This is a genomic window from Aquiflexum sp. TKW24L (assembly GCF_023502205.1).
In the GTDB taxonomy this organism is placed as follows: Bacteria; Bacteroidota; Bacteroidia; order Cytophagales; family Cyclobacteriaceae; genus Cognataquiflexum.
In genome coordinates, this window is record NZ_JAMFLG010000008.1 from 1 (window position 1) to 57,671 (window position 57,671).

Consider the following 57,671-nt stretch of genomic DNA (forward strand, 5'->3'; position numbering starts at 1 on the left):
TTTACTTCTGACTTCCTACCTCCTACATCTTACTTCCTTCTCAAGCCTTTTTCACAAATTCTGACTTCAAGGCCATGGAACCGAATCCCTCGATTTTGCAGTCGATATTGTGGTCACCTTGTACCAATCGGATATTTTTGACTTTTGTTCCTGCTTTAATGGGATGTGCAGCACCTTTGATGGGGAGGTTTTTGATGATGGTGACCGAATCCCCATTTGCCAATATGGCTCCGTTGGAATCTTTCACCACAAGTCCTTCTTCAACAACCGCCACTTCCGCTTCCCATTCGAAAGCACATTCCGGACAGACAAATTTGCCATCCAATTCGTAAGTATATTCAGATTTGCAGGCCGGGCAAGGGGGTAAATTTTCCATGGGGTGAAGGTAAGGAAGTTCATCTATTTTTGTAATATTTTAATACAATAGAGGTAATCAACCAAATTTAGCAATTACGTCTTCTCAATGCTCAGTGAAAATAAAATCATCCTAGAATAATTGGAGTCCCTTCCTATTTTTTTACTGGGATATGCATCTATTCCGACAATTATCTATATTTAACTCTTAAGGAATAGAACTAGGAGTTCCCTCCAACACGGTGAAAACACGGTATAAACACGGTCAAAGTGTAAGGGGACTACTACGGAGGGGTAAGGGAAGGTGTACTTTGATATAAAGGAGCTATGGCTAAACTCGTAAGTTGGACCAAGTTTGTAGGCACTCTTGGTGGCATTACATTTTACCTGATGAACGGGAAAAACATTGCCCGGCAGGCAAGACAAAAAAATAGGAAAAGGTATTGGTTGAGCAGGTTTTTTGTTGGAACCAAAAAGATGAATGATGAATTTGGAAGGGCTTCCACGCTAAGCTCATCATTCAGATACCTGGCGCATACTCTCTTGTATCAAATGGATACAGGTTATTTACATTCCCAACTCAGTGGGGCGTTTAGAAAAATTATGCTGACTGACGGCAGTCATGGGCCGGGAAAAAGGACCCTTCTTGGCGGAGATGTCAGCCAACTTCGAGGGAAGGAATTTGCCAATGACTTGCCCTAACAACCAACATGTTTGATTTTTTTACAAGTCGAACTTTTTTGCCTTTCCGGTAAGTGTATGTTTTTGCCATGATTAGTATTTTTTTTGGTTAATTAATTTATTTGGATTGGGATGCGTTCGGATTTACAAGTCAAAAAGGATTTTGATTTGATTTCCCCATATTCCATGAATTCTAAATGAATTTATCTTTTAGATTTTTCGATCATTTAATACGGTTTGATTGGCATATAACTTCCCCCCAAATTGTGTCGAAAGTAAAGGTTCTTTGGCACTCTCGATAATCTAAACCTCAAACTGTAGCGCACCCAAATTATTGAATTATCACAATAAACTGCTACTTATATTTTTTGTCATCAAACCACTTTTGAAGGTCTGGGGAAACAGCATTCAATTTTCCTGAAGTCCAAAAGGAATATGCCTCAGCATAGAACTCCTCTGGCTTATGTGGCCAATTCTCTCGAGCGTAATCCGAAATAGGGGGAATGTTCTTTGATTCTACAAATGCCACAAATTTTTGAACCCTCGCCGACCTTTCATGTGCCAATGCGTTTGCCTTTGCTGCATGAAAGAATTTTTCCTGTTCCTGCTCCACAGGGGCCAATGTCATCAAAATTGCATGCCGGGTATCGGTTTTTGACAATGATTCAAATGCCTTTGTTCTTTCCTCCATTTTCTTATCGACACCAACAATGAAGCTTTCTACCTCGGATTCGGATTTTTCTCTGGATTTGGTTTGAGAATGGAAATTTTCAATTTCGGCACTTAGGGCTTGTACTGATGTCAAATATTGTAAGGCTTCTTCCAGATTTCTCATATCGTTGGTGACACCGCCTATGGCCTTTGCCAAGACTATATCGTGATTTAACTTGGCTGACGAAGTGCTTTGCTCGATTGCATCGAGGTCTGTTTGGCTGATGGCATGTTTTTGGGCATCACTTTCTTTTTTGTCTGAAGCGGTCTTGGCAGTTTTTGTAGCTGCTTCGTCAGCTTTTAATAATTTCTCATTTTTTGTTCTTTCTGTTCTTTTTTGGTCTGCTATCTTCCTCAAGGCATCCATTTCACCTTTCAATTGTTTCTTTATTGTAGGTTCTGACTCTTTGTTAAACTCTTCCACCTTTTTGGTAAGTTCATCAACAGCAAGGTTCATTTCATCGTTGGCCATAGTAAAGGTGATACTACTTTCATTTTCCTTGTTTATCTTAGTGTTATATTCTGCCAAAGCTTTGTTAGAAGCCAAGTTAGCCTGCCTGCTTGGAAATGTAGCAATGGCATGGCCGACTTCGTGTTGCACCAATCTTTTTTGCTCAACTTCCGGAGTTCCCGGTTTAAAATTCAAATCTGCCAATGAAAGCTCATATTCGTCGGTTACCGTTGTATCATTTACCGATTGTTGAGAAGAAAATTGACCTGCTGTTTTTCCTCCCAAACTGGAGACACGTTTAAGAACTACATCTTTTAGCGCATGGATATCTTCATTTGGAATGTTTGCGATCGCCTCCTTCGTGATTCTCAATTCCTCCAAAGTCCATGTGGAGGTACCATCCTCAACTGACTTGAGGGAAAAGGCAGTCTTTATTTCAGACTTTAGCTTGGCAATTGCCTCTTGTTCCTTTTTCCTTGCATCCTCTTCAGGATCTCTCCGTATCGCTTTTGATTTTTGGATGAAATGCGTCAGTTCGTGCGCCAATAACTTCTTTCCGCTTTGGTTATTGGGCTCAAATTTTCCTAAGTTGAAGTAAATGTCTGCGCCATGAGTAAAAGCCTTAGCGCCAAGGTTTTTGCTCAAGGTAGCGGCTGAGGTATCGGTATGAATTTTGACTTTGGAAAAATCCATCCCAAATCCCTGTTCCATTTCTGACTGGGTATTTTTGGGCAATGGATTTCCGCCTCCTTTGGAAGCAAAAAGTTGAGAGGATGTTTTTGAGGAAACCACTGGCGTTTCAGCATTTGTCCTCTTCGTCATCAATGTTTGGCTCAAATTTTCATCACCTTCATTACCCTTTAAGTGGACTGAAGAGGGTTTGGGAGTGAGGAAGCGTTCAAGATTTTGGGACTTAGAATCTGATTCTGAAAGCCTTTGAACTACCTGTTCAGCGACTTGGTCTGCTTCAACTTCATATTTGTCGCCGGGTTGGTTAACTTGAAGTTTGGTCTGGATAGGTGTTGCCGAAAAAAATGATTCCTTTCCAAGGCCTTTTGGCTTAGATTGGGATTTCTTTTTTTCTTGTACAGCCTCCATTTGTATTTCTACTTAAGTTGAATGAGTTTTCTTCTATCTCTTTTTTTCTTTAGAATAATTTAGCTGGAATTTCATTAAAACTTAAACACAAGTCCCAATCCTATTCCTGCCTTTACTTTTCCATTAGATCCGATGTCTATCGGCACTCCAGCTTTAGCGGAAAGCATGTCCGTGATTTTGAGGGAAACTCCGGGTGTGATATTTCCTGAAGGTCCGTTCTTATCCAAAAGGAACTTTCCTGCGATTTCCGGTGTCAAACGGGAATAGGGGAAAAAGACCGCTTTTCCATCCACAGACAGGGAGGGGGAATTTTTGAAGTCCGTTTCGGCTGTAACCCCAGAGTCCAGTTTGAGTTTGGAATCGAATAGTGTCCAACTTCCATTTACTTTGAAATAGGCTTTTGCTTTATCGGGCTTGGAAAGGTCCAAGGGAGTTTCCTCCGCTTTGATTCCTGTTGTGGCAGAAATTCCCGAAGCTTTGTCTTTTGCTACAAGTTCTGCGGAGGTGCTCACGGTATCGCCTGAAGTTTTTTCGGAAGCCTTGGCAGTAATTGCATCGGTCACTTTTTCTTCCCCTGACCTGGTGGTGGTTGTCTTCCCTTTGATTTCCCCTTCTTTGTATTCTGTGGCAACCTCCACTTTGGTTTCAACCTTAGGTTTGTCGTCAGCCTTATCTTTTTGTTCTTCAACTTCTCTTTTGACAGAAAAACCGCTCGACGCATTTGGCTGCATGGTATGGGCAAGTTCATGTGCCAAAAGTCTTTTCCCTACTCCATCTTTTGGGTTGAAATATTTCTTTTGAAAGTAAATATCCGAGCCTACAGTAAAAGCCTTGGCGTTGATTTCCCTGCCCAACCGGGAGGATTGTTCGTCAGAATGGATTTTTATACCGGAAAAATCGCTACCGAAAGCACTTTCCATTTGACTTTTGGTTTGGGGAGAAAGTGTGCTCCCCATTCCATTGGTAGTTTTGAGTTCAGTAGCGAAATGAGAGCTTGGTTCGGTTTTTTTATTTTCGTGAACTGTTCCCATCACCTGCCCGGCCATCTTTTCCGATTCTTTTTCCTGTGGGTCATTTGGTCGGCTTATTTTCAACTTTTCCTGAAATGCATCACCTGTGAAAAAGGGATTTTTCCCATTTGAATTTGTCCTGACTTTCGAGGTTTTATTCTCCTTTATCGCTTCCATTTCCTTCGTTTTTATTTGTAAATGATAATCTCACTTGCTACTTCCCCTCTTTTTCCATTTCCCTCTTTATTCCTTTTATCACCATATCCTTGGTCAATATAAAATCGCGGCTTTCCAATGCGGTCAGGGAAAGGTATTGGATGATGTTGATGATGTGGGAACCGGTCAGTTCGTATTTTTCGGCGATTTCCCTGAGCCCGTTTTCTTTGCTTATTTTGAATTGACTCGGCAAGGATTTTTCCCACAAAACCAGTCTGTCGTCTGCTTTGGGTGCCGGGAAATAAATGATGGCGTTGAATCTCCTGATAAAAGCAGTGTCAATGTTGGTTTTGAAGTTGGAAGCCAAAATCACGAGCCCGTTATAGCTTTCGATTCTTTGAAGCAAGTAAGAAACTTCCTGATTGGCATATTTGTCATGTGCATCCCTGACTCCGGTCCGCTTTCCAAAAATCGCATCTGCTTCATCGAAGAACAGAATCCAATCTTTGTGCTCTGCCTTGTCAAATAGCGTAGCCAGGTTCTTTTCTGTTTCCCCGATATATTTGGATACAACCATGGACAAGTCAATTCTGAATACTTCCTTTCCGGTATACTTTGCCAAAAGTGTAGCAGTAACCGTCTTGCCTGTTCCCGGTGGGCCATAAAACAATGCCCTATATCCCGGCTTTATTTTTCTGCCCAGATCCCATTCTGAAAGCAAGGTGTCTTTGTGCTTGAGCCAGGTCTGCAATTCTTTGACCTGATGCCAGACTTGATCCGGAAGTACAAGGTCCTCCCAAGTCAATTCTGATTGGAGGTGTTCTGCCGGGAAATTGATGCTTAAAGTAGGAAGGGAAATCTTTCCGGTGGTCATCACTTCCACGTATTCAGGATCCATGACCAGTTTTCCGCTCAATCTAGGCTCTCCGGTTTTGACAGTTTCCAGTGATAGGATCCGGTGTTTGAACAATGGATTGGATTGGTCAAAGATCGAGAGTTGGTTCAACCTTTGCTGAATATCCATTCCCGCCAATAGGAAAAGAATGGTTTCTCCCGAGGCAACCATACCTCTATGCTGCTCTGGTTTTACCCCGCCAAACTCAGGAAAATCCCCACCTTGGGGAAGGTATTCCAGAATGATCCTGTCAAAAAACCCCGGTACAATATGGGGAACCAAGGCAGCAGAAAGTAGAAGCAAATTCTCTTTATTCAAATTGTAATGCCTGATTAATCTAGAAACTGTGCTTTGCGCATCGAAAATCAATTCCGTGGAATCCTGATCTTCCAAAATTTTTCCATGGAAAAAGTTGTCGAGCCGGTATTTCAAACCGACTTCCAAAAATTCAATGATGGTTTTTATATCCTCCATAGTCAGCGCATTTTTATTCCCATTCGACAAACATCATGTCATTCATCCAAGGCAATTTGATGATACCGAGTCCCCAAGGCAGCTTGGCCAAAAGCACATCTACCGTTTTTCGTTCTACTTGGAGTTTCCACCCTTTTTCTACCCGGCTGATTTTGCCGTTGCGCTGCAGGAAGGTCTCCCGCAATCCGTCTATGCTAGTATTTTTCAATACTGACCAATGTCCGATTACTGCCTGTAGCAGTTCTTCACATTCAATTTTGGTCTCGGGATTGAGCTCTGTTTCATCCCCCAAAACCTGAAAAACTCCCATCCCGCAAAGGATTTTGTTGAGTGGATAATAATTTTCGGCAAGTTCATTTTCTCCATATACCAAAAATTGGAGCACCCTTGCAGCCAATGATTGGTCGGATTCAGCCAAAAACTTTCCGTTTTCTGTCAGTTGTAGGTTGCTGAAGAGCCCGGCCAAAAATGGATGCAAAAGAACCAAACCTGCATTTTCCACAAATATTCCTTCTTCTATTTCCTGATCTTCCTGTTCTTTTGATCCCAATTGATGGTGTGGTGGATTTGGTCTAGTCATTGGTCTTGAATCAGGCTGTGATTTGGGTAGATGGTCTAATGGCCTGGAATCTTGGGATTTATTATTTTTATTTTGAAGTTCAGCTTGTAGAAATTCAATTTCCTCAAGTAAAAAACTTACTTCTTTCCAAAATGATGGATTCCTTTTTAGGATACTTTGCATTAAATGGGAAATCTTTCTTTGTAATTCAGGGGAATTGGTTTCAAGAACCAAAGACTTCATTTCATTCCATAATTCCTTCTCCTTTCCAGCTTCTCTGGCTAAGTATTCTCCCAATTTTGGGAGGTTCTCGAAAGAAAGGTTGCTGATCAAACTTTCAAGAAAATGGGTAGTTGAAAATGGTTTTTGCTCGGGATCAATACGAACCAATACTTGAAATAATTCTTCTTGGAGACTGGCTTTATCTAGAAAAGAAACCAAATGGAATACTTCGGGATGTAATTTTAAACTCCATGCTGCTATCACTTTTGCAAAGAAATCGGAGCTAAAAGAACAAATAAAACGCTTTTGAAGTACCGGTGATTGATGCAAAATGAACCTGAGGTTTTCCAAAAACAGAGGTTCCAAAACCACAGAATTTTCCAAATCCCTAGGATTTGCAAAAGGACTGTTCCAATGGAAATATCCTTTTTTAAGAAAATGGATAAAAACTTCTTCAGCCTTTTTTCCAACAGGAATGATTTCATTTTTCTCTTTTGATACTGATTTTAAATTTTCATCGAGTTGTATTAAAACCTGTTTTACCAGGTTCTCTTCCCAATTTTCATACAAAATCTTCCCACAATCCAGTTCAAGTTTATCAAAGACAATGGTAGCTTTTGGATCTCCATAATTGTCAAAAGCTTTTTCCAAAGCAGGTTTTATTTTTTCGTAGAATAACAAACCAAGACTGTCCTGCACTCCCAATCCTTCCTCCAACCCTTCAAAATCTACCTGAAGGGAAGCTGTATGGATTTTATGTTTTTGGATTTCGGACATCGTGTATTAAATCAGATAATAATTCCAATATTTTGAAGTCGGTTGAGATATTTTGGCTTGGAACTCACTTCCGCATTTTCCTCTGTCTGGGCTATTGCCGCTCCTATATCATTGGCAATCCTGAGGATAAGCTGGGTCTCTATTCGTCCAAAAGCACCGGTACCCTTCATGGATGCCCATACTATCGCATGCTCTTCAATGAATGAGAAGATATTTTCCATCGGAATTTTTGCCTGATCGAAATCCTCTTTTTGGATACAGACTATATATGTCGCTAAGAGATTCAAGATCCTGTATAGCTCAAAAGCCAAACTTCTAAGTTCTCTAGATTCCAAAATTATATTGTGCAATAACTGAAGCCACTCCATGAATTGGGAAAGCAATCCGGAATTGACAAATTCACTGACAAAGAATTCAATCTGTCTTTCGGAAGTTTCTCCGGCTATATTCCTCATTCCAGTAAAGAACTCCCTTATCTGTCCATAAGGGGAATAAATCTCGATAAACCGCTTGAAAAGATCATTTGAGTTAGGGTTGTCAAATGCCTCAAAAACTCTGAGAATATCGCTGAGTGGTCCGCAGGTTTTGGTCCTGACATCATCTCCTCCATCCCTGACAGCAACGCTTACCTCGACCGAATCACTGGAACTGTTACCGCCTGTATCCGTCACTTTCAGTCCGAATTTGTATATCCCTACCAAAAGTCCGGTCACATTTGTCTGCACCAGATTCGGATTTGTGATTGTCGGGTTCATTGGCCCTCCTTCAAATGTCCAAATGAAATCAAGCGCATCTCCCTCAGGATCGGTGGAATTACTTCCATCCAAAATAACTGTTGCAGTTGTGTTTGGATTTGGAACCAAAACGGACTGGTTCTCGCCTGCCTCTGCTACAGGAGGATTGTTTTGGGGAGCCACTACGGTGATTGCAACATTGTCTTCGGCATCGGCACCTCTGTCATCGGTTACCTTGAGCACAAATACATATTGACCGGGAGACCGGAAAAGCACTCTGGTCTGAACCTGATCAGGTGTTTGGATGACGGCCGATGGACCGCTCTGCTGAGACCAAGAAAATACTACGATCGAGCCATCTCCATCCGTCGATCCCGATCCATTCAAAAGGGTAGTCACCGGTGTTGTAGAAACAAAATCGATGTCCTGATCCGGTCCGGCGTTGGCAATCGGAGGGTTGTTTTTAGGAAGATTTAATGTGATGGTTACTGTATCCTGGGCAGAAGCCCCTTTGTCATCTGTCACTTTCAGCGCAAAAACATATTGCCCCGGATTTTGGAACTGAATAATGGTCTGTACCTGATTGGGTGTAATGATGACTGCTGATGGGCCGCTTTGTTGGGTCCATAAAAATTCAATTATGGTCCCATCTGTATCTGTGGATGCAGACCCATTCAAAGTAACCGTGGCTGATTCAACAATAGTTATGGTCTGATCGGGACCGGCATTGGCTACAGGCCCTTTATTTTCAGGTTCTTTTTCTTCAGGGATCACATAGGCGATCGGTGGACAGTCACTGCAGCAGAGATAAGGAAGGTAAAAATCAGCGATCACAGTTCCTTTGGCAATAGGTGTTGCCTGTTCGCGGATGGCTTTGTCCCGAATATTAAGCGCGTCAAGTACACTTTTGGCTGCGTCTCCGAGATTCAGTTTTTTGATCAGGTCCGATGCAAATTCGAATTCTGTGCGTTTTGCGGAGATGGAAAGTTCTTGGAAACCCTTACCTATGTTTGTTGAAATGGTTGCTTTCTGAGGTTCTGCTTTTTCTGCCAAAGTCTCTTTTGCCAATAAGTTTGTCAGGTTATTTCTAGTAAATAAATCAAGATTTAAGTTTGGATTTGCCAATTCAGGCAAAGTCAAAACCCTTTCTACTTCACCATTGTACACCAGGATGAAAGTGCCTCCTTTAGTCACTCCGGCTTTATGTTCCAACCCAGGATGCTTTTTAAAATACTCATTGAAGTTGATCGCAGCATGGTACTGCTCCAACCTTTTGATGTATTCTTCCTTCAGTGCAAAAAGTTTTTCATTGGCGCATTTGAAAAGCAGTTCATTGTTGCTCGCAGAGAAATACTTCTTGATCTCTTCATTTTCAGAGTTTGTAGCTTCTTTGATCAGGCTGGCAACGGTTTTGGAATAGGGAGTCCACAATTTGTTATAGGCCTCTTCGTCGAATTTGTCGAGATCGAAAGAAAGCAGGTACTTCACTATTTCTGCCAATTGCTGGAGAAAAATCAACAACAAATCAGGTTGCCTGATGATGTGTTCAAAAAGTGCTTTTTGGTCAACGATAAAATTTGACACATCTTTTGCCACAAAATCTGCGAGCTTTTCACCTGGTTCGACATCCCGTAATGCAAGATTTTTGATGATGTCTCCATTGGAAATACTGATAGCTTGGTTTTTGGAAAGGTCAGCCTTGATGGTTTTTTGCATATCCACCAGATTTTTGGAGATATAAAAATCCCTTTTTAAGGTCAATCCACCCAGATCTCTATTTGGTTCGATGGTTCTTTTTGGCCGAAGATTACCGACATAAGCCATGATTTGTTGCAACTGACAGACGATTCCGGTGATCATCACCCGATAGTCAGACTCAAGATCCTCTACATGGCAGCAGATTTCTTTGCCGTTCAATATTGCGGACAGGTCGATGGCATTGAGCGCCAAAACATCAAAAGGAAGGTTGAACCGTTGCTTTTGGCGGATGATTTCAGTCAATGCAGATCGGTAATTTTTGCCGATATGGCCTTCGATCCGGAAGGCATTGTACCTTTCGATGTCATACAAAAGCGGGTTTTTGATCGGTTCCGGAGCATCGGTTTGAAGTGCTGCACGGTATCCCAAATTGAATCTTTGATTGCCCGAATAACTTCTGCTAAAATACCATACAGGATTGACCGCTTTCCAATCATAATAATAAGGAATGGCTCTGTAGCTGATAAAATCATATCCCAATGTGTTTGGGGTGATGGCGATAGCTTCGCTGCTCTGAAGCTTATCTCCTATAAATCCCCTGACCATGGCCACCAATCTTTCCAAAAGGAGGATCGCCTCATCAGTATTTTTGCCCTGTCCATTCAAAATTGGGGAAGATTCGAAATAATGTCTCTGGGTATTTCTTTTTCCCAAAAGGGTATTTTCACTCGCCAATCCCAAAGTCAGGTGCATGGGAAAATCCATTTCGTCCGGACAGCATTCCCCAAAAACCTCCCTTACTTTTGCCCTGAATTCAATGTAGGCTTTGAGGAGGTCGTCGACAAAATCATAAAAATACTGCGCAAAAATCCTTTGTCCAGTCTTGCCTGAGAGGTTTTTTTTGACTGTGACCAGATTCAGTCCTTTCAGTGGATTTTCAGCAGGGAGTCCTAGCGGAACTGCAAACCTGTCCCAACTTCGGATGAGGTTTTGGGAAAGCTTGGTCAGGGTGCTGTCGTCGGTGATCGCCAAAAACCCATTCAAAATATCCTCAGCCGTTTTCATATCCGCAACAGGTACATTGAAGCGCTTTAGAAGAATGGAATTGAAAGTAATGGCTTTGCTGGAATCGAAAAGTGACTTTTTGACCAAAAGAACCCTGAGAATGAAGTCCATTCTGCTGCCCTTGTCATTGCAATCTTGGGTATCACAGTTTTTGAGATCTACCTGCTCGGCTTCTATAAAAAGGACAACAACATAATCCTGCCTTTTTATGGTTGAGATTAATTTTTTTCCGACAGTCTCTTTATCATTATCAGGGATGAGTTGGAGGATATCCTTGGTGCCATAATAAGGAACTTTATCGCGGTTTTCTTCGCCACATTGGGTCAAAAAATAGAGGTCATTGGGAAGTGCAGGTGGTGAATAAGACATAAAATGGGTGTAATTGGTATCGCACAACTGCATCAGGTATCCTTGGGAGGTCAGTCCACAGCCCTTGCTGATGCTGATGGCAGTATTGGAATTATTGATTTCCAAACCGCAGACGATACCTCTGCCTACCAGTTTGATACGCGTCAGCCTTTCCTGCTGCTCCAGGTAGTTCAACAAGTTGTTCAGGTGTCCATTGGACAGCACCTGATCAGCTTCAAAAACGGGGTATGATTGAATAGGCTGCATGATTATAATTTTTGAGTTCCTAAAATGGTTTTGCCCAGCATGACCGGGTTTTTGTCGGCGTCACTTTCTTCACAATCATGAAGTGTGGCCTTTGGATACACAGAGTTGAGTTTTGCCAATATTGCCAGCATCCTGTCATTGGCCTCCTGATACGTTGCATGGTTATTTCCTGTCGCTTTGAAAGTTGCCAGTTCTTTGATCCATGCTTTATAACTTGATTCAAATTCCCGAAGCTTCTCATTGCTGACCCAACAGATTTTCAATTGAATATGGGCCGGGGCTTCTTCCCGGATTTTCTTTTCGAAGTACTGACGAAAGGCCATATCGTCGAAATGCATAGGCCAATGCGGCAAAACCACCGAAGCCCTGAAGGAATAAATGTCCTGCTCGCAGGGACAGTCGCAGTCGTGCAAACAGACTTCCATCAATTTGAAATTCTTGCTTTTCGGCCTCAAAAGAAGGTGCTCAATCAGGTGGAAGCCCTCCGGGTCATTACAGTCCAAAGCCATCTCCTCGGTGATGTCCTGTATGTTTGCTAGGGCATCTTCTTCAGTAGCAAAGGTATTTTCACTCTCAAGAATGATTACGTTCTGCTTCTTGAGCTTAATTTTTTTGGTGGTGTAATGGTAATTTTCTGGGTTGGCTCCCAACTCCATCACATCCGCCAGTACCGCTTCTGCTTGTGCTTTGTCTTCAAATTTCTTCGAAACCAGTCGGATACCGTTTCTGGAGGTCAGGGAAAATGAATGTATGCAATGAATGGTTTCTCCGACTTCTTTTTCCTCGCAGAGGATTTCTACATTTTTCATGCAGTAAAGAAACCGTCTTGTAAAATCCCTGATGCCGGTCAAGTGGCTGATTCGTTTTTCAAGTCCGGACACATTATCTGTATCCCAAAGCTTGGTTTGATCAAGTTCAAAATTTTCATCCTGGGGAAAGTAATTGAATGCCAAGGAACGGGAATAGCTGATTTCGGGATAGGCTTGCAGGGTTCGGATTTTGATGTCGATGATTTCTTGGGGTTCGATTTTTTCCAGACTGATATTCTCCAGATTGATCCTGTACATGAGCAGTGCATAGTCATTGAAGGACTCCGAAAACCGCGCAAGAAGATGGTCTAGAAACCTGTTTCTTCTCTCAAAAAACTGGTTTTGATTCTCGTAAAGTCTTTGCCACAAAGCCTGACTCTCAGGATCGAGCGGATCGTTGGCTATGGCCTTTTTCAAATCTGTGTGAAGGACCCCGTCGATTTCCCGGATGTTTCCAAGGTATTGGGCAAAATAGGTTTTCCTGATTTCGTCTGTGGAAAAGAGGCTCTTGGCATTGGAAAGCTGAGCATTAAAATCTGCCAACATTTGCTCAAAAAACATCAGATACCCTTTCAGTTGCTGCTGCTGTGCAATCCTTAAATTGTCTGCTTCGGGCGGAAGTCCAAATTCTCCGACACCATACACCATCGGTAAGTCATATTGGACCGGCCAATAACTCAAGGTGTCTCTTTTTCTTCCTTTTGGAACGGGAAGGTCAGCAAAGGTAGGCACCAATTTACCAATGGATCTTTGGGCGTGGAGTAGCTGCACGGTATCGCGGACTTCTTCATACTGAGACAAAAATGGAAAACCGTCTTTAAAAAAAAGGATTTTAGAGAAGCTCGCACTCATTACAGGCTTGTGCAAGGAAGCTACAGGCATGCACCAAGAGATTCCTTTTTGACCGGGAACAGGCTTTCCGTCTCTATCATATTTCGTCATCAGAAAATTTCTGATCCCCCTTACTCCTTTGATGTCCATCAGTAAATTGATGATGTCCGAGGCATAGATGACGGTTCTCAGTTGGGCTTTTTCTATTTCTTCGGTATCGATAAAGCCATGTGTCAGTCTAGGTCCCTCAAAAATCTCCTCTGTCGGGATGCCTTTTTCCGTCATTTCTTTGAGGGTGAAAAATGAAACCCGTGGGTTAAGGTAATTTTCAATAGTGTAATAGATCTCCGCTTGCACTTGCTCGATATCAGTATCTGCGGTGACATCGACATCAAAACAAAATGCGATTTCCTCAGAATCGATCGGTTGTACGCTCACAAAATCCTCGCACAGGTTTCTATTTTCATGCAGGGTCTTGAAGGCGTTTTTGAGAATAGTATTGGCTTTGGATATTTTTTCTAAATAGCTTTCTAAAATCAAGGTTGCAAAAGGAATGTCCTGCAACATGAAAGACACATGGCTATCAAGAATTTTCCCTTTAGATGGGTTTTTTGGGATACTTACCCTGAATGGAACTTCAGCGATTTCTCCATCCGGCAATTCGATTTTGAAATGATAGAACCAATTCTTAGCAGGATTTTTTTCAATAGTAAAAATGGAAGTATCCTCAGTCAGAATTTTTTTGTTTACCTCTTTGATACTTGGCAGTTCAAATTTGAGTTGAAACTCGCCGGCTTCCATATCCACCATGGGAGAAAAAGTAAAGGGGATATTTTCCAATTCAATGTCGCCGGTATTGAGATCTCCGAGTTCGAGGTCAATGGAAAGATCCAACAAGACCGTATAAAGGCCCTTTAATACCAATTTCTGATCTGTTTTCTCGAATTGAAGTTTGTCCTCTTCGCAATTGATGAAAATGGGGACTTCCTGTTTTCCGTCAGTAAAAAGCCAGGCATTGTTGATTCCGGGGATGTCTACCAACAGTTTTCTATAGTCCGTAATCGTCAAAGGAGCAGAAGTCAAGATATGCCTAGCCGTAAAAAAAGTCTGCCCTGTAGCTTGGGTTAGGAGGTCTTTGATTTCAAAATGAGACCTGTACCCGAGTTCTGTGATGGCATAGCAAAGTGCTTCCAAGATGGTAATACCCGGATCATGGCTATTGTAGTCCGTCCAGATATTGCTCGATAGCTTTTCGATATAGCCCAATCCTTCCTGACGTAGCCGCTCAAAGTCCATCGAATGGGCTAGAACGGGATTTTTTGGTATGGTCGGAGAGGTCTTCATCAGCAGTCGCAGGTTTGGATTACTTGGATGATATGGCGTGGAGTTGCTAGGTTAGATTCCTCAAAATGCGAAACCAATACCGATCTCGAACTCGATGCGGTAATTTCTTCCAAGTCATTGTTTTTTTTGGCGATTTTCCCCTCCTCGTCTCGGATGATGTGGTGGATCTTGAAGCAACTCAGAAAATCCACATAGGGTCTTTCTTCCACAAAATTGATGAGGGTTGACTTGTTGATTTTTCCTCCAAATGTGAGCTTTTGGTTACTGTCCCAAGCCCAAGGGCATAGAAACTGTTCGATTTCAATATCAAGGAGATTTCTATAAAAAACCTCGTCCATATTGTCATGAAACCTAACTTCAAACTCCAGCTGAACTTCTTCAAATTGTGGGTTGACCACATGGAGCTGCGCAAATGGATTTTTTAGCTTTTCAAGAAATAGACTGATATCGGTAAGTGTGCCTACGGAAGTATAGGGTCGTAGTGGATTGATGTTGGTTTTGTTTTTGAGGTCGGGGATACAGATTACCGTGACATGGCCGGGGAAGTTTTCGCAGAAAATATTCTCTCCGTTTTTTTCATAAAACCCGGTATGGTTGAGGCACTTTGTCTGATAGACTGAAGGAAACTCCTGTAGAATCAAGTGCTCGTAATCCCAAATACTGATAGCCCTTTGCTTGTGTCTGAGTCGCTCGCTGACTCTTTGGTAATAATCGGGATCGCTTTCCCTTACCCTTCCACCTGTAGAATCAGCGGGTTGGGTTATGGATTTGATGGCACTGTCCGAATGCTTGAGCTTGCTGATTGAGCCTGGTGGAAGGAGGTTTCTGAATTCAATGCCTTCCTGTTCGGATTGTACCAATTCGGTCAATGCACCTTGTGCTTTGATATCTATGATTTTGCAGACTGCATCTGTATTGGCAGCGACCGAGGCTTTGACCCAAATCAGGCCGCTAGTCACAGCGGTATGATTTGATCCAGCTTCTTTCGGAATGCCAAAGGTTACGATTCCTGTTCTGGTGAGATTGATCGTCCCATCGATTACTTTGTTGGCTTCAAATTCCACCCAATTATTTTCTTCTTTTAAAAAAGACCAACGGACAGGTTCCTGTGCTTTGAGTGGATTGGAACTGCCATCAGCAAGAAGAAAAAGCATGTTGATCGTTATAGGCACATTGGCTTTGGCTATTCCTATCAAGAGCTCCCCTTCTTGGCTGAACCGGGGGACAAGCGATTTTTCTCCTGGAATTGGTTTGAAATACCCAAAAGGAGAGAGGTTAAAAAATGCATGTTTTGGATTTGAAGTTGCATTGATTGGGATGTTTTCAGATGCTGTGTAATCGATGGAAAAAGATTCAGCGATGACTTCTTTCGGAACCGGAACAGAATTTCCAGTCACCTTGAGCAAACCTGAAATCTCTGATACCTTTTTAAGGTTGGCTGTCAAATTTTGATCGAACAGCAAGTTTTCAATTTCTATGGCTTTTGCTACTGCTGGATTGCTTTCTACTTTAGTCACCTCGATGGGCTGAAAACTTCCCTGTTGGGAATTGATCACAATGTTATCCAAAGCCTTGTTGACTTCGGACATATGGGTCGCAAGAGAATATGTGTTGGTATCTAGCCTGATTCTGAGAAATCCCTCAAAGGATTTTGCCTGAAGGAATTCATTGCTTCGGAAGTCTAGCGAAGCCTGTTTGAGAAGATTGCCGGCGATGTTTTTCTGAACCAGATAACCATTCCCATCTTTGGGAAAAGGATAGGTTTCCCAGTCGTTGCCATGCAAGTATTCACAATAGATCGGTACGCTGACCGGTAAATTGACCTTGATGGATTCGAGATTTTTCTGAAAAATTTCTCTGGAACCAATGTAAAAACTCGCATGCTGTTTTGGAAAATCACCAAAAGGTTTGAAAGGCTTGGAAGCATCTATAGAACCGCCGTCGCTACTTAGAGAAAGGTCTTTGATGCCAATCACTTTGACCTCCACATGGATAGAGGAGATAGGATTATTCATCAGATCGGCGTACCAAATATTGCGGGCTCCCTGATCGAGATATGCCACCAACAAGGGTAAAGTGGTATTGAAGTTTTTCTTGTGGGTTTTTTCTAGGTAAGGAAGAATTGGTGGCTCCTCTACTCCAAGAGAAAATACAAATGTGATCTCATTTTGGTTGTTTGAAAAGGAAGCATCCACAGATTTTGAAACCCAATCTTTTTCTCCGGTGAGAATGATATCGAAGGGAATGGATTTTTGATTTCTAAGTATTCCCAATCTGGAAATCGCAGTTTTTGATCGGAGCGGATTTTCAAAGTTGACTGTGATCTTGACCGTTCTCTCGCCTTCTTTGAGAAAAAGAAGATTGGAGGCTACTACAAATCCGGCTTCTTGAGTAGGAATCATTTTTTTGTCCCCAAAGGCAAACCAGCTTTTGTCGTCTCCTTCGAATTTGCCACCGATTCCAGCAGGACTATTGATGACAGGAAATGCCAAAAGGCTTTTGTTATGGATCTGAAAAGCTTTGATTTCTTTCACTTCAGCCTGATTAAACACCACGTCTTGGGTCAGGCGATAGTTCATTTCTTTGCCATTTGGGTCTTTTCCCCCCTTAAACAAAGTTCCCTTTGTCAGCAAATGCTGATCGATGTGTTTTTGAAGTCCGACCGTCAGATGTACCTTATTCGGAACAGGATTTTGGTTTTTAAGCCTCAAGACATCTTTGTAATAAAAATCAAGGTGCCTGACGCTAAAATCATTGAGACTGGTTTGTGCGGCATTGAAGAGTTTCAGAAATGCCAAAAACAAACCATAATGTGGTTCGTGGTTGGAATATTCATTCAATGATTTGGTAAAAAGCTCTTGGGCTTTTTGAAGAATGGAAGATATTCCGCTTAGCAAAAGGGAAATCTGGTTATTGAATAAATTGTGGTTGATGACATGGCTGATCTTTTCTCTGATCTCAGTTCCGGGAATGGTGATTTTCAGTTTTTCAGTTGTCAGGGAAAAATAAGTCAATGTCAGCCCTTGGTGAGAATCAATGGTGTTTAGGGGTGCTGTATTGTCGGTTTGGTTGGAGATGGACAATAAAGCTAAATTGTACGCCCTGAAATTATATAGTTTAGAAAATGGTGTATTGAGTTTGGTTTGGATGACAGACTTGATGGTTTGTTGGTGGTCTATTTCTTCCTTCAAAAATCCGCACTGCTCGTCAACGGTTTTGGCGAGAGAAAAGAGAATATCAAAAAGGAATTTGAACTGTAAACTTGCTTCTGCATCATCAGAAGTGGCGATCCCAAGTTTGGTTTTTTTGTAGAGGAGCTTGATATAGTCCGACACTTCCAGCATATCAAGTGAAAGTAAAACGGCCAACACTACGGAGATATCCACTTTCATTAAGGATTCCCAAGTGCCTGCATCGGTATTATCCAAATCCTTGTATTTAATGTAGGCCGCATATTTTTTTGCAAATAGGATCAAATCCTCCATAGACCTTTCGTCCACCTTGGCAAAGGTGGGAGGAAGGGCTTCCAGTTTTCTTGTCAACCGGTCCACACCTTCTCTGGTCAATGGGTTTTTGTCGTTGCAGGCCATAATGCTTTAAGTCAGTTCAGTGCCTTCAGTTTTATAAAATGGAAATACAAAGTTGAACCTTGAATTGGTCGCCCTGACTTTGTAGGAAATGGTTATCAAGATTCTTCCTTCAAGTTCGCCGGTATCATCAAGCTCGATTTTTTCGGCTTCGATTCTTGGTTCATGGTAGAGGATCGAGGTTCTGATCAGGTCTCTGATGTAGGTTTTGAATGTCGTTGTAAGCGGTTCAAACACCAGTTCGTGGAGGTCACATCCATAATCAGAGCGCATCACTCTTTCCCCTCTTTTGGTTGAAAGCAGGATTTCTAGGCTGCTTTGGATGTCAGCCTCATCACTGAGCATTTTGGTTTTGCTTCCCTCGCTGTCAAACTGTGGAGGGAAACTCCAACCTGTTCCAAGAAATGAGCGGTGTATATTTTCCATTTTTTTATCCTCCAATGATTACTGTGGGGCAACCTAGTATAATTACTCCTCCGTGTGCCGTAGAATCCCCCATCCTTGCAGCAGGTTTTCCACCGATCAAAACCGTCCCTGAACCGGCGATAATCGTGTCAGGTGGTCCGACACACACTGCTTTGTCTCCTACTCTCGCAGCTGGAAGCCCTCCAATCAGGACAGTAGGTTCGCCGGCAGGCAATATGGGCCCACCCACATGAGGAACGGGCCCAGGCTCCACCATGGGGCAAATATGCATATCTGTGATCCTTGCAGCTGGGGGCATTTTTCCTTTAATTTATTTTGACCATACTACCTTTGACATTGACCATGGCTCCTTCGAGGTCAGCTGTGCCACCGCTTTTTAGATTTAAAGTGGCACCGGCTTCAATACTTATTTTCATATCTGCTTTGAAGGCCATTTCCGGAGCGGCGAGGCTTATTTTGGTTCCTCCTTTGATGCTGATTTCTTTTGGTGATTCCATAGAAATACCGCTGTCATCCATCAGCATGACGTTACCGATTGGATCTTCTACCTGTACTGTTCCCGCGGTATCATCCATGGTAAATTTCCTTCCCCCGGGAGTTTCTATAACAATGCTTTTGTCCCCATCGTGGATCGTGATTTTGATTTCAGACCTTGAGACATAGCCTTTTTTGTCATTGGATTCTTCGGGTTCCAGTGGCGTCGGTTTGGCGCTGCTGTGTACCATTCCCAGAATGATAGGATGGGAAGGGTCCCCATTCATAAAGCCGATGATCACCTCATCTTCTATTTCAGGTCTGAAAAATGTGCCTCTGTTATTTCCTGCGTCCAGCGTGGCCACGCGGGCATAAATACCTTCGTCATTCATATTGACCATCGGCAGGCGAACTTTGACTCTGCCTTCCCCAAGAGGATCCATGATATCAGTAACGATTCCGATTTGTAATCCCTGGATAGCTGAAAATTGACCGCTTCCCGAACTGGAGTGAAAGGGATTGTATTTCTCAGTAAAAAAATCTTCTTCCCAGCCTAAAGTGGCTTCAGTTTCCCAATTCCCGTTTCTCGTCCGGTGCTGCACGGCACTTACAAAAGCTTTGCCGCTGAATTGATTTCCGACACCATTAAGTTCTAGCCAATCTCCGGGATTGATTTCAGAGCTGCCCGAAAAAGTCACTTTTCCCTTTACTTTTGAAAGGGATTGTTTTTGCTTTTTGGAATCCGCAAGGGATTGCAAGGCTTCGCTTGTCAGCATCACAGGGGTTTTGATTTCAAATTCCTGCCCATTGATTTCGGCCAAATCTGAAGCTTGGATATTTCCAGGGGAAGCACCATTCAAGTCTGCCCCTTCTGTTTCCAAAAGCGTTTGGTTGGCATAGTCCCAAGAAAACGCTTTCACCGCTGTGGACTGGGATCGGGCATCAGTATCAATTTTCAATGAAATGATGTCTTCTCCATAGGTAAGCGACAAGACAGGATCTTGTGTTGGATCAGGCTTGAAAACAGAGAATTTTTTGCCATCCATCCTGCAGGCCATGCCATTGGAGTCGATCCTGCTGAGAATAAAATCCCAATCACTGACATTGGCCTGGAGCAATTGCTCATTTGAACTTCCAAAAGAAGGGATATCCAAATCGGTTATTCCATTTTCCAGAAGGATATTTTCCACAATCTCATTGTCTTTGAGCTCATTGAAATGCCTGTTTTTCTTGGAAACAGTCATTTTGACTGCCTCATGTTTGCAGGTCAGGTTGAGCGTGGTCTGGCTTCCGCTGATGATATGAGAATTACCGATGATAATTCCTCTAAAAACCGATTTGTCATCTGTACTGTACCCTAGTTGGATATCGATGCTTTTTCCCAAAGCAAACTCACCGCTATTGCCGACCGAAAAATCTGAATCCGCCGCCGAACCATCCGCCAACTTGATTACAGCAAAGGGGATTTTGTTGAGTTCCTTGTAGACCGTAATGTCCAGAATTTGGATTCGGCCCGAAACCTCCTGATCGGGAAGTGCACCTGGACCGCTTCCCAAAAGGATTTTCAAAGTCACAAGTTCATGTAGGCCAGATAAAATCATTATTTTGGGTTTATTTTGCTAAAGGAGGAAAGTAAATTTTTGAGCCCGTGCGAATGTTCCTGAAACTGTCCAGGGAATTGAATCCGGCGACATTGATATAGTGGATATCATTTTCATAGATTCTTTCTGTAAGCAAATCCAGCCTGTCTGTTCCTTTAAAAATCCGCTCGTGGGTAATGTCAGGACTTTCGCGGTTTTCTTCCGCCGCCCTTTCCACATCGGCGATGCTCTCTGCAAACTGACATTTTGCAATTGCTCTAATTGGCTTTCCATCCGGCGCAAAAACCTTGTATTCAATATCCATCTGTTTTAATACTCCTTTGAACAAGAGCTCTCCCCAGTGGATTTTTAAGTAGTAGGGACGGTGTTTGTCAGATTGGTAATCAATGATTTTGTGCTTAAAGGATTCTATCTGCTCTGTGACATTGGCTGGTTTTTCAAAGGGATTGGCAATGCCCAAGCTGAGGACAGACATATCTTTGACAACCCCTGTGGCATCAAACAAAAAATCAAAATGGAAATCTCCGGGGAGAATTCTGTTGAATTTCATGTTTGCTCCTGAAGTCCCCGGCGCTTGGGTGGAGTCAAATTCAAATTTGTAGGAGACATTGTATGTCGCGGGATTGACCAATGCACTGAACTTGTTGTCAGGAACAGGGATTTTAAATTTCGCATCGCTGTATGCCTGCACATATAATTTTTCGGCTTTTTGGCCAAGATCGATCATTATCTTTCAAGTTTTAGCTGAATTAATCTCAATACTTCTTCAGTCACTTCCTTTACAATTTCCTGTCTCAACCGCTCCAAATCCTGTGGATTGGAATTCTGTGGAGATTGATTTCCTGCATTGTTGCTCACCGCAGCTCTAATCTGGAGTTCTCTGATTTCTATTGGCATAGGAGAAGGGTTAAATTCCAACACTACCGGATGCACTGATATTTCCTGCCATGGAAAGCGCAGAGTCCAGACTGATGATATTGAAATATTGGTAGCTCAGGGTAATAGATTCTATGACAATGGAGCTTTGTTCGGCATTGAAGCCGGAGACAGACCATTTTTTTGGGATGGCATTGACCACATACCAGGATTGGATGGGGATGTGATTTTCATTGAGCAGGCTGATGATGATGTTGACAGGCTCAAAGACAAAATTTTCAAAGGCATTTTTGCACCACATCAAAATCCCTGATCCAATGAACATCCCTCTTTTCAATACCAAGTCCGAATATTTTGCCCTTACGGGAAGCTGCCATGTAAACCTGTTTTGCCCTCCTTCAATGACGGTTTCCATCATCATTTCCATATCCAATCCACTGACTTCCTGAAACCTGAAATCATTTGGGGTTTGGGGAAATAGCTGGAAGACTACTGAAAAATGGAAACCTACCGGTGGATATGAGAACATGGCTACTCGTTTATCATAGTGAGACCTTCATGGGCAATTTCCATCGTTTCGATGGCCGTTTCATTGCCGGTTGCATTGAGGTCGGTGGATTGGACTTTGATCGGCCAAGCGTTTTTTACCCGCCACACCACTACTGGATTGTGGCTTTCATCCAAAAGAGAGATGATCAAATCCCTTCTTTCGATGGTATTCAAGGCAACGGTATTCCACCATTGGTAGAATTGATTGTCACTTTTGAAAATGCCGCGTTTCAGAGTGATGTTGGAGAAGCTTTGTAAGCCGGGCATTTTGATTTTAGAATATTCGGGACTGGCACCGTCCCGGTACTCAATGGGCTCGATGGTCACTTCTAGTCCGGTCACTTCACTGAATCCGATTTTTGTTCCTCCCCAGTCGACCTGGAAATGGAACTTGGGAAGAGGATAATTGGCCATGATATTTTTGGTTAAATGTTTTTAGGATTAATTGAGAAAATTAGGATTCCTGCATTTTATGGGAGAAGCGCAGGATGATGAATTCAGCAGGACGGACTGCGGCCATGCCGATTTCGACGATAAGCCTTCCTTCCAGAATATCTTGGGCGGTCATCGTCTGTCCCAAACCGCATCGTACATAAAATGCATGCTCGGGTTTGGCGCCTGCCAGAGCACCTTGTCTCCAGAGAAGGGTCAGGTAGTTTTCGAGCATTGCACGAAGTTTGACCCAGGTATTGGCGTCATTGGGTTCAAAGACAAATTGCATCGTTGCTTTTTTGGAAGATTCTTCCACCATGATAAAAAATCTTCGGACGTTGATATACCGCCATTCATTGTCATTGCCGGCCAAAGTTCTTGCTCCCCATACCAAAAATCCTTTTCCTTGGAAAAGCCTGATGGCGTTGACAGATTTTCCAGAGGTAGGATCGATATTCATTCCACCCTGTTCGGCTTCACTGATCTTTGCGGAAAGGTCATATACCCCATTAAGAGAGACATTTGCCGGAGCTTTCCATACTCCTCTCGATCCATCGACTTTGCCATACACGCCTGCCATGGCTGAGGAAGGTGGGAGTGAGGGGCTCAATTTTTCTCTTATTTTGGCTAGCGCAAAATTGTAGATTGATGTTTCGGTATTGACCAAAGTAGATAAAGCCACTGCCGCTGCTGCTACTCCATTTGTTGTAATAACAACATCCACATCTGCATCGTCATAGGCAAAATCAAAAGTGGTCTTTAGATATGGATAATAGACTGCACCATAATTAAGGCTGTCATTTTTCGTGAACGCACCCCTGAATCCACTGATGGTGGTGGTATTGTTGGTTCCTGCTGTATGGACATCCAGAATGGTAAACCTATCCTGAAGTTTGGCACATTGGTCAATTGCTGCGGATATCAAAGCATAATAACCAGCTTGATTGAGGGTGTTTACAGCATCAGGAAACACCAAGAGTGTAGGCTCATCTTCGGCTTCGCAAGCCAAAAGCCCGGCATCATAATCAATAGGATTTGCAGCCCCAGTTGTATTTCCTATAGAAATGATATAACAGGGTCCGCCTCCATTGGAAAAATACATTCTGATGTTATAATACATCGTATATTCCGATTGATCGGTAATGGTGGCATCACCTGTCATAGAGATCCTTACCCCGTTTTCGGTGCTGATATCCACGGTCACTTCGATGCCTTCTTCTTCTTCAGCTTTCCCAAAATAGTTTTCATATTCCTTCAGAGAAAAAATTTTGGTAGGTACATTTTCAAGTGATTCTCCGATTTGGTTGACTGCACTCTGCGTGTAGCCGATAAAAGCCGGAACAGCGGTTTCGACTTGGGCTACGGATGGGGGAAACAGGGGGATTTCATTGATATAGACTCCCGGTGTCTTAATGGCGGATTCATTGATCTGTGACATTGGATAATGGTTTTATGGTTTCTTGGTTTTTTTCAGTTGTTTAAATGAATGGTGAACAAATGTTCATTTTCATTACCATTTGCAGCGGTATAGAATAGGGTTTGGGTACTTACATCTGTATATATTCTATGAGTACTTGAGCCTTCTGTGACGATATCGATTACTCCAAAACCGCCACTCAGATTGACTGATTTGGTGGTCCAGCTGCCGGGATTTCCGGGTGAAAAAACTGGTATCAAATCTCTCGATGGGAGCGGACCTAAGGTCGCACCTGCAAGAGACATTGAGTTGGCGGAGGCCCTGATATTGATCCGAAACCTGTAGAGGTTTTCTTTGCCGTGCGTGACGGATACACCTGTATGTTCTTTGACCGGACTATTGACACTGAATAAAAATCTAGCACTGAAATTACTTGGCAACCTGAAATAGGGAGAGTCCTCATTGCTTTTGACCCGGACAAAACAAAGCAACATATCTTGCCTGATTCTGAAATGGATATCATGTTTTTTGAATAAGGATGCTGTTAAATGGTCGGGCGTGATGGTCAGTGCCTCTGTAATCAAACCTCCGGAAGCGCCGGAATAGGGGAAAGCTTGGTTGTCAAACCGGATGGAAAATAATTTTTCGAACTTCCAAATGATCCTATCCATGGCTATAGGTTCTTGTTGTTGAACTGCGCATCGATCGTTTTGACCAAAGGAATTTCCACACCCTCATCCATGCTGTCTATGTATGCCAACCTCATTTTATAGACTACAGAGGGGAGATATTTCCCGCCCATAATTCCCCATAGCTGGTTGAGTTCTTCAAAATTGGTAGAATGGAGGTCAAAAATGATTTTTTCCAATCCAAAGTCCGGAAGATTGGGAATTTCTGCAACAGTTAAAATTGAGTTTCGCTGAAAGAAGGAAATGACTTGAGAGATTCTTTGAAGACCAATGTTGTATTGGGACTTATTGGCACCTATCAGCAAGTAAATGTTCAAGAAAACCCCAGGATTCCGGGCAACACCTCTTGGCAATCCTGCATTGTCAAAGACCTGCCTGTTGGCAGCCATATTTCTGAGTGTACTTTCCTGCTGGATATTTACCACCGAGACCACCACACGGTCTGCAATGCTGTTTTCACTTTCGGCTTGGGCTGAGTCTGCCATGGATAAGTTTCCAAGCATGACATCGGGTTCGACTGTACCAATATGGTCGTTCAACAAAACAATTACAGTATTTAATACTTGGTCTATCATGTTGCGAGACAAAATGTCAAAAATGAAATGAAACAATTTCCGTGGATGATTTTTAAAAGTTAAAAACCTCCCAACTTAGAGTAGTTATTCAAATTTGACCATTATATACTGCAAAAAAATCCATGAAAATATGGATTTTAAAAAGTCATGGAATTCATGGATGTCTGGTAGATATTGCGAGAAACTGCCTCCCGCACTAGGCCTGCGGTGTTGCGTACGCCCATTTTTTGGATCAGGTGGAGACGGTGGGTTTCTACGGTACAAAAGCTGATAAAAAGCTTATTGGCAATTTCCTGAGTGGTGTATTCTTCCACTATCAGAAGGAGGATTTCTTTTTCTCTTTTTGTAAGCGCCCTTAGGGTTGTACTCGATTTGCCGATGTCTAGGATATTTTGTGTCAGGAATAACCTCAACTGAGGATCTATGTAGATGCTGCCTTTTTCACTTTGACCGATCGCTTCTTTGATATTCTTGACGTTGCAATGGGGCAAAAAATATCCCGAAATCCCTGTTTTCAAAAAATCCTTGACAAGTATGGGGTCTTTGCTTTCACAGAAGACAAAGACTTTGGACTTGGGAAGTTCTATTTTGATTTGCTTACAAATTTTTACAGGAGATTTTTTTTCATTGGAAACCACTATCCAAAGAAATTCAGTCTTATCGCTGGATTTGAGCTTTTGCTTGCTAATATCCTCGAAACTTAAATTCTCTACTTCTGTCTGCCCTAAATTTTCCAACACTAAATTTAATCCTTTTGACAATAGGGTATTTTCTCCAATGATAAAATGATTTTGCATGGCTAAGAGGGTTTAAAAATGATCCTAAATTATGGCCTCCCCTTTTTTTAGCCTTCTTAAGGCTTGTTTGGGTTAAGCCTAAGTCACTTTATCCGAATTAAACATACTTTAGATAAAGACTTATTGTAGAGAGGTTTATAAATTTAACAATAAAAATCGATTTTCTACAAAAGGGCTTTAGAAAATAATTGAATTAAAAAAGTAAAAACTGTTTCTATATCAAGATAAACTGCTAGTTGGTTTTTTTGAGAAAATAGCTGGTTCCCCGCTTTTCATACTCCTTAGCTAAAATCGGGATTCTTTCCAATAGCTTGGCAAAGACTCCTTCTTCATCAATGATAATTTCAGGTCTTTCTATCAAAAAATTATCATATAGCTTCACAGTATTGGCAAGGTCTCGCTGGTCTTCGATTACGTTTTTTGAAAGTCGGAAATGAAGATAGGGTGTAGCTAGGGTCGCACCTTGGTAATAACCCAAATCTTCACCGAGGACTAGGATTTTATTACTTTTTGCGATGGTATGCTTTTCCTCAAAATTGATTGCATAAGAATTTATTATTCCTGAGTTGATCTGATATAAAGTCCAGACAATTCCTATAATCGGAATCCCAAAAACAAATGCTGCAGTAAGGACTTGAATGGTGATTCCTTTTTTATAAACTACCAAAAGTAAAGAAATAAAATAGGTCAATGCGGGCAACATGACGATAAATTGATAAGGAGTCCGCCTGTTGGTCAACAAAAGAGAGGATACCGCAAAAATCAAAAATATCAAGTTGAGTTGAAGTTGCTTCTGTTGATTGACGGTCTGGGATTTGACAATAAATCCGACAAAGAATCCCAAAACTGAAAAAAACATAGGCAATGCAAAAAGCAAAGCCAAATCTCTGTAAGAAACGTGCGCATAGCTTTCGATCAGCCTCGGAGCAATGATAAATTCATAAATGAAAGCCTCAAACCCATCAATCCAAAAAAAATATAAAGCGCAAAACACCAGAGGCATAGCATACGCTATCAAAGAAACAATAATCTGCTGGAAAGAAAACCCGCTGACAATGATCCCCGAAACCAACAAAAACGGTAGAAAGGTCGCCAAGGGAAAATGAAAACAGGCTGCGATTCCTCCGAAAATGCCGACCAATAAGACGGCATCTGAACCCTCTTTTTGCAGGACAGTCTGTGAAAATAACTGTCCCAAGGCCAACACGATAAATGTGCTTCCCATCAAGGCTGGAGATAATGTCACCAAGTCAAAAGAAATATAGAATAACACCGTCATCACAAATGCCGGGATATAGGTATTGTCTTCAAATGACTTATACCTTATAAAAAGGTAATTGACATATACCACCTGAAACAAAACAATGAAGGCTGCAATAAACTTATATGCGAGTGCTGACTTACCAAAAACCAAATGGACAACCCAAAACACACCTGCTGACAAAGGACCGGTATCATCAATGATGTCGATGTACATGTGCTTCCCATCCGCCATCCTTTCACCCAATAGCATCCAGATCATTTCGGGTTGAAGGAGAGGGATATCCACTATCCAGATATAAATAGTACTCATCAACAGAACAATCCCCAAAATGGCGACTAACCTGAACGGATCATTGATTCTAAAAAAACTTAACAAATGGAGCCTATTTCTAAGGATTGGACAAACTGCAAGCCCGAAATTAAGTGTTCCGCAATTAATTCACTAAATTTGACACAATATTTAGAGACATGGAAAGTAAAAGACAGCAGAAATTCAACAAACTTATCCAAAAGGAATTGGGTGAAATTTTTCAGCGTGAAGGAAAACACATCATCGGAAGTGCCTTTATCACGGTTTCAAGGGTAATTATCAGTCCTGATCTGAGTGTGGCAAGAATTTATTTGAGTTTTTTGGTGGATAAAGACCGTGCTGTTTTTGAAGTTTTGAATGATAAAAAAAGTGAGATCAGAAAGCATTTGGGAAATAGAATCGGCAAATCAGTAAGGATTGTCCCTGAACTTGCCTTCTTTATCGATGATTCGGCGACCTATGCCCAGCACATGGACAAGGTAATCGGAGCTTTGGACATCCCTGAGGCCTCGGATGAGGATGAAGAAGAATAATTAAACTTTTGAAAAATCCTTGAACCTCTCCTTTTTCATAGCCTATCGTTATTTCCGTAGCAAAAAGAAGCGGAACTTTATCACAGTTCTTTCCAGGATTTCAATGATTGGAGTTGCTGTGGGGACCATGGCTTTGGTAATTGTATTGTCTGTGTTCAACGGCCTAGAAGACCTCGTCCGAGGTTTGTATGCTTCATTTGATGCGGAACTGAAAATTGAGTCTACTTTAGGAAAATCATTTGTAGCTGAACGTGAATGGATCGACCTCATTTCCAAAATGGAAGATGTCGATGTAGTGACTGAAGTGATAGAAGACAATGCTTTGTTCAAATATAGAGATTACCAACACCTAGCGCGAATCAAAGGAGTCTCTGACAATTACATGGAGCAGGGAAGGTTTGAAAAAGGATTTACTTGGGGGAATTTGAGTTTGGGAACCGAAAACCAACCCAAAGCCATCATGGGAAGGGGTGTTGGGTTTTTTCTCTCTGTGGATTTAGACAATGATTTTGATCTGCTTCAGGTTTTTTATCCCAAAGCGCCAAGAAATGCAGGCACCATTGACCCTAGTCAGTTGTACAATCGGGGAATACTCAAACCCGGAGCTTTTTTCAGCATAGAAAAAGAATTTGACGACAACTACATCTTGGCTCCGATAGGATTCGTAAGTAACCTGCTCAATTATGGGCAAAAGCGAACTGCGCTAGAGATTAAGGTGAAGGATGGAGCAAACATCCAGAAAGTTAAAGGCAGGTTAGTAGCTCTGTTGGGTGATGGGTTTACAGTCAAAGATACCGATGAGCAACATTCGCAAATCCTCCGAACGATAAAGATTGAAAAGCTTTTTGTATTCCTGACGCTAAGTTTCATCTTGGCAGTGGCCTCCTTCAATATATTTTTCTCATTGTCTATGCTGGCTATTGAAAAGAAGAAAGACAATGCCATCTTATTTGCGATGGGTGCAAAAGAATCCCTTATCCGAAAAATTTATCTGAAGCAAGGCGCCATCATTGGGTTGAGCGGGGCCATCATCGGATTGGTGCTTGGGTTTTTGATTTGTTGGGTTCAGGATAGTTTTGGTTTGGTCACTTTAGGGATATCGTCCTCTATTGTGGATGCTTATCCTGTAAAGATGATTTGGTCGGATTTCTTTTGGACGAGTATCTCTGTTTTTATGATCACTTTTTTGGCTTCATTCCGTCCGGCATTTATCGCTTCGAAAGTAACCCCTACAGATCTTTGATTTTTCAATATTTGGAGTAAAATAAAATCACCACAGAACTCTCAGAGGGCCCAGAGGAAAAGGGAGAAATTAAGAATAGTGAATGAATTATAAGGAATGTTTGTGGAGACACAAACACCGGCGCATAAGGCATTAAAATGAATAATGCTTTGGAAAAAGCAAACATATGTTGCGATTTTATCTGAGTTCTCTGTGGTGAATTTTCATTCTCTGTTTGCGACCTTTGCGAAACCCTTGCGCCCATTGCGGTAAAAAAATATTTATTCCATCGGCTATAAAAATAAAAAAGCTGTGAAAACGTGCTCACAGCTTTAGTCAATTAACAATAAACCCAAAATAACCAGCTGTAGGGGAAGGATTCGAACCTCCACAGGGCAGTTAGGCAAAACACGAGCTCCATGTTTGCTTTATGCTGTCCCGATAGCTATCGGGATCCCTACCCCCGAGACCGGAGGGCATGTCTGCCAGTTTCAACACCCTACAATATAAATTTTTTCAATTTTTGAAGTGCCTTTTGCACTCCTTTTGATTCTGTTAATCTTGCTGTAGGAGAAGGATTCGAACCTCCACAGGGCTGTTAGGCAAAACACGAGCTCCATGTTTGCTTTATGCTGTGACCCCTACCCCCGAGACCGGAGGGCTTGTCTGCCAATTTCAACACCCTACAATGTGAAGAAGACCATTTGTCTTTCTTGATGATTCAAAGTTAGCAAAACATCCATTACATTAAAATTAATTCAATAATATACCATAAAAAATACATTATTTTTATTTTTATATAATATTTGTTAATGATTAGGAAATTTTAGGTTCTTGAATTATTGAGATGTTAGAAAATTGGTAATCAAAATTCGGTATGAAATTCTGGATCCAAATGTTAAATTGAAATTCTTTCACGCTCTTTGGGATCAATAGCCACAAGAATTATATGAAATCTACCCTATTTACCATTTTCAGTATCTTCTTTACTTGCCAAATCCTGGCTCAAACGGAAAAAAAGAATCCCTCATTTGAAGAAGTGATATCACTAAGAAGCGTAGGTAACGTTGTAATATCCTCAGGTGGAGACATGGTGGCATTTACCAAACAGACCACCGATTGGAATGAAAACAAGTTTGATACCGAGATTTGGTTGGTGAAAAATGGAATTGAACCCTTTCAGGTCACCAATAATCCTAAGAATAGCAGTTTTGCGCCTGAATTTTCACCTGATGGAAAGTGGCTTGCTTTTTTGGCTGATAAGGGAAGTAAGACTCAGGTTCATGCCATCCGCCTAATTGGCGGTGAGTCAATTGCAATTACCGAGGAGGAAGATGGTGTGAGTGCTTTTCATTGGCATCCTGATGGAAAGAGGATGATTTTTGCCAAAAGAGAAAAGGAAGATCCTGCCAAAAAGAAGATGCTAGACCGATATGGGGCATTTTCCATTGATGACAAGGATTATAATTTAACACATATTTGGGAAATCAAATTTGACCCGAATAAGCTGAATCCATCAGAATTGCCTTGCTATGAAACGGCAGATTCCCTCAAAACCGCAAGCGGTTGCATCACACGACCAAAACCGAAAAGACTCACCCAGGGGGATTTCAATGTCAATGCCTTCAAAATTTCTCCTGATGGGAAAAAAATAGCATTTACCCATCAGCCTAATCCCCTGATCAATTCAAGTTCCAAATCCAACATATCCGTATTGGATCTAGAAAAATTGGAAACCCGGCTTTTGGTCAATAACCCAAGTTCGGACAGGTTGGAAGATTGGTCTCCCGATTCCAAGCAATTGCTGTACACAAGCCATGTGGCTGATACTGTTTCTAATTTTTATTCCAATTCGAAAATTTTTGTCATTGATGTAGGATCCAAAAGCAGTAAGCAAATTGCAGCCAAACTTGATGAAAATCCTTCTGGATTGACCTGGACTCCCAAGGGAATTTATGGCCTATTTTGGCAAAAAACCCAAAGACATCTCTATAGGATTGAACCCAAAGACGGTTCCTTCACGATCTTGAAAGGATTTCCGGAAATGGTGACGGGGGTTTCATTTTCCCAAACAGGAGAAAAACTGGCTGTCAATGCCCGCAACGGCAATCAGCTCAATGAAATCTGGGTAAGCAATGTCCAAAAACCCGCCGCAAAAAAAGTCACCAACCTGACAAAGCAGATTGAAGATTGGAAAGTGTCACAAAATGAGGTGGTAGTCTGGAGGAGCAAGGACGGAGCTCTGATAGAAGGGGTGCTGCACAAACCATTGGACTACGATCCCACCAAAAAATATCCTTTGATGGTTGTGATTCATGGTGGTCCTACTGGAATTGATACGCCATCACCTGTTCCCGGTTATGTCTATCCCATCGTGCAATGGCTTAACAAAGGTAGTTTGGTCTTGCAACCCAACTACCGTGGATCAGCTGGATATGGAGAGGCTTTCCGATCTCTCAATGTTGAAAACCTTGGAGTGGGAGATGCTTGGGATGTCTTGAGCGGGGTGGATTTCCTGAGTGCAAGCAATCTGATCGATACTACAAGAATGGGCGTCATGGGATGGAGTCAGGGAGGATACATTTCTGCATTTCTCACCACAAATACAGACAGATTTAAAGCAGTGAGTGTTGGTGCTGGGATTTCCAATTGGATGACTTACTACGTCAACACGGATATCCATCCATTTACCATTCAATATCTCAAAGCCAACCCTTGGGACAACGAGGAAATTTACCGCAAAACTTCCCCCATGACCAACATCAAAAATGCAAAAACCCCGACATTGATCCAACATGGAGAGTTTGACCAAAGGGTTCCGATTCCAAATGCCTATGAATTACTGCAGGGATTACGAGATCAAAATGTTCCGGCCGAATTGGTGGTGTACAAAGGTTTTGGACACGGCATCACCAAACCCAAGGAAAGACTTGCCGCCACTTGGCACAACTGGCAATGGTTTGCAAAATATGTATGGGGAGAAGAAGTGAAGTTACCGACAGTAGAAAGCAAATGACCATAGACAAAAAACCAATCAATCAAAATCTTTTGAATCCCATAATTAGCTTAACAATCTCAAATTAACCGATGATATGAATCATATATTGAAAAGAAATGGCTTCCTGGTAATGTTGGTTTCCGCCGTATTGGTGACAATTGCTTCATGGAAGTTTTATGATCAGAAAAATTTTGTTTCCTATTCACAAAAAATTCCTGACTCGGGTCAAAGTTTCGGAATGGTCCCGATCAAGGGAGGTAAATTCATGATGGGAAGCGAGGGTACGTTGCCTGATGAAATTCCTGTTCATGAAGTAGATATTTCTCCTTTTTGGATGGGAACGCATGAGATTACCTGGGACATTTTTGAACTCTTTTTGGATAAAAATTATGAGATCGCCATTGCAGAAAAAGAACTTCCATCACAAGTAGATGGTCTCAGCCGACCAAGTATCCCCTACTTGGACATGACGGCCGGCATGGGCAAAGAGGGCAAACCTGCCATCGGCATGACCAATTTCGGTGCGATTCAATTTTGTAAGTGGCTTTATCTCAAGACAGGGATTTTCTATAGATTGCCTACCGAGGCCGAATGGGAATATGCCGCAAAGGCCGGTTCAAAGGGCAAATATTTTTTTGGAGAGGATGAAAAACTCTTGGATCAATACGCTTGGTTCGCTGCCAACAGCGGAAATGTTACCCACCAAATAGGCCAAAAAAAGCCAAATCCTTGGGGACTGTACGATATTCTCGGCAATGTAATGGAATGGACATCAGACCAATATGCAGCAGATACCTACCAGAGCAGGAAGGATAAGCAAGTGAAAGATCCTACCATTGAAATCAAAAAACTATATCCGGGAGCCATTCGGGGAGGTCATTATAACAGTCCTGCTGCAGACTTGCGCTCCGCCAAAAGAACGGCATCAAAGGCAGAATGGAAGAGGATAGATCCACAGATTCCCAAAAGCCAATGGTGGTTTCCTGAAGCTTCTTTTCTTGGCTTGAGGGTGGTTAGACCGCTCAACCCGCCAAGTCAGGCAGCCATAATGGCCTATTATGACAGGGCACCGATTACAGATTATTAAAGAAAATAACCATAAAACAATACACTCATGAATAACCAAAATCAACGCAGGGACTTTATCAAAACTTCCGCAATCCTTGCCGGAGGAATGATACTTCAGCCTTTTGGGATGCCGGGCGCTTATGCATCCGGTACAGACCAAATCAAAATTGCTGTCATCGGCTGTGGAGGCAGGGGTACAGGTGCCGTTTTCCAGGCCTTTGACACAGGACACAATATCAAACTTGTCGCCATGGCAGATGCTTTCAGGGACAGGATAGACAAAAGCTATACCCCCATTTTTGAGAAATATGGAAAAGACAAAGTCGATGTGCCGGAAGACAGGAAGTTTGTAGGCTTTGAAGGTTACAAAGAAGCCATCAAACTGGCGGATGTTGTGATTTTGGCTTCACCTCCGGGATTTAGACCTGACCATTTTGAGGAAGCAGTAAAGCAAGGCAAGCAGGTTTTTATGGAAAAGCCCGTAGCCGTCGATGCAGTCGGTATCCGAAAAGTGTTGGCCGCAGCCGAAGGAGCCAAAAAGAAAAAACTCAATGTGGTGGTAGGTCTTCAAAGACATTATCAGGACAATTACAGAGAAACCATCAAGCGTCTTCATGACGGCGCCATCGGCGACATAGTCGGTGGGCAGGTATATTGGAATGACGGTGGCGTTTGGGTCAATCCACGTCAAGCTAGTCAGACTGAGATGGAATATCAGATGAGAAATTGGTACTACTTCAATTGGCTTTGCGGTGACCATATCAACGAGCAGCACGTCCACAATATAGATGTGGCCAATTGGGTAAAAAACAGCTATCCCGTACAGGCTTACGGTACCGGAGGCCGTCAGGTCCGGACCGGCAAAGAGCACGGAGAAATCTTTGACCACCACAGCATCACCTTCACTTATGCTGACGGCACGGTAATCTTCAGCGAATGCCGCCACTTCCCGGGAGCAGCCAATAGAGTAGATGAATCTTTCCAAGGCACTAAAGGCAAAGTCTTTTTAAGTGCAGGAAATCACGGGAACATTTCAGATTACAAAGGAAACGCCATTTATTCCCACAATAGGGACAATAATCCAAATCCATATCAGGTGGAGCATGATGAACTTTTCGCTGCCATAGTGAAGGGAGAATACAAATATGCCGATGCAGAAAATGCGGCAAAAAGTACTATGACAGCTATTCTTGGCCGAAATGCAACCTATTCTGGCAAGGTAGTCACTTGGGATGAGGCCCTCAATTCTGAGATCAATTTGATGCCAAATACCTTGTCTTGGGATGCGATGCCGAAAGTCCTGCCAAATGCAGACGGCTATTACCCTTTTGCGATTCCGGGCAAAACAAAAGTAATCTGATATGAAAAGAAGAAATTTTGTTAGAAATATAAGTTTGGGATCTGCTGTAGCAGCTCTCGCCGGTGGCACAAGCCTTTCCTCCTTTGCAAAAAGCAAAGCAGCCGGAAAGCCATTTAACCTAGATTACGCTCCCCACTTTGGGATGTTCAAAGCCCACGCCGGAGACGGACTTGTCTCCCAATTGGAATTTATGGCAGATCAGGGATTCCGGTCATTGGAAGACAATGGACTGCTTGGCCGACCGGTAGAAGACCAAAATCTCATTGGCAAAACCCTCGAAAGGCTCAATATGCGGATGGGTGTTTTTGTCGTTGACGGGGGTGACAACTGGAAGATTTCCCTCACTTCGGGCAAGCAGGAGTTTATCGACAACTTTGTCGCTACCTGCAAAAAATCCGTGGAGGCTTCCAAGCGTGTCAATGCCAAATGGGCAACGGTTGTTCCAGGCTTTTTTGAAAGAAAACTGCCCATGGGAATCCAGACTTCCCATGTGATCGAAGCACTGAAGCGCGGTGCCGAGGTCATCGAACCAAGTGGATTGGTGATGGTTTTGGAGCCATTGAGTGATACCCCGGAGCTATTTCTGAGGTTTTCGGATCAAACCCACGCCATCTGTAAGGCGGTCGACAGTCCTTCCTGCAAAATCCTTTATGATGCCTACCACATGCAGCGAAACGAAGGCAACCTCATCGCGATGATGGATGCCTGTTGGGATGAGATAGCCTATATTCAGATTGGTGACAATCCGGGACGAAAAGAACCGGGAACAGGTGAAATCAATTACCTGAATGTCTTCAAGCACATCGATGCCAAAGGATTTAAAGGCGTCTGCGGGATGGAACACGGCAATGCCATTCCCGGAAAAGAAGGCGAGTTGGCCCTGATTGCAGCGTATAGAAAAGCGGATATGTTTAAGTAGAGAACATAGTCCTTACATTTCATATTAAGGAGGTGGGGTTTTTGACCTCACCTCTAATGTTTTTTAGAACTCTATTTATTGAAATTCTGTGAGTTTAGAAAAGACTTTCGTTAGTTTTATACCAACTTTGATGTATGAGTTATTTTCTAATTTTATCAAAATTTTCCCCCTGAAAATCAACAGTCTAAGATTTTCCTTTTTAATAACAATCTTATTTTCTATTGATACAATGGTAATCTAATTTTTATTTCTTTATCTTTTTCCTAACAAAAACCTAGTAAATTATTAACCTATGCCTAGAGCTAAATCCGATAAAGACCGTAAAATCTTTGTGTTGGATACTTCGGTAATCCTATACGCACATAATTCAATCATGAACTTTGCAGAGCATGATGTGGTCATCCCAATTACTGTATTGGAGGAGCTCGATCAGTTCAAAAAGGGAAACGATACCAAAAACTTTGAGGCCAGGGAATTTATCCGACTTTTGGATACGCTGGCTAAAGACAACATGATCCACAACTGGACCCCTTTGAATGGAAAGACCAAAGGCTACTTTCGGGTTTTGATGAATCCCGACAATAACATCAACGCCAACCTCATCTTTGGTGAAGAAAAAAATGACCACAAAATCCTCAATGCTGCTCTCCATTGTCAACAAATGGAAAAAGGCAGGAAGGTTATATTGGTAAGCAAAGACATCAACCTCCGGCTCAAAGCAAAGTCACTTGACATCCACGCAGAAGATTATGAAACCGGAAAAATCAAAAACCTTTCCGAGCTGGAAAACACCGGAAAATTTTTCTTGGAGGGAATAGAACCTGACATCATCAACAGGCTGTATGAAAATCATTCGGTAGAAGCAAAGCAGGTTTTGGGGACAAAGAAGAAAAAGGCCAATGCTTTTTATATCCTCAAAAGTGAGAAAAATTCGGTGTTGGCATATTACAACTCGGAGGACAACGTCCTCGAAAGGGTAGATAAAAAACTCGCTTATAACATCAAACCAAAGAATGCAGAGCAGGCTTTTGCCATGCATGCCATCCTGAATCCAAGGATCAAACTGGTATCCATTCAAGGTGTTGCAGGCACAGGAAAAACGCTTTTGGCACTTGCCGGAGCATTAGAGCAAAGAAGGGATTATAAGCAGATATTTCTGGCTAGACCCATCGTTCCCTTGAGCAATAAGGATATCGGCTACCTTCCGGGCGACATCAAGTCCAAGCTGAATCCGTATATGGAGCCACTTTGGGACAACTTGAAATTTATTCAAAACCAGTTCAAAGAGTCTGATAAGGAATTTCAAAAAATCACAGAATTGGTTAATCAGGAGAAATTGGTCATCCAACCATTGGCCTATATCAGAGGCAGGTCACTATCCAATATTTTCTTTATTGTAGACGAAGCGCAAAACCTTACTCCTCACGAGATAAAGACAATCATCAGCAGGGCAGGTGAAAATACCAAGATCATTTTCACAGGAGATATCTTTCAGATCGATACGCCATACCTGGACAGTCAGAGTAATGGTTTATCTTATTTGATAGATCGGGTAAAAGACCATCCATTATATGCCCATATCAAGCTAGAAAAGGGAGAAAGATCGGAATTAGCAAATTTAGCAAATGATCTTCTGTAAGTATTAATATTTTTATATCAAACCGATAGAATATTTTGAATTCTATCGGTTTTTTTATTTTTTTTAAGTTTACCTTAGCAATTGATTTTTATCCTTCCGATGTTATCCTGCTGTATCGTAATTGTAAATGCTGTGTTCATATACGTACACATATTTGGTCACAAATATCATTTAATGTACTGATATACAATAATTTATAAAATTGGGATCAGATTTTGGCATATGGTAAATACCTGAGGCAATGATATCCGGAAAAGAAATTAAACCTTACACAATTAGAAAATAATTAAGAAAATGAAACCAACTATTTTAACTCAAAAAACAGTTTGTGCCTTTTTAGGACTAATGATGGCATTGACAATTATGTGGGCCGCAAAGGCTGAAGCGCAGGTTGATTCACTCAACGAAGTAATCCCAATGGAATACAATACGGGAATTGAAGGAGTGCAGGAAGATTTAATCCAAGAATTTGAATTGGATTTTTCTGAACTAAAGGAAGTACCAAGCATCACATTTATCAATAAATACAGTGAGGTGGTTGCCGAATTTTATGGAGACAAAGAAGATATTAAGAAAAAATTTAAGGAGTCTTTTGAAAATGGAGCATTCGTAACTGCTTCAGGGAACCAAGAATTTTATTTAGTAAGATAGTTTAGTTGATTGTTTGGTTTTTTGAACGATAAAAAAAAGGTGAGTTTTGCTCACCTTTTTTTGTTGTTCGATTAATCAACTTTCAGTAATTGTATTCAATTTCGCTAAGAAGCTGTTATAATATTGCCGTCCTACTTGGACTACGGCACCCATTTTTAGGTTGATGTCCTTGGTATTGAAGCTTTCTATCTGGGCAAGTTGCACAATAAAAGACTTCTGAACTCTCAAGAAAAGGTGTGGTGGAAGTTTCTCCTCCATATCTTTCATTGATTTTCTGATGATGAAATTTCTTCCTTTAGTGTAGATCGTCACCATGTTGCCATTTGCCTCCACGTAATAGATTTCCTCGTAAGGGACTCTTTCGTAGGCATTGTCGGCTTTGATGAATACTGCATCAGCAACAAGGTAAGGGCTTTCGTCTTTTGCCCTGACAGCCACAGTTTCAGCAGCAGGTTTTGTTCTTTTGTTATATAGAACAATTTCCACAATGGCATGAATGTCGTTGGTGTTGAAAGGCTTGACGATAAAGCCGGCAGGATTGATTCTTTTTGCCCTTTCAATAATGGTAGGGTCACTGTATGAAGTCACATAAACCAGCGGTGCATCCACCATTTGTTTGATGATTTCTCCCAATTCAATACCGTCTTTGTCACCCTTGAGTTTGATATCCATGAATACCAAATCGGGCCTGTATTTTTTGACGACTTTAATGGCTTGGTTAGCGGAGTTTGCGATGTCAATATTGACGTAACCTAAAAGTTCCAAAATCTCTTCAATGTTTTCGGCTATGTTTACATCATCTTCGACGATCAGAATTCTTTCCTCTTTCATATTTTTTTAGGGAAATAATACGGTATGATTAATATTAAATGGATTTTTGTGTTGATGAAAATAATATCAGTGACTATTTACAAATTATAGTTTTCACAATCAATAATTATTTAAAATTTCTCCAATTATCCATTGATGATTTTTATAAGCTCATCATATCCTTGAATCTTGCAGCTTGTCTTCTACTGACTTCTATCCTGTCACCTCCTTTGAGAGTGACTACCAAACCGCCATTGAACCAAGGCTCAATCGCCTCTACCCAGCTGAGGTTGATGATATGCTTCCTACTTGCTCTGAAAAAAGATTTTTCACTCAGCCTCTCATCCAAGGCATTGAGGGATTTGTGAATCATTGGTTTGAAGTTGTCAAAATAGACCTTGATGTAGTTTCCGTCAGATTCAAAGAGTCTCACGTTTGAAAGTTTGACAAACCAGCAACGGTCACCATCCTTTACAAATACCTGATCATCTAAAGTTAGTTTTCTTCCTGCAAAATCACCTGTTTCTTCAGATTTGTCTTGATTTTCATTCAATTTTTTCAAAAGTCGCTCTATGGCTTCACCCAGACGCTTTGGCTCGATGGGTTTCAACAAATAATCCAAGGCATTGACCTGAAATGCTTTGATGGCATATTCATCATACGCAGTGGTAAAAATAACATGAGGCACATTGTCCAGTTCTTCCAACAAATCAAACCCGGTTTTTTCGGGCATCTGGATATCGAGAAAGACTACATCCGGAGCCAATGCTTCAATTTTCTCTTTGGCATCATCCACGTTATTGGCTTCGCCCACTATTTCAACTTGGTCATATTGGGAAAGCAAGTTGATCAATTCTTTCCTTGCCAGTCTTTCGTCGTCTATTACAAGTGCTCTCATCTTATTAAATTTTTAGCCTAATGTAGGGTTTTGTTTTGGAATTTTTATTTCGGTGATTACAAAATCACTTTCTGAATCGTATATCTTAAAAGATGCCCGGTCACCATAAATAAGTTTTAACCGCTGCATGGTATTGTTGATGCCGTGACCTTCTCTTTCTTTTTTTCTTCCCACGGTGTTGTTTTTCAATTGTCCGCTGTTTCTGACCTGGATGATCAAATCATCTGTAACCCCTTCCTTACAGCTGATTTCGACCAAGCCTCCTTTTACCCTGTTGGATATCCCGTGTTTGATGGCGTTTTCGACTATTGTCTGGAGCATCATGGGAGGGATTTTATAGTCGTAGGCTGAGGGTTCAATGTTGTATTTGACCTGAAGCCGCTCTTCAAACCTGATGGTTTCCAAGTTAAGGTAATCTTTGACAGTATTGATTTCATTTTCGAAGTCAATGGTACGCTTTTTATCCATCATCAATGAAAATCTCAAAATATTGGACAATTGGGTGATGGCGAGCTTGGCCTTGGCAGGATCTTCGTCCACCAATGCACGCACGCTGTTGAGCGCATTGAAGATAAAATGTGGGTTAAGCTGGCTTTTGAGGTGGTTGAGCTGGATCTCGTTGATTTTGGCCTGATATTTCAGAGATTGGTTATAACTGTCCAAAAAATGAAAGAGAAAATACACCATGCTCCAGAGCGAATAAAATAGGAAACTGACAAAAATGTTTCCTGAAATAACGATCAACCTGAATTCAGTTTCCGGATTGAGGATACCAAATGCCCAGCTGATCACAATCTGAGCTATGGTATTCAATATACTCAGTAAGCCTAATGTCAGAAGTGTGTTGGAAAGGAGTTTGGTAAAATCAAGATTCAACCAACCATATTTCTTGATCGCATAGCGAAAAAGACTAGTGGATAGAAAGTAAAATGCCGCCAATGAGGTATAGGCCCCGATCTGCACAGGAGTGATTCTTCGATCCAAAGAAACAAAGAAAAGGTTGATCATAGCATATCCTGACCAACCTAAAATCTGTAATATCCAAAATAATCTCGTCCTATTCATGGCATTAACCCAAATATAGACAGGACGGACTTATGCAGTCAATCTTTTTTATTGATAGGTAAATCAAGGCATTATGAGGTCATATACTTTTGTCAGTTTAATTCCTCCCTCAAAAACCTGGCAGTGTAGCTCTTTTTATCTTTTGCAATTTGCTCAGGAGTACCTTCTACAATAATTTTACCGCCTTTTTCTCCACCTTCCAATCCGATATCCACTACATAATCTGCCATTTTGATGACATCCATATTATGTTCAATGATGAGAACTGTATTGCCTTTGTCCACAAGGCGATTCAAGACTTCGAGTAAATGTTCGATATCCTGAAAATGTAGCCCTGTCGTAGGTTCATCCAAAATGTAAAATGTCTTTCCGGTATCTTTTTTGGAAAGTTCAGTTGCTAACTTAACTCTCTGGGCTTCACCACCCGAAAGCGTTGTGGCATGTTGACCAAGCGTTACGTAGCCGAGGCCGACATCATTGAGTGTCTGGATTCTCCTGAGGATTTTTGGTTGGTTTTCGAAGAAATCAACAGCTTGCTCCACAGTCATGTCTAGGACATCAGAGATGGATTTTCCTTTGAATCTTACCTCTAAAGTTTCTCTGTTGTAACGTTTCCCTTTACAGGTTTCGCAGGGAATATGTACATCTGGAAGAAAATCCATTTCTATCAGTTTCATCCCTGCACCTTCGCAGTCTTCACATCTTCCGCCTTTGACATTAAAGCTAAACCTGCCCGGTTTGTATCCCCTGATTTTCGATTCAGGTAATTCTGTAAATAAGGTCCTGATGTCAGAGAACACCCCAGTATAAGTTGCCGGGTTAGATCTTGGAGTTCTTCCAATTGGAGATTGGTCCACCTCGATGACCTTGTCAAGATGCTTCAGCCCATCGACCGAATCATAGGCTAAAGGTTCTTTTTTTGAATTGTAAAAATACTGATTCAAAATCGGGAATAAGGTCTCATGGATCAATGAGCTTTTGCCGCTTCCAGAAACTCCCGTGACGCAGACCATTGTGCCCAAAGGAAGTTTGAGCGTCACATTTTTCAGGTTATTCCCTTTTGCACCTTTCAACTCCAAAAAGTGTCCGGATCCTTTTTTCCTTTCAACAGGAACTTTGATGGCAAGCTCTCCGGTGAGGTATTTTCCGGTAATACTCTTTTGTTTCAGAAATTCCTCCGGAGTGCCGGCCGCCACAATCTGACCTCCATGTCTCCCTGCACCCGGTCCAATGTCAACAACGTAATCAGATTGCATCATCATGTCTTTGTCATGCTCCACGACAAGGACAGAATTTCCCAAATCCCTAAGATCTTGAAGGGCTTTGATCAATTTGACATTGTCTCTCTGATGGAGACCGATACTCGGTTCATCCAAGATGTATAGCACACCTACCAATTGGGTTCCGATCTGGGTCGCAAGCCGGATACGCTGGGCTTCACCTCCTGAAAGTGTTCTCAATGGTCTATTCAATGAAAGGTAATCCAATCCGATATCCAAAAGAAATCCGATCCGTTTTCTGATTTCCTTCAATACTTCCTTACCTATGATCTGCTGCCTTTCGGACATTCTGCTTTCCAAATCATCAAACCAAGCACCCAAAGCAGTAATATCCATGACAGATAATTCCCCGATATGTTTTTCATCAATCTTGAAATGAAGTGCTTCCTTTTTCAGCCTATATCCATTACAATCCGGGCAGGTTTTGGAAGTGGTAAACTCATTGACCCAATCAAGGATTTTTTCTGTTCCGCCTTCCTGTTGCTTTTGGAGGAAATTCACAATCCCCTCAAAGGTGGTATTCCACTCTGTACCCGGATATTTGACAGATTCGACAGCCACCTCGATTTTGTCACCATAAAGCAAGATATCCACCACTTCTTTTGGCAAGCTTTCGATGGGTTGGGTGATGGTGCATTTGTAATGCTTTAGGATGGCTTCCACTTTTTTGAAAATCCAGACATCCCGATATTCACCCAAAGGTGCAATTCCCCCACGGCTGATGCTCAGCGTCGGATCGGGGATGATGTTTTCGATGGTGATCTCTTCGATGACCCCAAGTCCATTGCAAGTAGGGCATGCACCGTAGGGACTGTTGAATGAAAAGCTGTTGGGGGCAGGTTCATCATAGGACAGTCCTGTGACAGGATCCATCAAAAACTTCGAAAAGTGGTGGATTTCACCTTTTTCATCCCGGAGCATGATGACACCTTTGCCATGCTGAAGGCCAGTCTTGAGAGACTGACTGATACGGAACCTGTCTTCTTCCTCTGCTACAATTCTGTCAATGACAATTTCGATATCATGGATTTTGTACCGGTCCACCTGCATCTTTGGCACCACATCCATGACCACTCCATCTACTCGGACTTTGGGAAAACCCATTTTGCGGATCTGTTCAAAAAGCTCTCTGTAATGCCCTTTTCGACCTTTAACAATTGGAGCAAGGATATAAAGTTTTTGGTCTTTGAACTTGTCAAACAATTGCTCAATGATCTGGTCTTCTGTCTGCCGGATCATTTTCTGCCCCGTAAGGTAGGAATACGCCTCTCCTGCCCTGGCATAGAGTAATCTCATAAAATCATAGATTTCGGTAACTGTCCCTACCGTGGACCTAGGATTTTTGGAGGTTGTTTTCTGTTCAATGGAAATGACAGGGGACAATCCATTTATTTTATCAACATCCGGACGCTCCATCCCACCCAAAAAAGACCGGGCATATGCTGAGAAGCTTTCCATATACCGCCGCTGTCCCTCCGCATAAATGGTATCAAAGGCAAGTGAACTCTTGCCACTGCCGCTCAACCCGGTAATCACCACTAATTTATTTCTTGGAATATTGATATCGATGTTTTTCAGGTTGTGTTCCCGAGCTCCAAAAATTTCGATTACTTCTTCTTTTTTCTCTACAGACAGTTCTGACATGGAAGGATATTGCATTTTATTCAAGCTCGCAAAAATACGAATTTACAGGTGGGATTCCCAGTTGAATCCAATCTTAAAACCTCTTATCAACGATTATGGTTTCATAAAAAATAATGCAATATGTGCGCGTGCAAAAAGCGGTTCTTAAATAAGATCGGAATTCTCAATTTCAATCGGTAGTATCCTTTTTAGCAGCACTTTTTTCCTCCCTTTGGTTCTTTCTCACTTGCTTTTTCTCCTCTCTCTCGTGTTTTTTTGCTTCTTTCGAAGATTCATTTTTTTCAACATTAGAACTTGCTGATTTGCTTGTGGATGAAGTAGCTGCATTGTTTTTTTCCAAAGCTTTCTTTTTCATTTCTTCCATACTTTCACCTGTAACGGTGGATTTCATTCCTGAAAAAATCAACTTCCACCAATAAGCAAACATGGATTTGTGTTTTTCTCTGATGAAGTACACATTTCCTTTTTTCAGCTCTCCATTTTTGCCGGGATTATTAGATTTGATGACGATTCTATTGGCTAAAAATGCGCCTATTTTCCTCAACACATTTTCGTCTGCTTCGAAATCTTTGTTTAGCAATTCCACTTCAAGGTTCTCATACCTAAAGATCAATTCACCTGATCCATCATATTCATTAGCTAGGATATTGAAATCCATCCTGCTGACGGTTCCGGATTTCAGCCCAACTTTAGCTTCAGGTTCTATCATGGTGTTCAATGACTTGAGGTTGAGTTTTCCAAGGGTTCCTTTCAGGGTAAATTGCCCATCTGGGTTTTCCAAGTCAAATTTGACAATGGCAGTAAGCGGACCTTCGCCCATCAGTTTGGCCGTAAGGTCCAGCTCAAGTGTGCGATTTTTTCCTCTTCTTTCTATATAATTGGATACATTGGTGACATGGGCATTGATATCTGAGAAAAATATAAACCCTGACTTTGGAGACGCATTGTCAGGCCTTTCTTCGATTTTGATATAAGAATTATTGATGAATAAGTGTTCAATATGGATGATCTGCTTGAGATTATCCATGGTTTTATTAATCATTTGGGGACGTTTTTGGAGATCCTCTTTTTTCCTTTTATCCATAAAAAGTTCTAGCTGAAGCCCATCGGATTTCAGGGTATCTACTTCTACAATACCCTTTTGAAGATAACTCCCAAAATTGACTCCGCTAAGTTCCATTTTAGCTTTGCTGATGTCAATCCAGCTTTGGCGGCCTTCAAAAAGGGCTGTGTAGGCATATCTGTCCATTTTGTTGTGAAGTCCAATAGAACCAATGGTCATTCTCTTTGTTTGGGTATCAAAATCAATGTCCTCCACCAACGTGTATTGACGAAATTGGTCAAAATGGATTTGCGCTTTTTCGATACTTCCATGGATCATTTCGACATCAAAAAGCGAATTCGGGTTGTCAAGATTGTCTTTAGTCAATCTAAATTCTTTGGCATTGATATCCATGTTTACCATAGCAATTCTCACGGAGTCATAAACATTATTTTTGATTTCCACAGAAAGGTCATTCAACTTAAAGTTTTTGACTTCGATCAGGTCATAGTCTTTTCCATTTTTATTCTTTTGCTTTTTAGGTTCATTGAATAGCGAATCCCATGGAGGGGTGGAGGAAACAATGTTGATATTGTCCAATAATGCCGAATCAACTGTAATCGTATTTCGGAATAAAAAAGGAAACCATTTGAAACCGGTCAGGTCAACATGGTCTACAGTCAGGTTGACTTTGATCCTGTCTTTTCCTAGGCTTTCTGAAGGGGTGACACGGATATTTCTAATTTTGAGATAAGTACCTGAATAATCGTAATTCAACACGATCTCCCCAAACGTTACTTCATGTTCCCCAAACCTGCTTGTCCGAGTAATCATGTTAGAAATCAGCCTGTCAGCATTGCTGTTCAAATACTTATTGATCAGAATTGGTAGGCTTAAAAAACCTATAAACCCAATAACTATCAGAACACTCAGAATAATTAACAGTTTTTTCATTTTGGGGGTATAAAACTGAGTTAAGTTATTGAAAAATAACATTCAAAACCCGAATTTTTACAATAATTTAGTTTACGGGCAACTTAATGATGTAATCCTGATCCTTTTTGATTTTAAGTCGCTGAGACCTGAGCCAGGGATTGTGGAGTTTTAATTCTTTATAATTACTGTTGTGCTGAATGGCCCAATTGGCAAGGCTGCTTATAGACTGGTTTACTTTTAATTCCCGAAAAAGTGGTTGTTTATAAAGGTCCTTCTCGGTCAGTTCAAGCCCATATTTGCCTGGATTCTCAAAAATTTCTTTAAATGCCAGGATCCTAAAAAGATACCTGCTTGTCTCCTCTACGAGGTAGAGATTATAATAACTGCTTTGGTTTTGTTCTTCTTTTCTTTTTCTGATGCCTGCGATACCGATATTGTAACTTGCAGCTACAGAGGTCCAGTTTCCAAATTTTGCAAAAGAGGATTTCAGGTACTTACACGCAACCAAAGTGGATTTTTCAAGGTGGTATCTTTCGTCGATATCATCATTGACTTCCAATTTAAAATCTTTGGCCGTTCCGGGCATGATTTGCCAAAAACCCTTTGCTCCCGCTGGTGAGGTTACATTCATCAATCCTGACTCGGCCATTGCCAAGTATTTGAAATCATCCGGGATGCCTTGTTGCTGAAGGATTTTCTCAATGGTTGGCAGGAATTTACCTGCTCTTTTCATCAAAAGAATCATATTTGATTCCCAATACGCGTTGACATAAATCTCTCTTTCAAACCTTTCCAATACATCGGTCTGATCCATGGGGACAGGCTCATCCGCGAAGGTTACTTTTTGGGGGATGTCAAAAATTTTGAGTTTTGCCTCAGGAATACTGATCCTAAATTGCTCGCCATCCGCTGACTGGACGAGGACTTCTTCACTGTTTTGGGTTTCAGTCTTTTTTTCAAACTGAAGGAAAAGATTCCAGACAAGAAGTCCCAAGATCAGGCCATAGATAATAAATAGGTGGTAGCGTCTCAAAATCAATAATTGGGGGTGAGCAAATATTTACTGTAAAATTCATCGATGACCCTGACAGCCTCCGAAGCATCATCTACAAGGTAAAACAGGTCTAGGTCTTCCTTGCTGATATAATTGTATTTCTGAAGTGGGGTGTTTTTGATCCATTCGATCAGCCCTTCCCAAAATGCTTTTCCTACCAGTACAATCGGAAAACGGCCTATCTTGATAGTTTGTATCAAGGTGAACGCTTCAAAAAGTTCATCTAAGGTTCCAAACCCTCCGGGAAGTACGACAAATCCTTGGGAATATTTTGTAAACATGACCTTTCTGACAAAGAAATAATCAAACATGATCATTTTATCAGGATCGATATATATGTTACCCTTGGCTTCAAAAGGTAACTTGATGCAAAGACCAACGGACTTTCCGTTTTCGGAATTTGCCCCTTTATTGGCTGCTTCCATGATACCTGGACCGCCTCCTGTAATGACGCCATAACCGTGACGCACGAGTTTGGCGGAGATTTCTTCGGCCATGATGTAGTGAGGGTCATCAGAAGCAGTTCTTGCCGAACCGAAAACAGAAACACAAGGCCCTATTTTGGAGAGTTTCTCAAACCCTTCGACAAACTCCGCGATAACTTTAAAAATTGCCCAAGAGTCTGCACTCTTGATCTCGTTCCAGTCTCGTTCTGTAAAGGCTTTACGGATTTTTTCTTCCCTTTTTTCTTCAAAATTATCAAATCTACTGCTCATTATTTTCTTGTTATGGTTCCTTGGGTAATTTATGAGAATGGAATTCCAATATAGGATTTAATGGATTGTAACGGAAAGACAGATCGGATAAATGAAGAGGCACACACTAATTATGGATTCATAGAGATGAATTGTTTTGATACAGAACTCTTTTTACTTTCGCAGGGCTATTAATATCGAACATGAATCTTCAAAAAAAATCGCAGGAAGTGAGAATGGTATTTGAAGAACTCGATGCCGAGATCAAAGTTTTTATAGATTCAAGTCAACTTGGCTGTCTTTCAGGATGCGGGTTTTGTTGTTCCAATCCCAAAGTGAGTGCGTCCGTTCTGGAATTTCTTCCTTTGGCTTTTGATTTATATGAAAAAGGAAAAGCTGAAAAGGCATTGGAGCTCTTGGAATCCAAGAACGGGCAAGATTATTGTATTATTTACAAAGTGACCTCAGCGGATGCTTCTATGGGGTTTTGTTCTGATTATCAAAATAGGGGAATGATTTGTAGGCTTTTTGGTTCCTCAGCAAGGAAAAACAGAGATTCCCAAAAGGAAATCATCACCTGTAAGAAAATTAAAGAAGCCAAAGCAGAGAATTTTAAATCCGCTTCTATTGCAGTCAATGAGGGCATGCCTGTACCTTTGAGCAGTGATGCTTATTCACGACTTTATAATATTGATTTTCAATTGACAACTGACCAAATGCCCATCAACAAAGCGATACAAAAGGCCTTGGAAGCAGTTTTAAGGTTCAAATATTATGAAGAAAGTGAGTTATCCGAACCTTCTGAAAGTTTCTGAAACGGTCTTTTTAACGTATATTGTAAAGAATTAATAATCAATCTGAGCTTCCTAAATTATCAATTATGTTGAATGTTTCTGAAATCATACACACTGTCAAGCAACTTATTGAAGTAAGAATAAAGCTTGTAAAAGACGAAATAAACGAGCAGATTTCTAATGTTCTGACACGAATATTATTACTTGTCCTAATGGGAGCAGTTTCTACCCTGATACTTATTTTTGCCAGTTTTGCATTAGCGTTTTATTTAAGTTCACTAGTACAATCCACTTCACAAGGTTTTTTATATGTTGCCTTGATTTACCTTTTGGTGTTAGTACTACTATATTTCTTGAAAGATTCAATGACTATGGGAAGAGGCTTTCAAAGCATTATCAATGCGTTTTTTTTCAGACCTAAAAAGAAAATAGACAATGAATAAGGAATTGGTACAAAAAGCACAAGAACTTGAGCAGACTCTGCATATGCAATTAAGTTTTGCCAAGAAAGAATCAGAAGGATTGATAAAGGTCGGAGGTGTAGCTTTGGCAGGTGCTGTCGTGGCTTTTGTTGCCTACAGGGTCTTTGGCAATAAAAAGAACACAAAGACAAAAAAAGTCCTTGAAACTTTGGAAAAAGAGGGGCTTCTTGATCAAGATATCAGAGATAGGATTACAAAAAAGAATAAAATCGGTCTGCTCGGCAGGCTTGGTACAATTTTGCTTCCAATTGCTGTCAATTTTGGTCGGGAGCAATTATTAAATAGATTGAACGAACCAAAAAACAAATCTGAAGAGGATGCAAAATAATGTAGGCCTGAAACTGTGGGAATTGACCCAATCAGGCCGAAAAGGAATCGCATGGCTTATCGATCCAGATGATATTCAGTCTCAATCTTTTTTTGAAAATCAGCTTCTGGAAGCTGTAGAGCTGAAAATAGATTTTTTCTTTTTGGGAGGCAGTCTGATTCAGCAGAATACAATTGGTGACATCATTAAATTTATTAAGTCAATCACAGAAGAAATTCCTGTAATTATTTTTCCTGGAAACTCACTTCAATTTTCTCCTCTTGCAGATGCGATCTTATTTCTTTCTTTGATTTCGGGGAGAAATCCTGATTTATTGATCGGACAGCATGTTAATATTGCTCCTATCTTGGATAAAAGTAAAGTAGAAGTGTTACCAACTGGTTACATGTTGGTAGATGGCGGTCAGACGACAAGCGTCCATTATATCAGTCAGACGATTCCTCTGCCTAATCATCATCCCGAATTGGCCGTTGCGACGGCTTTGGCAGGCCATTTTTTGGGATTGCAATATTTCTATCTGGATGCTGGCAGCGGCGCTCCTAATCCTGTATCTCCGGAAATTATTAAGGCTATAAAGAAAAAGATAAAATCACCAATTTTTGTAGGGGGGGGACTCAATACAATTGAGAAAATCAAAACTGCCTTTGAATCTGGAGCAGATGTCGTGGTCATTGGAAATGGCGCAGGAAAAAATCCAAACCTGATCAAAGAAGCAGCTGAATACTTGGAATCAGCTAGGATTTTATCCAATTAAAAAGCGCTTCCCGGTTTCCCGAAAAGCGCTTTGTTTAAAGCATTGGTCGAAATTGCCGGAGAAACCGTACATCATTTTCAGTAAATAACCTGAGGTCTTTGATCTGATATTTGAGCATCGCAATTCTTTCAATTCCCATTCCAAAGGCAAAACCTGTATATTTTTTGGAATCTATACCACAATTTTCCAAAACATTGGGATCGACCATTCCCGAACCGCCGATTTCCACCCAACCGGTACCTTTACAGACATTACAGCCTTTTCCCCCGCATATCAGACAGCTGATATCAATCTCCGCACTGGGTTCTGTAAATGGAAAAAAGGATGGTCTAAACCTGACTTTTGTTTCCTTGCCAAACATCTCTTTGGCAAAATGGTAAAGGGTATTTTTCAGGTCAGCGAATCCTACATTTTCATCCACATACAATCCTTCCACCTGATGGAAAATACAGTGAGCGCGCGCAGAAATCGCCTCGTTCCTGTAAACCCTTCCCGGAGAAAGTGTCCTGATAGGTGGCTTTTGGTTTTCCATGACACGCACCTGCACCGATGAAGTATGGGTTCTCAAAGCCACGTCAGGATTTTTTTCCAAGAAAAATGTGTCCTGCATTTCCCTTGCCGGATGGTTTTCAGGAAAATTCAATGCCGTGAAATTATGCCAATCGTCTTCTATCTCAGGACCTTCGGAAAGGTTAAATCCGATTCTTTCGAATATCTCGATGATCCGCTGTCTCGTAGCTGTCAAGGGATGGATTCCTCCTGCCGCGATTTTGGTGGCAGGTAAAGTCAAGTCCTGATCAAAGGATTTGGTTTGTTTCTTGGCTTGATTCACCTGATAGATCAGCTCCTGAAATTTCTCATCAGCCAATTGCTTGACTTCATTGACCAATTGCCCGTACTCCTTTTTCTGGTCATTTGGAATATTCCTCATTTCGGCAAAAAGCTCCCCAACCACACTTTTCTTGCTGATGAATTTCATCCTGTAAGCCTCCAACTCCTCCTCGTTGCCCGCTTCGGCCACAGAGATGGCGGATTTGATGGCTTCTATTTTTTCCTGATGCATGTCCTGTTCAATTTTCAGAGCCACAAATCTAAAATAAATGACGGGAAATGCACTTTTTTTGAAAGGCAAAATCCTGAAGGATCATCTTCTCATTTTGCCTGTTTTCCAATAAATCAACGAATCTTTTCAAAAAATTGAAAACATCGCTTTAATCTGCGCTTGAAGGGTATTTACTAAAAAGAAAAAGAGACCGGTGATAGGGTCTCTTTTTTGTTTTTACCAAGTCCTTCCTCCGCCACCACCTGGCCTTCCTTGTTCAGGACTTGCGGCTTGAGGTTTGAAGTTTCCAATAATATAAGAAAACGTGATCAGACCATATCTAGTTAAAACCCTAGTAAAGGTATCCTCGATCGATACATCTGAGACTGTCCTGCCGATCGCATTGTTTTGATTGAGTAAATCAAACACCGTCATTTTCAATTCCGCTTTGTTGTCTTTCATAAATCTGTATCCGGCTTCAATATTCCAAAGCCATACTGACTGGTCCAATGTTGGGGAAAGTCCTCTGTATAGTGAATTGTTAAGGACATTGGAAATGAACATTTTTCCTTTATTGGGAGAATAGTAGAATCTGAAATTAGATGTCTGGATATAATAATTCTGATCAAGATTTGATTGCAGACTACTGTTGACAATGGTATAAATTCCTGTAGTCGAAATAGAAAAATCCAAGTCCTTGCTTATGTTACTTGTCAGGGTCAAACCTTGACTCAAATCAATATTGTCATTTGCATTTTTCTGTCCATTGATCATACCCGGAGTTCTGTTGTAGGAAACTGATGAATTCAGGTTGAACTGTGATTTCCAGCTTTTGATCGGAGTACCATAAGTGACAAACAATCGGGACCTGAAGTTGCCTGAAAAATTCTCTGGACGGCTAATCTGCCCGCCTGGTTTTAAGAGGACTTGGTTGTTGATCAAAGTGTCTGTCTGCGCCACAAAAGTATTGGTACCGATAAAGTCTTCTGTCAGGTTCAAAGAAAGGAAAGTGAAGAAGGTTTTTGATTTGGCAATGTTGATTTTGGAATAATTGATGAAGGCATTATGACTGAAGGACTGACCAAGGTTAGGATTACCGACCGAAAGCTGCAAGGGGTTTTGGTTGTTGATGACATTTTGGAGCTGGTTGACACTTGGTTCTTGGGTGTTGGTCCTGTACCTCAACCTGAATGAAGTTCCTTTTTGTTGGTTTCGGTAATTGGCATTCAGACCGGGAAGAAAATTGCTGAAAGAGCGGTTGAAAAGTTCTTCTCTTGGAAAAAAGCTTTCATTGTCCTGCACAGCATATTGGTAGTCGAGATTGGCGTTGATATTCCAAGACTTGAGGTTGTAGCTGTATCCGATGCTTGGTCTTTGGACTATAAATTTGTTGTTAAATTGATTACTCAAAGCGGTATCAAGAACCATAATGCCGCCTTCAGGCACCAAGCTGAAAGTTTTCTGATCTGAGGTGGTTTTGTTATTTCCAACTTGGTAGGACATTGTCAACAATGATTTTTCTGTCACAGGCTCGGTATATTGTAAAGTCGCTCTATAATTGAATCCATCCGAAAGCCCGAAGGTTTCTTGGTTGATGGTATCCCGGATATCTCTGATAAAATCCCGATTTGCAGCAACAAGGTCGGAATATTGATCTCTTTTGGTCCAAGCAGTGAAAACCGTGGTAGAAATCGTTCTACCCTGCTTGTCAAATTTGTATCTGTATACAAAATTATTTGCGAGATTATAGCCATCGGTAGTGGCATCGGATATTGTTTTTGCACTACTCAATGGGTCTAAAGATCCGGAAAGGTTGAGCCCGTCACGGTCATTATAGGTATTGTTACTTTGGAAATTGAGGGATGGTGTAATAATAATGGCATTTTTGGGATTGATGTCGTATTCTATCCTGCCATTGACCCGGTGGTTGTTATTTTTAATGGTATTGAGTAAACTTTCTTCATAAAATTGCCTCGTAGTTTCGGACAAGATGATTTCCCTATTGGTCAATTTGAATAAATTATTTTTGGTGGAATTGAAGAAATAGCTTCCGGTAAAGTTGATTTTTTTGCCGAATTTGTCACTGTAATTTAAACCAACACTGTTTGTGGTAATGATTCCCTGATCTTGTCCTACGAGGAAGTTGTTGTTTCCACCACCCCAACCTTGACCACCTGGACGACCGCCGCCACCCCGATTACCACCGCCTCCTTGACCTGCACTACTCACACCTACAAGATCTTGGGAGGAAAAATTTTGCTGGTTGATATTATTGAATAAACCGATGAGGGAAATTCTTTTAGCGCCTTTGAAATAATTAAAATTTCCTCCTGCTGCGTACCTTTCCTGCGTACCTGCCCCTGCATACAATCTCCCAAACTGTCTTGTATTTTTGTCCGGTCTGGTTACGATATTGATGGTACGTGAATAATTACCATCATCAAATCCCGTCAACCTCGATTGGTCTGATCTTTGGTCCAAGATCTCCACCCTATCGATCACATCAGCGGGTAGATTTCTCAAAGCCATAAATGGATCATTACCAAAAAACTCCCTTCCATCCACCAAAACCTTTTGAACCTGTTCTCCTTTTGCCTGAATCTCCCCATTTTGAATGGTCACACCGGGAAGTTTTCTGACAAGTTCTTCGGCATCTGCATTTTCCCTTGTCCTAAAAGCATTGGCATTGAATGATGTCGTGTCCCCTTTTACTTCACCCACGACTACCTGTCCTTCTATCACTACTTCACCAAGCAGCTTGCTATCTTCAATTAAGACCAAGGTTCCCAAATCCAAACCATCACTTCTGTTGTGGGTTTTGCTGATTTTAACAAACCCTAAAAATGTAACCTCGATAAGAACAGAGGGGATTCTTGGACGGCTAATCTCAAAAGTCCCATCTGCCCCGGTGACTGTATTTACCAACACAGAGTCCGTTACCGTTTTGATTACTACATTGGCGCCGATCATCGGTTCCTTAGTGGCACCTTCTATGACTCGGCCTTTCAGGATGAGGTCCTGTGTTCTTCCTTGCGGTCTTTGGGCTTGGGAGTCAAAGGAATAGACAAAAAACAAGCAAATGAAAAATATTTTGAAAGTAGAAATCTTCATGGGAAATAAAATTATTATCTCAGCTTAGACATTGGAGTAAGTAGAAAAGTTTAAGCGGTTAGTAGGTTAAATTGTGAATGGAAAAAAAGAAGGACAAATGGGTATTAGATTCCTTTAAAATGGGGGTTTAAAGCAGGAGAAGTCAAAATTAATTCCTTCATCCAGCCACCTGTTTTTGCCGATACCCAGTTTATTTTAAAAATAAAAATTCCGCTCTTTTTACGGTAATTTTACTTATGTCCAGCTAAGTCAGACTAAAGCCATTATGATGTTTATTTTTCAAACCAAAATCCTTCATCTAAATAAAAGACTGTATCAATAAAATATAAGACACCATTTCTGGTCAAAACATTTTCATCATGCAAATCCTCCAAATATGATTCCCAATTTGGGATTAAAGTAATCGTTATTACGGATACAAACAAAATCATTGGATTCCATAAAAATTTTTACCTTTTCTAAATCAGTATTTTCAGTGATTGAAACATATGACTGTTTGACAACTGCGTAAAGTCTTTGGCTTTCTTTGGTAAAACCGATTAAATCATAAGCAGTATCCGGAAAGAAAAAATTATGGAGCAGTAAGTTGGTAAAGTAATCTTTCCAAGAACTGAAATAGATTCCGTCATTTAACTTTAGGACATATTCAGAATCTTGTAAAAATATCCTCTATTCAGCACCCTGACTTACAAACCTGGAAAAATCAATCTTTGGAATCCAAAGGTCTTTTTCAAAAATGAACCTTTCTAGTTTTTCTGTCTCCTGTTCCCGGACCTGCTTTGGGATTTCAGTTTTTGGGCCTGAAGGCGTGCCATCTCCGAGGTAACTGGAGACTGATTGGATAGTTGTTCCAAACCTAACTTGGCCCTTTCCTGAAATGATATGGTGAAGTTCATGCTTTATTAGGTTTTGCATTTTCACAAAGGTAGAAATATTGGACCTCTGAAAAAGGAAGGGATACTACTACAAAATCTTAGATGATTGTAATCGTTGATAACCCTACTGCGCAAATTACCCCAAAAGAAAAATCCCAATCTTTCAACCGGGATTTTTTGAGTTTTATTTTTTCTCAGCCAAGGCGACCTTGATAGAGAGTTCTGTCAGCTGTTCATCAGATATCGTGCTTGGCGTATCGATCATGACATCCCTACCGGAGTTGTTTTTTGGGAAGGCGATATAATCCCTGATCGAATCAGATCCACCAAAAATGGCACAAAGCCTGTCAAATCCAAAGGCAATCCCACCATGTGGCGGCGCACCAAATTCAAATGCTTCCATCAAAAACCCAAACTGCTTCTGTGCTTCGGCATCCGAAAATCCAAGATGCTTGAACATCAGTTGCTGAGTCGACCTGTCATGGATTCGGATTGACCCGCCACCGATTTCGACACCATTGATGACGAGGTCATAGGCATTTGCCCGGACTGCACCCGGATCGGTTTCCAAAAGTGGAATATCTTCTTTCTTTGGAGAAGTAAATGGATGGTGCATGGCATGAAATCTATTTGTCTCCTCATCCCATTCGAGCAAAGGAAAGTCAACTACCCAAAGCGGCTTGAATACGTTTCGATCCCTCAGTCCGAGTTCTTCTCCCATTTTCAGCCTGAGTTCTGACATTTGTTTTCTGGTGGATTTTGCGTCCCCACTCAAAACCAAAATCAGGTCTCCGGCCTCTGCTCCCATCTTTTCAGCCCAAGATTTCAAATCTTCATTGGAATAGAATTTATCTACAGTTGACTTGAAAGTCCCATCTTCGTTGCATTTGACATATACCAATCCTTTGGCCCCGATCTGTGGTCTCTTTACCCAATTGGTCAATTCATCAAGTTGCTTTCTTGTATATTCCCCCGCGCCTTTAGCACAGATTCCGATTATAAGTTCTGCCTGATCAAAAATGGAAAATCCTTTTCCCTGAGCGACGTCATTGAGTTCGGCAAATTTCATGTCAAACCTCAAATCAGGTTTGTCATTGCCATAGCCACTCATGGCTTCGGCATACGTCATTCTTTTGACTTCTTCCAATTCCACTCCTTTGACATTGGCAAAAAGATGCTTGGTCAAACCTTCAAAAGTATTCAGGATATCTTCCTGACTTACGAAAGACATTTCGCAGTCAATCTGTGTAAACTCAGGCTGTCTGTCTGCCCGCAAATCCTCGTCTCTGAAACATTTGACAATCTGAAAATACCTGTCAAAACCACTGACCATCAACAGTTGCTTGAAAGTCTGTGGAGATTGCGGCAATGCATAAAATTCTCCCGGATTGACGCGGCTGGGAACCACAAAATCACGAGCACCTTCGGGAGTGGATTTGATCAAAACAGGTGTCTCCACCTCAATGAAATCCTGCGCATCCATATATTTCCTTGTCTCCTGCATCATGCGGTGACGGAGTTGAAGCTTTTCCCTGACCACATTTCTGCGAAGGTCTAGGTATCTGTATTTCATTCTCAATTCATCACCTCCATCTGTTTCATCCTCGATGATAAAAGGAGGAACTTTAGATGGATTCAAAATCTCGAGTAATTCCACCTTGATTTCGATATCCCCGGTAGGCATTTTGTCATTTTTGGAAGTTCTCTCCAACACAGTTCCTTTTGCCAAAACGACAAATTCCCTTCCTAAAGAGGCTGCTTTTTCAAGCAATGATTTGTCAGAAGAGCCTTCTTCAAAAATCAATTGGGTAACACCATATCTGTCTCTTAAGTCTACCCATATTAAGCCTCCTTTATTCCTGACCCTTTGCACCCAGCCCGAAAGACTTACTTTTTGATGGACATCTTGTATCCTTAATTCTCCGCAAGTATGTGTTCTCAGCATGATAATGATGGTATTTTTTGAAGTGGACAAAGATAAACAAAGCTTGGGGACAATTCTTAATCAGCGAAAAAGTTTGGCCAAAACTTTTTTTTTGGCAATAAAGTGAGCTTTTGGTTAGAATTTCTACAATATCCAGCTGGATGGAAACAAAAAAATGTCATTTATATGAAATACCAAATTGTACTTCCCGTTGATAGTATAGGTTTGAATATTAATTATGACTTGAAAAGTTGTAAATAATTTGGATTTTGACCCAAATTTAAATTCCTTTGGAATAACAGAATATTTCACCCCCTCTATCATGAATAAAAAATTAACTTTTACAATCTCTGGGTTGCTGATTTTTAGCAGCATATTTTATTATAATCAAAAAGAACAGAATGAATTTAACGCTATCGAAGAAGAAATTGAATTCGTCGAAGAAAAGAAAGAAGACCAAATCCTTTACGGTATCAATGTGAATGAATTGGATGTTGTGGAAGGCGTAGTTGGAAAAAACCAAACCTTATCCACTATCCTTGCACCTTTCAATGTTCCTTATCAAATCATAGACGAATTAGCCCGAAAGTCAAAAGATATTTTTGATGTCAAGAAAATTGCATTCAACAAAAAATTCACTGTTCTGACATCCAAAGATTCTACTCTAGCCCAGTTTTTCATTTACGAACCTAATCCTGCGGAATTTGTCGTTTTCAAATTAGACGAGGGAGAGGTATATAAAGAAGAAAGGCCTGTTGAAATCCGGAAGGTTGAAATCGGCGGGACAATCAGCAGCAATCTTTATGTAAACATGACTGAGATTGGAATCGGTCCTGACCTGATTGACCAATTTGCTGATTTGTATGGTTGGGCAGTGGATTTTCAAAGACTTCAAAAAGGCGATAAATTCAAAGTTTCTTATTCCGAAAAAGTAGTCGAAGGTAATGTGATTGGTCTAGGAGACATCGAAGTTGCCTATTTTGAGCATATGGGAGTTCCTTACCACGCCATCCCTTTTGAGCAAAATGGCGAAAGAACGTTTTTTGATCAGGATGGTAACAGTTTCA

General features: G+C 41.3%; 47 protein-coding genes (1 of these 47 running past the window's edge). 14 read left to right on the forward strand and 33 right to left on the reverse strand.

Features of this window, described 5'->3' with window-relative positions:
- Positions 1–40: 40 nt before the first annotated feature.
- On the reverse strand, positions 41–376 hold the full coding sequence (locus M3O96_RS07190) for a zinc ribbon domain-containing protein YjdM (protein ID WP_249719655.1): 336 nt from the start codon (positions 374–376) through the stop codon (positions 41–43).
- A gap of 305 nt (positions 377–681) precedes the next feature.
- Here M3O96_RS07190 and M3O96_RS07195 point away from each other — a divergent pair, with 305 nt between their 5' ends.
- Positions 682–1,056, forward strand: coding sequence for a hypothetical protein (locus M3O96_RS07195; protein ID WP_249719656.1), 375 nt, complete (start codon positions 682–684; stop codon positions 1,054–1,056).
- Between the two features lie 334 nt (positions 1,057–1,390).
- Here the strand turns inward: M3O96_RS07195 and M3O96_RS07200 are convergent, their stop codons facing one another.
- From M3O96_RS07200 to M3O96_RS07290, 19 genes are all read right to left on the reverse strand, one after another.
- Positions 1,391–3,295 (reverse strand): eCIS core domain-containing protein, encoded by a 1,905-nt coding sequence (locus tag M3O96_RS07200; protein WP_249719657.1) that lies wholly within the window; start codon positions 3,293–3,295, stop codon positions 1,391–1,393.
- Between the two features lie 74 nt (positions 3,296–3,369).
- Positions 3,370–4,482, reverse strand: a complete 1,113-nt coding sequence (locus M3O96_RS07205; protein ID WP_249719658.1) for an eCIS core domain-containing protein — start codon at positions 4,480–4,482, stop codon at positions 3,370–3,372.
- Between the two features lie 37 nt (positions 4,483–4,519).
- Positions 4,520–5,830, reverse strand: coding sequence for an ATP-binding protein (locus M3O96_RS07210; RefSeq protein WP_249719659.1), 1,311 nt, complete (start codon positions 5,828–5,830; stop codon positions 4,520–4,522).
- Between the two features lie 13 nt (positions 5,831–5,843).
- A complete protein-coding gene (locus M3O96_RS07215) occupies positions 5,844–7,388 on the reverse strand; it encodes a contractile injection system tape measure protein (RefSeq protein ID WP_249719660.1) in 1,545 nt (514 codons plus the stop codon).
- 11 nt (positions 7,389–7,399) lie between these two features.
- A complete protein-coding gene (locus M3O96_RS07220; RefSeq protein ID WP_249719661.1) occupies positions 7,400–11,500 on the reverse strand; it encodes a PKD domain-containing protein in 4,101 nt (1,366 codons plus the stop codon).
- 2 nt (positions 11,501–11,502) lie between these two features.
- Positions 11,503–14,484: a baseplate wedge protein gene (locus M3O96_RS07225; protein WP_249719662.1), complete on the reverse strand. Its 2,982-nt coding sequence runs from the start codon at positions 14,482–14,484 to the stop codon at positions 11,503–11,505.
- Positions 14,484–18,074, reverse strand: coding sequence for a baseplate J/gp47 family protein (locus M3O96_RS07230; protein ID WP_249719663.1), 3,591 nt, complete (start codon positions 18,072–18,074; stop codon positions 14,484–14,486). The genes M3O96_RS07225 and M3O96_RS07230 overlap by 1 nt, the downstream gene beginning before the upstream one ends.
- Before the next feature lie 6 nt (positions 18,075–18,080).
- Positions 18,081–18,497 carry a GPW/gp25 family protein gene (locus M3O96_RS07235; RefSeq protein ID WP_249719664.1) on the reverse strand — a complete coding sequence of 139 codons (417 nt, stop codon included), beginning with the start codon at positions 18,495–18,497 and terminating at the stop codon, positions 18,081–18,083.
- A 4-nt stretch (positions 18,498–18,501) separates the two neighbouring features.
- Complete coding sequence (locus tag M3O96_RS07240; protein ID WP_113923265.1) at positions 18,502–18,795, reverse strand: PAAR domain-containing protein; 294 nt, start codon at positions 18,793–18,795, stop codon at positions 18,502–18,504.
- A gap of 7 nt (positions 18,796–18,802) precedes the next feature.
- On the reverse strand, positions 18,803–20,572 hold the full coding sequence (gene vgrG, locus M3O96_RS07245) for a type VI secretion system tip protein VgrG (RefSeq protein ID WP_249719665.1): 1,770 nt from the start codon (positions 20,570–20,572) through the stop codon (positions 18,803–18,805).
- Between the two features lie 10 nt (positions 20,573–20,582).
- The gene (locus M3O96_RS07250; RefSeq protein WP_249719666.1) at positions 20,583–21,299 is read right to left on the reverse strand and encodes a CIS tube protein; all 717 of its coding nucleotides are present in this window, start codon (positions 21,297–21,299) and stop codon (positions 20,583–20,585) included.
- Complete coding sequence (locus M3O96_RS07255) at positions 21,299–21,469, reverse strand: DUF5908 family protein (RefSeq protein WP_249719667.1); 171 nt, start codon at positions 21,467–21,469, stop codon at positions 21,299–21,301. The genes M3O96_RS07250 and M3O96_RS07255 overlap by 1 nt, the downstream gene beginning before the upstream one ends.
- Positions 21,470–21,479: 10 nt before the next feature.
- On the reverse strand, positions 21,480–21,977 hold the full coding sequence (locus M3O96_RS07260) for a phage tail protein (RefSeq protein WP_249719668.1): 498 nt from the start codon (positions 21,975–21,977) through the stop codon (positions 21,480–21,482).
- A gap of 2 nt (positions 21,978–21,979) precedes the next feature.
- On the reverse strand, positions 21,980–22,411 hold the full coding sequence (locus tag M3O96_RS07265) for a phage tail protein (protein ID WP_249719669.1): 432 nt from the start codon (positions 22,409–22,411) through the stop codon (positions 21,980–21,982).
- A 40-nt stretch (positions 22,412–22,451) separates the two neighbouring features.
- Positions 22,452–23,867 carry a phage tail sheath family protein gene (locus M3O96_RS07270; protein WP_249719670.1) on the reverse strand — a complete coding sequence of 472 codons (1,416 nt, stop codon included), beginning with the start codon at positions 23,865–23,867 and terminating at the stop codon, positions 22,452–22,454.
- Positions 23,868–23,899: 32 nt separating this feature from the next.
- Positions 23,900–24,517 carry a hypothetical protein gene (locus tag M3O96_RS07275; RefSeq protein WP_249719671.1) on the reverse strand — a complete coding sequence of 206 codons (618 nt, stop codon included), beginning with the start codon at positions 24,515–24,517 and terminating at the stop codon, positions 23,900–23,902.
- A gap of 2 nt (positions 24,518–24,519) precedes the next feature.
- Positions 24,520–25,110, reverse strand: a complete 591-nt coding sequence (locus tag M3O96_RS07280) for a Pvc16 family protein (RefSeq protein ID WP_249719672.1) — start codon at positions 25,108–25,110, stop codon at positions 24,520–24,522.
- 137 nt (positions 25,111–25,247) lie between these two features.
- Positions 25,248–25,907, reverse strand: coding sequence for a response regulator transcription factor (locus M3O96_RS22020; protein WP_283773965.1), 660 nt, complete (start codon positions 25,905–25,907; stop codon positions 25,248–25,250).
- 232 nt (positions 25,908–26,139) lie between these two features.
- The gene (locus M3O96_RS07290; protein WP_249719673.1) at positions 26,140–27,546 is read right to left on the reverse strand and encodes a hypothetical protein; all 1,407 of its coding nucleotides are present in this window, start codon (positions 27,544–27,546) and stop codon (positions 26,140–26,142) included.
- 92 nt (positions 27,547–27,638) lie between these two features.
- Here M3O96_RS07290 and rbfA point away from each other — a divergent pair, with 92 nt between their 5' ends.
- From rbfA to M3O96_RS07330, 8 genes are all read left to right on the forward strand, one after another.
- Positions 27,639–28,013, forward strand: a complete 375-nt coding sequence (gene rbfA, locus M3O96_RS07295; protein WP_249719674.1) for a 30S ribosome-binding factor RbfA — start codon at positions 27,639–27,641, stop codon at positions 28,011–28,013.
- A 19-nt stretch (positions 28,014–28,032) separates the two neighbouring features.
- Positions 28,033–29,256, forward strand: coding sequence for an ABC transporter permease (locus tag M3O96_RS07300; protein WP_249719675.1), 1,224 nt, complete (start codon positions 28,033–28,035; stop codon positions 29,254–29,256).
- A gap of 928 nt (positions 29,257–30,184) precedes the next feature.
- Positions 30,185–32,251 carry a S9 family peptidase gene (locus tag M3O96_RS07305; RefSeq protein ID WP_249719676.1) on the forward strand — a complete coding sequence of 689 codons (2,067 nt, stop codon included), beginning with the start codon at positions 30,185–30,187 and terminating at the stop codon, positions 32,249–32,251.
- A 76-nt stretch (positions 32,252–32,327) separates the two neighbouring features.
- Positions 32,328–33,320, forward strand: a complete 993-nt coding sequence (locus M3O96_RS07310; RefSeq protein WP_502798902.1) for a formylglycine-generating enzyme family protein — start codon at positions 32,328–32,330, stop codon at positions 33,318–33,320.
- 27 nt (positions 33,321–33,347) lie between these two features.
- Positions 33,348–34,661, forward strand: coding sequence for a Gfo/Idh/MocA family protein (locus M3O96_RS07315; RefSeq protein WP_249719677.1), 1,314 nt, complete (start codon positions 33,348–33,350; stop codon positions 34,659–34,661).
- A 1-nt stretch (position 34,662) separates the two neighbouring features.
- Complete coding sequence (locus M3O96_RS07320; RefSeq protein WP_249719678.1) at positions 34,663–35,580, forward strand: hydroxypyruvate isomerase family protein; 918 nt, start codon at positions 34,663–34,665, stop codon at positions 35,578–35,580.
- Positions 35,581–35,872: 292 nt separating this feature from the next.
- The gene (locus tag M3O96_RS07325) at positions 35,873–37,219 is read left to right on the forward strand and encodes a PhoH family protein (protein ID WP_249719679.1); all 1,347 of its coding nucleotides are present in this window, start codon (positions 35,873–35,875) and stop codon (positions 37,217–37,219) included.
- Between the two features lie 294 nt (positions 37,220–37,513).
- Positions 37,514–37,870, forward strand: coding sequence for a hypothetical protein (locus M3O96_RS07330; protein ID WP_249719680.1), 357 nt, complete (start codon positions 37,514–37,516; stop codon positions 37,868–37,870).
- Positions 37,871–37,945: 75 nt separating this feature from the next.
- Here the strand turns inward: M3O96_RS07330 and M3O96_RS07335 are convergent, their stop codons facing one another.
- The 7 genes from M3O96_RS07335 to M3O96_RS07365 all read right to left on the reverse strand — a co-directional run bounded on the left by M3O96_RS07335 (position 37,946) and on the right by M3O96_RS07365 (position 47,315).
- The gene (locus M3O96_RS07335; protein ID WP_249719681.1) at positions 37,946–38,701 is read right to left on the reverse strand and encodes a LytR/AlgR family response regulator transcription factor; all 756 of its coding nucleotides are present in this window, start codon (positions 38,699–38,701) and stop codon (positions 37,946–37,948) included.
- Positions 38,702–38,843: 142 nt separating this feature from the next.
- Positions 38,844–39,578, reverse strand: a complete 735-nt coding sequence (locus M3O96_RS07340) for a LytR/AlgR family response regulator transcription factor (protein ID WP_249719682.1) — start codon at positions 39,576–39,578, stop codon at positions 38,844–38,846.
- A gap of 12 nt (positions 39,579–39,590) precedes the next feature.
- The gene (locus tag M3O96_RS07345) at positions 39,591–40,643 is read right to left on the reverse strand and encodes a sensor histidine kinase (RefSeq protein ID WP_249719683.1); all 1,053 of its coding nucleotides are present in this window, start codon (positions 40,641–40,643) and stop codon (positions 39,591–39,593) included.
- Positions 40,644–40,735: 92 nt separating this feature from the next.
- Positions 40,736–43,567, reverse strand: coding sequence for an excinuclease ABC subunit UvrA (gene uvrA / locus M3O96_RS07350; protein ID WP_249719684.1), 2,832 nt, complete (start codon positions 43,565–43,567; stop codon positions 40,736–40,738).
- A gap of 169 nt (positions 43,568–43,736) precedes the next feature.
- A complete protein-coding gene (locus M3O96_RS07355) occupies positions 43,737–45,563 on the reverse strand; it encodes an AsmA family protein (RefSeq protein ID WP_249719685.1) in 1,827 nt (608 codons plus the stop codon).
- Positions 45,564–45,630: 67 nt separating this feature from the next.
- Positions 45,631–46,578 (reverse strand): lytic transglycosylase domain-containing protein, encoded by a 948-nt coding sequence (locus M3O96_RS07360; protein ID WP_249719686.1) that lies wholly within the window; start codon positions 46,576–46,578, stop codon positions 45,631–45,633.
- Between the two features lie 2 nt (positions 46,579–46,580).
- On the reverse strand, positions 46,581–47,315 hold the full coding sequence (locus M3O96_RS07365) for an LOG family protein (RefSeq protein WP_249719687.1): 735 nt from the start codon (positions 47,313–47,315) through the stop codon (positions 46,581–46,583).
- Between the two features lie 182 nt (positions 47,316–47,497).
- On the opposite strand from M3O96_RS07365, the gene M3O96_RS07370 reads away from it, so the two are divergent.
- The 4 genes from M3O96_RS07370 to M3O96_RS07385 all read left to right on the forward strand — a co-directional run bounded on the left by M3O96_RS07370 (position 47,498) and on the right by M3O96_RS07385 (position 49,652).
- The gene (locus M3O96_RS07370; protein WP_249719688.1) at positions 47,498–48,109 is read left to right on the forward strand and encodes a YkgJ family cysteine cluster protein; all 612 of its coding nucleotides are present in this window, start codon (positions 47,498–47,500) and stop codon (positions 48,107–48,109) included.
- A 65-nt stretch (positions 48,110–48,174) separates the two neighbouring features.
- A complete protein-coding gene (locus M3O96_RS07375; RefSeq protein ID WP_249719689.1) occupies positions 48,175–48,531 on the forward strand; it encodes a phage holin family protein in 357 nt (118 codons plus the stop codon).
- Entirely contained in the window at positions 48,524–48,898 is a 375-nt protein-coding gene (locus tag M3O96_RS07380; protein ID WP_249719690.1) for a hypothetical protein, read from the forward strand. Before M3O96_RS07375 ends, M3O96_RS07380 begins: the two co-directional genes overlap by 8 nt.
- Complete coding sequence (locus M3O96_RS07385; RefSeq protein ID WP_249719691.1) at positions 48,888–49,652, forward strand: phosphoglycerol geranylgeranyltransferase; 765 nt, start codon at positions 48,888–48,890, stop codon at positions 49,650–49,652. The genes M3O96_RS07380 and M3O96_RS07385 overlap by 11 nt, the downstream gene beginning before the upstream one ends.
- A gap of 34 nt (positions 49,653–49,686) precedes the next feature.
- Here M3O96_RS07385 and pheS read toward each other — a convergent pair whose 3' ends face one another.
- The 6 genes from pheS to aspS all read right to left on the reverse strand — a co-directional run bounded on the left by pheS (position 49,687) and on the right by aspS (position 56,625).
- Positions 49,687–50,715 (reverse strand): phenylalanine--tRNA ligase subunit alpha, encoded by a 1,029-nt coding sequence (gene pheS, locus M3O96_RS07390; RefSeq protein WP_249719798.1) that lies wholly within the window; start codon positions 50,713–50,715, stop codon positions 49,687–49,689.
- A 216-nt stretch (positions 50,716–50,931) separates the two neighbouring features.
- The gene (locus tag M3O96_RS07395; RefSeq protein WP_249719692.1) at positions 50,932–53,805 is read right to left on the reverse strand and encodes an outer membrane beta-barrel protein; all 2,874 of its coding nucleotides are present in this window, start codon (positions 53,803–53,805) and stop codon (positions 50,932–50,934) included.
- A gap of 272 nt (positions 53,806–54,077) precedes the next feature.
- Positions 54,078–54,236, reverse strand: coding sequence for a putative polyvalent protein kinase domain-containing protein (locus tag M3O96_RS22190; RefSeq protein WP_502798903.1), 159 nt, complete (start codon positions 54,234–54,236; stop codon positions 54,078–54,080).
- Entirely contained in the window at positions 54,163–54,471 is a 309-nt protein-coding gene (locus tag M3O96_RS22195) for a putative polyvalent protein kinase domain-containing protein (RefSeq protein WP_502798904.1), read from the reverse strand. Before M3O96_RS22195 ends, M3O96_RS22190 begins: the two co-directional genes overlap by 74 nt.
- A 3-nt stretch (positions 54,472–54,474) precedes the next feature.
- Entirely contained in the window at positions 54,475–54,720 is a 246-nt protein-coding gene (locus tag M3O96_RS07400) for a hypothetical protein (RefSeq protein ID WP_249719693.1), read from the reverse strand.
- Positions 54,721–54,864: 144 nt separating this feature from the next.
- A complete protein-coding gene (gene aspS / locus M3O96_RS07405) occupies positions 54,865–56,625 on the reverse strand; it encodes an aspartate--tRNA ligase (RefSeq protein ID WP_249719694.1) in 1,761 nt (586 codons plus the stop codon).
- Between the two features lie 301 nt (positions 56,626–56,926).
- On the opposite strand from aspS, the gene M3O96_RS07410 reads away from it, so the two are divergent.
- A protein-coding gene (locus M3O96_RS07410) for a M23 family metallopeptidase (protein WP_249719695.1) crosses the window boundary here: on the forward strand, positions 56,927–57,671 show its 5' portion. The gene runs 530 nt beyond the window's last position; the window shows 745 of its 1,275 coding nt (coding positions 1–745); it begins with the start codon at positions 56,927–56,929; its stop codon lies off the right edge, out of view.

Bases quoted from the DNA above. Each gene is read 5' to 3' on its own strand.
- M3O96_RS07250 (WP_249719666.1), bottom strand. From the start codon at position 21,299: ATGATCGATCTTGGCCAAAAAGCCGAAAAATTATATGTGCAGGCATAC.
- pheS (WP_249719798.1), bottom strand. From the start codon at position 50,715: ATGCATCAGGAAAAAATAGAAGCCATCAAATCCGCCATCTCTGTGGCC.
- M3O96_RS22190 (WP_502798903.1), bottom strand. From the start codon at position 54,236: ATGATTTTGTTTGTATCCGTAATAACGATTACTTTAATCCCAAATTGG.
- M3O96_RS07370 (WP_249719688.1), top strand. From the start codon at position 47,498: ATGAATCTTCAAAAAAAATCGCAGGAAGTGAGAATGGTATTTGAAGAA.
- M3O96_RS07260 (WP_249719668.1), bottom strand. From the start codon at position 21,977: ATGTTCTCATATCCACCGGTAGGTTTCCATTTTTCAGTAGTCTTCCAG.
- M3O96_RS07220 (WP_249719661.1), bottom strand. From the start codon at position 11,500: ATGCAGCCTATTCAATCATACCCCGTTTTTGAAGCTGATCAGGTGCTG.
- uvrA (WP_249719684.1), bottom strand. From the start codon at position 43,567: ATGTCAGAACTGTCTGTAGAGAAAAAAGAAGAAGTAATCGAAATTTTT.
- vgrG (WP_249719665.1), bottom strand. From the start codon at position 20,572: ATGATTTTATCTGGCCTACATGAACTTGTGACTTTGAAAATCCTTTTG.
- M3O96_RS07330 (WP_249719680.1), top strand. From the start codon at position 37,514: ATGAAACCAACTATTTTAACTCAAAAAACAGTTTGTGCCTTTTTAGGA.
- M3O96_RS07375 (WP_249719689.1), top strand. From the start codon at position 48,175: ATGTTGAATGTTTCTGAAATCATACACACTGTCAAGCAACTTATTGAA.
- rbfA (WP_249719674.1), top strand. From the start codon at position 27,639: ATGGAAAGTAAAAGACAGCAGAAATTCAACAAACTTATCCAAAAGGAA.
- M3O96_RS07335 (WP_249719681.1), bottom strand. From the start codon at position 38,701: ATGAAAGAGGAAAGAATTCTGATCGTCGAAGATGATGTAAACATAGCC.
- M3O96_RS07265 (WP_249719669.1), bottom strand. From the start codon at position 22,411: ATGGCCAATTATCCTCTTCCCAAGTTCCATTTCCAGGTCGACTGGGGA.
- M3O96_RS07270 (WP_249719670.1), bottom strand. From the start codon at position 23,867: ATGTCACAGATCAATGAATCCGCCATTAAGACACCGGGAGTCTATATC.
- M3O96_RS07235 (WP_249719664.1), bottom strand. From the start codon at position 18,497: ATGGAAAATATACACCGCTCATTTCTTGGAACAGGTTGGAGTTTCCCT.
- M3O96_RS07190 (WP_249719655.1), bottom strand. From the start codon at position 376: ATGGAAAATTTACCCCCTTGCCCGGCCTGCAAATCTGAATATACTTAC.
- M3O96_RS07205 (WP_249719658.1), bottom strand. From the start codon at position 4,482: ATGGAAGCGATAAAGGAGAATAAAACCTCGAAAGTCAGGACAAATTCA.
- M3O96_RS07225 (WP_249719662.1), bottom strand. From the start codon at position 14,484: ATGAAGACCTCTCCGACCATACCAAAAAATCCCGTTCTAGCCCATTCG.
- M3O96_RS07230 (WP_249719663.1), bottom strand. From the start codon at position 18,074: ATGGCCTGCAACGACAAAAACCCATTGACCAGAGAAGGTGTGGACCGG.
- M3O96_RS07280 (WP_249719672.1), bottom strand. From the start codon at position 25,110: ATGATAGACCAAGTATTAAATACTGTAATTGTTTTGTTGAACGACCAT.
- M3O96_RS07395 (WP_249719692.1), bottom strand. From the start codon at position 53,805: ATGAAGATTTCTACTTTCAAAATATTTTTCATTTGCTTGTTTTTTGTC.
- M3O96_RS07325 (WP_249719679.1), top strand. From the start codon at position 35,873: ATGCCTAGAGCTAAATCCGATAAAGACCGTAAAATCTTTGTGTTGGAT.
- M3O96_RS07195 (WP_249719656.1), top strand. From the start codon at position 682: ATGGCTAAACTCGTAAGTTGGACCAAGTTTGTAGGCACTCTTGGTGGC.
- M3O96_RS07345 (WP_249719683.1), bottom strand. From the start codon at position 40,643: ATGAATAGGACGAGATTATTTTGGATATTACAGATTTTAGGTTGGTCA.
- M3O96_RS07215 (WP_249719660.1), bottom strand. From the start codon at position 7,388: ATGTCCGAAATCCAAAAACATAAAATCCATACAGCTTCCCTTCAGGTA.
- M3O96_RS07315 (WP_249719677.1), top strand. From the start codon at position 33,348: ATGAATAACCAAAATCAACGCAGGGACTTTATCAAAACTTCCGCAATC.
- M3O96_RS07365 (WP_249719687.1), bottom strand. From the start codon at position 47,315: ATGAGCAGTAGATTTGATAATTTTGAAGAAAAAAGGGAAGAAAAAATC.
- M3O96_RS07355 (WP_249719685.1), bottom strand. From the start codon at position 45,563: ATGAAAAAACTGTTAATTATTCTGAGTGTTCTGATAGTTATTGGGTTT.
- M3O96_RS07385 (WP_249719691.1), top strand. From the start codon at position 48,888: ATGCAAAATAATGTAGGCCTGAAACTGTGGGAATTGACCCAATCAGGC.
- M3O96_RS22020 (WP_283773965.1), bottom strand. From the start codon at position 25,907: ATGCAAAATCATTTTATCATTGGAGAAAATACCCTATTGTCAAAAGGA.
- M3O96_RS07210 (WP_249719659.1), bottom strand. From the start codon at position 5,830: ATGGAGGATATAAAAACCATCATTGAATTTTTGGAAGTCGGTTTGAAA.
- M3O96_RS07275 (WP_249719671.1), bottom strand. From the start codon at position 24,517: ATGGATAGGATCATTTGGAAGTTCGAAAAATTATTTTCCATCCGGTTT.
- M3O96_RS07305 (WP_249719676.1), top strand. From the start codon at position 30,185: ATGAAATCTACCCTATTTACCATTTTCAGTATCTTCTTTACTTGCCAA.
- aspS (WP_249719694.1), bottom strand. From the start codon at position 56,625: ATGCTGAGAACACATACTTGCGGAGAATTAAGGATACAAGATGTCCAT.
- M3O96_RS07320 (WP_249719678.1), top strand. From the start codon at position 34,663: ATGAAAAGAAGAAATTTTGTTAGAAATATAAGTTTGGGATCTGCTGTA.
- M3O96_RS07400 (WP_249719693.1), bottom strand. From the start codon at position 54,720: ATGCAAAACCTAATAAAGCATGAACTTCACCATATCATTTCAGGAAAG.
- M3O96_RS07240 (WP_113923265.1), bottom strand. From the start codon at position 18,795: ATGCCCCCAGCTGCAAGGATCACAGATATGCATATTTGCCCCATGGTG.
- M3O96_RS07380 (WP_249719690.1), top strand. From the start codon at position 48,524: ATGAATAAGGAATTGGTACAAAAAGCACAAGAACTTGAGCAGACTCTG.
- M3O96_RS07200 (WP_249719657.1), bottom strand. From the start codon at position 3,295: ATGGAGGCTGTACAAGAAAAAAAGAAATCCCAATCTAAGCCAAAAGGC.
- M3O96_RS07255 (WP_249719667.1), bottom strand. From the start codon at position 21,469: ATGCCAATAGAAATCAGAGAACTCCAGATTAGAGCTGCGGTGAGCAAC.
- M3O96_RS07310 (WP_502798902.1), top strand. From the start codon at position 32,328: ATGAATCATATATTGAAAAGAAATGGCTTCCTGGTAATGTTGGTTTCC.
- M3O96_RS07340 (WP_249719682.1), bottom strand. From the start codon at position 39,578: ATGAGAGCACTTGTAATAGACGACGAAAGACTGGCAAGGAAAGAATTG.